This is a genomic window from Victivallis vadensis, from assembly GCF_003096415.1.
In the GTDB taxonomy this organism is placed as follows: Bacteria; Verrucomicrobiota; Lentisphaeria; order Victivallales; family Victivallaceae; genus Victivallis; species Victivallis vadensis.
This window is the reverse complement of the sequence record NZ_QEKH01000019.1, coordinates 1-57,671: the sequence shown is the minus strand read 5'-3', so window position 1 is coordinate 57,671 and position 57,671 is coordinate 1. Positions and strand designations below refer to the sequence as shown.

Annotated in this window: 48 protein-coding genes; 17 read left to right on the top strand and 31 right to left on the bottom strand. The window is 55.0% G+C overall.

Translation table 11 applies throughout. The annotated features are described in order from the left end of the window. The first annotated feature begins 389 nt into the window (after positions 1–389). Entirely contained in the window at positions 390–1,877 is a 1,488-nt protein-coding gene (locus tag C8D82_RS12215; protein WP_116884613.1) for a carboxypeptidase M32, read from the top strand. A 29-nt stretch (positions 1,878–1,906) separates the two neighbouring features. Continuing rightward, positions 1,907–5,302 (top strand): PAS domain-containing protein, encoded by a 3,396-nt coding sequence (locus C8D82_RS12210; RefSeq protein WP_116884571.1) that lies wholly within the window; start codon positions 1,907–1,909, stop codon positions 5,300–5,302. A gap of 118 nt (positions 5,303–5,420) precedes the next feature. On the opposite strand, the gene C8D82_RS12205 is transcribed toward C8D82_RS12210, so the two are convergent. Continuing rightward, complete coding sequence (locus C8D82_RS12205; RefSeq protein WP_116884570.1) at positions 5,421–6,212, bottom strand: helix-turn-helix transcriptional regulator; 792 nt, start codon at positions 6,210–6,212, stop codon at positions 5,421–5,423. Between the two features lie 337 nt (positions 6,213–6,549). On the opposite strand from C8D82_RS12205, the gene C8D82_RS12200 reads away from it, so the two are divergent. Genes C8D82_RS12200 through C8D82_RS12185 form a run of 4 tightly spaced genes read left to right on the top strand, consistent with a single transcriptional unit; the run spans position 6,550 to position 13,637 of the window. Next, on the top strand, positions 6,550–7,314 hold the full coding sequence (locus tag C8D82_RS12200; RefSeq protein WP_116884569.1) for a prepilin-type N-terminal cleavage/methylation domain-containing protein: 765 nt from the start codon (positions 6,550–6,552) through the stop codon (positions 7,312–7,314). A 10-nt stretch (positions 7,315–7,324) separates the two neighbouring features. Beyond that, complete coding sequence (locus tag C8D82_RS12195; RefSeq protein WP_116884568.1) at positions 7,325–10,318, top strand: hypothetical protein; 2,994 nt, start codon at positions 7,325–7,327, stop codon at positions 10,316–10,318. Continuing rightward, positions 10,315–12,654: a heparinase II/III domain-containing protein gene (locus C8D82_RS12190; protein WP_116884567.1), complete on the top strand. Its 2,340-nt coding sequence runs from the start codon at positions 10,315–10,317 to the stop codon at positions 12,652–12,654. Before C8D82_RS12195 ends, C8D82_RS12190 begins: the two co-directional genes overlap by 4 nt. A 47-nt stretch (positions 12,655–12,701) precedes the next feature. Next, positions 12,702–13,637: a nucleoside hydrolase gene (locus C8D82_RS12185; RefSeq protein WP_116884566.1), complete on the top strand. Its 936-nt coding sequence runs from the start codon at positions 12,702–12,704 to the stop codon at positions 13,635–13,637. Here the strand turns inward: C8D82_RS12185 and C8D82_RS12180 are convergent. Genes C8D82_RS12180 through C8D82_RS12170 form a run of 3 tightly spaced genes read right to left on the bottom strand, consistent with a single transcriptional unit; the run spans position 13,618 to position 18,255 of the window. Beyond that, the gene (locus C8D82_RS12180) at positions 13,618–16,152 is read right to left on the bottom strand and encodes a polysaccharide lyase family 8 super-sandwich domain-containing protein (RefSeq protein WP_165833044.1); all 2,535 of its coding nucleotides are present in this window, start codon (positions 16,150–16,152) and stop codon (positions 13,618–13,620) included. The two genes, C8D82_RS12185 and C8D82_RS12180, sit on opposite strands and share 20 nt — an antisense overlap. 16 nt (positions 16,153–16,168) lie before the next feature. Then, complete coding sequence (locus tag C8D82_RS21225; protein ID WP_147835308.1) at positions 16,169–16,930, bottom strand: prepilin-type N-terminal cleavage/methylation domain-containing protein; 762 nt, start codon at positions 16,928–16,930, stop codon at positions 16,169–16,171. A gap of 20 nt (positions 16,931–16,950) precedes the next feature. Beyond that, entirely contained in the window at positions 16,951–18,255 is a 1,305-nt protein-coding gene (locus C8D82_RS12170; protein ID WP_116884564.1) for a GntR family transcriptional regulator, read from the bottom strand. Positions 18,256–18,730: 475 nt separating this feature from the next. Here C8D82_RS12170 and C8D82_RS12165 point away from each other — a divergent pair, with 475 nt between their 5' ends. Continuing rightward, a complete protein-coding gene (locus C8D82_RS12165) occupies positions 18,731–19,456 on the top strand; it encodes a lysozyme family protein (protein ID WP_116884563.1) in 726 nt (241 codons plus the stop codon). Here C8D82_RS12165 and C8D82_RS12160 read toward each other — a convergent pair. The 4 genes from C8D82_RS12160 to C8D82_RS21595 form a co-directional block, all read right to left on the bottom strand. Continuing rightward, positions 19,453–20,340, bottom strand: coding sequence for a hypothetical protein (locus tag C8D82_RS12160; protein WP_116884562.1), 888 nt, complete (start codon positions 20,338–20,340; stop codon positions 19,453–19,455). The genes C8D82_RS12165 and C8D82_RS12160 overlap by 4 nt on opposite strands. A 476-nt stretch (positions 20,341–20,816) precedes the next feature. Then, positions 20,817–21,821, bottom strand: coding sequence for an aspartate-semialdehyde dehydrogenase (locus C8D82_RS12155; protein ID WP_116884561.1), 1,005 nt, complete (start codon positions 21,819–21,821; stop codon positions 20,817–20,819). A 150-nt stretch (positions 21,822–21,971) separates the two neighbouring features. After that, positions 21,972–26,162 carry a hypothetical protein gene (locus C8D82_RS12150; RefSeq protein WP_116884560.1) on the bottom strand — a complete coding sequence of 1,397 codons (4,191 nt, stop codon included), beginning with the start codon at positions 26,160–26,162 and terminating at the stop codon, positions 21,972–21,974. 11 nt (positions 26,163–26,173) lie between these two features. Then, entirely contained in the window at positions 26,174–26,863 is a 690-nt protein-coding gene (locus tag C8D82_RS21595) for a hypothetical protein (RefSeq protein ID WP_207776127.1), read from the bottom strand. Positions 26,864–26,931: 68 nt separating this feature from the next. Between C8D82_RS21595 and C8D82_RS12140 the strand changes: the two genes are divergently transcribed. Beyond that, complete coding sequence (locus C8D82_RS12140; RefSeq protein WP_116884559.1) at positions 26,932–27,831, top strand: recombinase family protein; 900 nt, start codon at positions 26,932–26,934, stop codon at positions 27,829–27,831. Positions 27,832–27,846: 15 nt separating this feature from the next. Here C8D82_RS12140 and C8D82_RS12135 read toward each other — a convergent pair whose 3' ends face one another. Genes C8D82_RS12135 through C8D82_RS20715 form a run of 4 tightly spaced genes read right to left on the bottom strand, consistent with a single transcriptional unit; the run spans position 27,847 to position 33,114 of the window. Beyond that, positions 27,847–29,808: a type IV secretory system conjugative DNA transfer family protein gene (locus C8D82_RS12135; RefSeq protein ID WP_116884558.1), complete on the bottom strand. Its 1,962-nt coding sequence runs from the start codon at positions 29,806–29,808 to the stop codon at positions 27,847–27,849. A gap of 14 nt (positions 29,809–29,822) precedes the next feature. Next, the gene (locus C8D82_RS20720) at positions 29,823–30,077 is read right to left on the bottom strand and encodes a hypothetical protein (protein ID WP_133245182.1); all 255 of its coding nucleotides are present in this window, start codon (positions 30,075–30,077) and stop codon (positions 29,823–29,825) included. Positions 30,078–30,092: 15 nt separating this feature from the next. Then, a complete protein-coding gene (locus C8D82_RS12130; RefSeq protein ID WP_116884557.1) occupies positions 30,093–32,609 on the bottom strand; it encodes a hypothetical protein in 2,517 nt (838 codons plus the stop codon). Positions 32,610–32,625: 16 nt separating this feature from the next. Continuing rightward, a complete protein-coding gene (locus C8D82_RS20715) occupies positions 32,626–33,114 on the bottom strand; it encodes a hypothetical protein (protein ID WP_133245181.1) in 489 nt (162 codons plus the stop codon). 6 nt (positions 33,115–33,120) lie between these two features. On the opposite strand from C8D82_RS20715, the gene C8D82_RS20710 reads away from it, so the two are divergent. Continuing rightward, positions 33,121–33,528 (top strand): hypothetical protein, encoded by a 408-nt coding sequence (locus tag C8D82_RS20710; protein ID WP_133245180.1) that lies wholly within the window; start codon positions 33,121–33,123, stop codon positions 33,526–33,528. On the opposite strand, the gene C8D82_RS12120 is transcribed toward C8D82_RS20710, so the two are convergent. The 16 genes from C8D82_RS12120 to C8D82_RS12045 are packed head-to-tail and all read right to left on the bottom strand — an operon-like array spanning position 33,502 to position 50,195. Continuing rightward, positions 33,502–34,020: a hypothetical protein gene (locus tag C8D82_RS12120; RefSeq protein ID WP_116884555.1), complete on the bottom strand. Its 519-nt coding sequence runs from the start codon at positions 34,018–34,020 to the stop codon at positions 33,502–33,504. The genes C8D82_RS20710 and C8D82_RS12120 overlap by 27 nt on opposite strands. Before the next feature lie 2 nt (positions 34,021–34,022). Continuing rightward, on the bottom strand, positions 34,023–34,871 hold the full coding sequence (locus tag C8D82_RS12115; RefSeq protein WP_116884554.1) for a nucleotide-binding protein: 849 nt from the start codon (positions 34,869–34,871) through the stop codon (positions 34,023–34,025). Beyond that, positions 34,868–35,158 carry a hypothetical protein gene (locus C8D82_RS12110; RefSeq protein WP_116884553.1) on the bottom strand — a complete coding sequence of 97 codons (291 nt, stop codon included), beginning with the start codon at positions 35,156–35,158 and terminating at the stop codon, positions 34,868–34,870. Before C8D82_RS12110 ends, C8D82_RS12115 begins: the two co-directional genes overlap by 4 nt. After that, positions 35,155–35,760 (bottom strand): hypothetical protein, encoded by a 606-nt coding sequence (locus tag C8D82_RS12105; protein ID WP_116884552.1) that lies wholly within the window; start codon positions 35,758–35,760, stop codon positions 35,155–35,157. The genes C8D82_RS12110 and C8D82_RS12105 overlap by 4 nt, the downstream gene beginning before the upstream one ends. Position 35,761: 1 nt before the next feature. Then, positions 35,762–37,069 (bottom strand): TrbI/VirB10 family protein, encoded by a 1,308-nt coding sequence (locus C8D82_RS12100; RefSeq protein WP_116884551.1) that lies wholly within the window; start codon positions 37,067–37,069, stop codon positions 35,762–35,764. A 2-nt stretch (positions 37,070–37,071) separates the two neighbouring features. Next, positions 37,072–38,508 (bottom strand): hypothetical protein, encoded by a 1,437-nt coding sequence (locus C8D82_RS12095; RefSeq protein ID WP_116884550.1) that lies wholly within the window; start codon positions 38,506–38,508, stop codon positions 37,072–37,074. Beyond that, positions 38,505–39,095 carry a hypothetical protein gene (locus tag C8D82_RS12090; RefSeq protein ID WP_116884549.1) on the bottom strand — a complete coding sequence of 197 codons (591 nt, stop codon included), beginning with the start codon at positions 39,093–39,095 and terminating at the stop codon, positions 38,505–38,507. The genes C8D82_RS12095 and C8D82_RS12090 overlap by 4 nt, the downstream gene beginning before the upstream one ends. Then, positions 39,092–39,808, bottom strand: coding sequence for a hypothetical protein (locus tag C8D82_RS12085; protein WP_116884548.1), 717 nt, complete (start codon positions 39,806–39,808; stop codon positions 39,092–39,094). The genes C8D82_RS12090 and C8D82_RS12085 overlap by 4 nt, the downstream gene beginning before the upstream one ends. 7 nt (positions 39,809–39,815) lie before the next feature. After that, the gene (locus C8D82_RS12080; protein WP_116884547.1) at positions 39,816–40,952 is read right to left on the bottom strand and encodes a hypothetical protein; all 1,137 of its coding nucleotides are present in this window, start codon (positions 40,950–40,952) and stop codon (positions 39,816–39,818) included. After that, complete coding sequence (locus C8D82_RS12075) at positions 40,952–41,845, bottom strand: hypothetical protein (RefSeq protein WP_116884546.1); 894 nt, start codon at positions 41,843–41,845, stop codon at positions 40,952–40,954. Before C8D82_RS12075 ends, C8D82_RS12080 begins: the two co-directional genes overlap by 1 nt. Beyond that, positions 41,842–42,246, bottom strand: a complete 405-nt coding sequence (locus tag C8D82_RS12070; RefSeq protein ID WP_116884545.1) for a hypothetical protein — start codon at positions 42,244–42,246, stop codon at positions 41,842–41,844. Before C8D82_RS12070 ends, C8D82_RS12075 begins: the two co-directional genes overlap by 4 nt. A 2-nt stretch (positions 42,247–42,248) precedes the next feature. Beyond that, positions 42,249–42,707 carry a hypothetical protein gene (locus C8D82_RS12065; protein ID WP_116884544.1) on the bottom strand — a complete coding sequence of 153 codons (459 nt, stop codon included), beginning with the start codon at positions 42,705–42,707 and terminating at the stop codon, positions 42,249–42,251. A 25-nt stretch (positions 42,708–42,732) separates the two neighbouring features. Then, positions 42,733–46,464, bottom strand: a complete 3,732-nt coding sequence (locus C8D82_RS12060) for a coiled-coil domain-containing protein (protein WP_116884543.1) — start codon at positions 46,462–46,464, stop codon at positions 42,733–42,735. Positions 46,465–46,469: 5 nt separating this feature from the next. Further along, entirely contained in the window at positions 46,470–49,433 is a 2,964-nt protein-coding gene (locus C8D82_RS12055) for a VirB4 family type IV secretion system protein (RefSeq protein WP_116884542.1), read from the bottom strand. Beyond that, positions 49,430–49,771, bottom strand: coding sequence for a hypothetical protein (locus C8D82_RS12050; protein ID WP_116884541.1), 342 nt, complete (start codon positions 49,769–49,771; stop codon positions 49,430–49,432). The genes C8D82_RS12055 and C8D82_RS12050 overlap by 4 nt, the downstream gene beginning before the upstream one ends. 7 nt (positions 49,772–49,778) lie before the next feature. Beyond that, on the bottom strand, positions 49,779–50,195 hold the full coding sequence (locus C8D82_RS12045; RefSeq protein ID WP_116884540.1) for a hypothetical protein: 417 nt from the start codon (positions 50,193–50,195) through the stop codon (positions 49,779–49,781). A 559-nt stretch (positions 50,196–50,754) separates the two neighbouring features. On the opposite strand from C8D82_RS12045, the gene C8D82_RS12040 reads away from it, so the two are divergent. The 7 genes from C8D82_RS12040 (at position 50,755) to C8D82_RS12005 (ending at position 54,582) form a co-directional block, all read left to right on the top strand. Then, positions 50,755–51,165, top strand: coding sequence for a helix-turn-helix domain-containing protein (locus C8D82_RS12040; protein ID WP_165833043.1), 411 nt, complete (start codon positions 50,755–50,757; stop codon positions 51,163–51,165). A 202-nt stretch (positions 51,166–51,367) separates the two neighbouring features. Continuing rightward, positions 51,368–51,775 carry a hypothetical protein gene (locus tag C8D82_RS12030; protein WP_133245179.1) on the top strand — a complete coding sequence of 136 codons (408 nt, stop codon included), beginning with the start codon at positions 51,368–51,370 and terminating at the stop codon, positions 51,773–51,775. A gap of 14 nt (positions 51,776–51,789) precedes the next feature. Further along, positions 51,790–52,107 carry a hypothetical protein gene (locus C8D82_RS12025; protein ID WP_116884536.1) on the top strand — a complete coding sequence of 106 codons (318 nt, stop codon included), beginning with the start codon at positions 51,790–51,792 and terminating at the stop codon, positions 52,105–52,107. A 32-nt stretch (positions 52,108–52,139) separates the two neighbouring features. Then, positions 52,140–52,895, top strand: coding sequence for a hypothetical protein (locus C8D82_RS12020; RefSeq protein WP_133245178.1), 756 nt, complete (start codon positions 52,140–52,142; stop codon positions 52,893–52,895). Between the two features lie 96 nt (positions 52,896–52,991). Further along, positions 52,992–53,354 (top strand): hypothetical protein, encoded by a 363-nt coding sequence (locus C8D82_RS12015; protein ID WP_116884534.1) that lies wholly within the window; start codon positions 52,992–52,994, stop codon positions 53,352–53,354. A 3-nt stretch (positions 53,355–53,357) separates the two neighbouring features. After that, the gene (locus tag C8D82_RS12010; RefSeq protein ID WP_116884533.1) at positions 53,358–53,630 is read left to right on the top strand and encodes a hypothetical protein; all 273 of its coding nucleotides are present in this window, start codon (positions 53,358–53,360) and stop codon (positions 53,628–53,630) included. A 517-nt stretch (positions 53,631–54,147) separates the two neighbouring features. Beyond that, positions 54,148–54,582, top strand: coding sequence for a hypothetical protein (locus C8D82_RS12005; protein ID WP_116884532.1), 435 nt, complete (start codon positions 54,148–54,150; stop codon positions 54,580–54,582). A 1-nt stretch (position 54,583) separates the two neighbouring features. Here the strand turns inward: C8D82_RS12005 and C8D82_RS12000 are convergent, their stop codons facing one another. Both C8D82_RS12000 and C8D82_RS11995 read right to left on the bottom strand, forming a co-directional pair. Then, entirely contained in the window at positions 54,584–55,564 is a 981-nt protein-coding gene (locus tag C8D82_RS12000) for a nucleotidyl transferase AbiEii/AbiGii toxin family protein (RefSeq protein WP_116884531.1), read from the bottom strand. 2 nt (positions 55,565–55,566) lie between these two features. After that, positions 55,567–56,175: a DUF6088 family protein gene (locus tag C8D82_RS11995; protein ID WP_116884530.1), complete on the bottom strand. Its 609-nt coding sequence runs from the start codon at positions 56,173–56,175 to the stop codon at positions 55,567–55,569. A 308-nt stretch (positions 56,176–56,483) separates the two neighbouring features. Here C8D82_RS11995 and C8D82_RS11990 point away from each other — a divergent pair, with 308 nt between their 5' ends. Then, complete coding sequence (locus tag C8D82_RS11990) at positions 56,484–56,696, top strand: hypothetical protein (protein ID WP_116884529.1); 213 nt, start codon at positions 56,484–56,486, stop codon at positions 56,694–56,696. Between the two features lie 151 nt (positions 56,697–56,847). On the opposite strand, the gene C8D82_RS11980 is transcribed toward C8D82_RS11990, so the two are convergent. Continuing rightward, positions 56,848–57,078 carry a type II toxin-antitoxin system Y4mF family antitoxin gene (locus C8D82_RS11980; RefSeq protein WP_116884527.1) on the bottom strand — a complete coding sequence of 77 codons (231 nt, stop codon included), beginning with the start codon at positions 57,076–57,078 and terminating at the stop codon, positions 56,848–56,850. Between the last annotated feature and the right edge of the window lie 593 nt (positions 57,079–57,671).

Here is a 57,671-nt window from a genome sequence, read left to right as displayed (position 1 = left end):
CTTTGCCTCCGGCGGCCGGGGGCGCTTCGCCCCCCCGGTCCCCCCGACTGGCAAGGTGCCGGCGCCGGGTGCGGTTTCGAGCTTTTTGCTGCGCAAAAATCTCAAAACCGGGGGTATTGATAATGGGCTGTGGGGAGTCTAGCGGCAATACTCCGCGCCGGCACGTTGCCGGTCGTGATCCAACGGCGAAACCGTTGGCCGTCGGAGACACTTGTGCGCTACAGCGCCCAGCTACCGGAGCCTGATTGAAAATCAGGCCGCGTAGCGCACAAGGTCTGGAGGCCGTCAGGCCGTAAGACCCGCCTGCCGCGAAGGCGGCATGGCTATCGGGGGAACGCTGTGAAATTGGAGTAAAGATTGACCGGAAATGCAAACGGATGGAGGAAGCTATGGAGAAGAAGTTTGCGGAACTGAAAGCGCTGGTCGCTGAAATTCATGACCTGAAAGCCGCTCTGGCGCTGCTGGAATGGGACCAGCAGGTCTATCTGCCCGCCGGCGCCGAAAACGGCAGGGCGGCGCAGATCGAGACGTTGTCCGGAGTGATCCACGCGAAATCCACCGCCGCGAAGCTGGGAAGGCTGATCGAGACGCTGGAACCGGCGGACTATCCGGAGGATTCGACGGAACGGGCGCTGCTGGCCCGGCTGCGGCGCGACTTCGCGAAGAAGAACAAGGTTCCGGCGAAGCTGGTGTCGCAACTGGCCCGGACCACGGCGGAGGCCCATGCGGCGTGGGTCAGGGCGCGGCAGGCGGCGGACTATACACTGTTCGCTCCTCATCTGGCGCGGATCGTGGAGCTGAAACGCCGCTATGCGGAGCTTTTCGCGCCGTCGGCGAGCATCTACGATCCGTTGCTGGATGATTACGAACCCGGCATGACCGCCGCCGAGCTGGACCGGATTTTCGAGCCGCTGCGTCGCGAGCAGGCCGGACTGGGGCGGCAGTTGGCGGACCGTCCGGCGGACGACGCTTTTCTGCACCAGAAGTTCAACGGCGCGAGCCAGCTGGCGTTCTCCCGCGAGGTGGTCAAAAAGCTCGGCTATGATTTCAAACGGGGGCGGCTTGACCTGACGGTGCATCCCTTTACCACCAGTTTCGGCCTGTCCGACGTGCGGATCACCACGGCAGTTCATGCGGAGCTGCCGGTCTCCTGTCTGTTGAGCACGGTGCACGAGTGCGGCCACGCGCTGTACGAGCAGGGAATCGATCCGGCGCTCGACCGGACGCCGCTGGCGGAGGGGGCCTCTTACGCATTCCACGAATCGCAGTCGCGGCTGTGGGAGAATCAGGTGGCGCGTTCGCTGCCGTTCTGGCGTTTCTTCTACCCCGCGTTTCAGAAGCGATTCCCGAAGCAGCTGGGGGATGTGTCGCTGGAGCGGTTCTACCGGGCGGTCAACCGGGTGGTCCCGTCGGAAATCCGCACCGAGGCGGATGAAGCGACCTACAATCTGCACATCATGCTGCGTTATGAACTGGAACTGGGGTTGCTGGAAGGGCGGATTCCGGCTTCCGAGCTGGCCGGACACTGGAATGCGAAAATGCAGGAGTATCTCGGCGTGACCCCGCGGAGCGACACCGTCGGCGTGCTGCAGGATATCCACTGGTCGCTGGGCGACTTCGGCTACTTCCCGACCTATGCGCTCGGCAACCTGATCGGCGCGGAGATCTGGAACGCCGCCTGCCGCACGGTTCCGGGGCTGGAGGAGGAGTTGGCGCGGGGGAACTTCCGGGTGCTGCTGGAGTTTCTGCGCCGCCGGGTCCATTGCCACGGGGCGAAATACGAGCCGCCGGTGTTGTTGGAGAAGATTACCGGCAGGCGTTCGATCGATTCGGAACAGTTCCTGACCTATCTGAAGGGCAAATATTCGGCGCTCTGACGCCGATAGGAAGGCAGGGGAGGCGCAAGATGAAGAAAATCGTATTCGCGGGAATGTTGCTGTTCGGCCTGCTGATTTTGCTGGCCGGAGCGGAGGCGGAAATGCGGCCGAAGCGGGTTCTGCTGCTGCGGGATTTCGATGCGAACTACCGCTGGCCGACCCTGCTCTCCGACCGCATACTCGATTATTACCGCGAGGAGCCGGAGGCGCGGGCGCCGATCGTCACATCGGTTTCGCTCGGAGGCAGGAATAAGGAGTCGGGAGAGCAGTTCCGGTTCCTGGTGCTCGATGACCTGAAGAAAAAACGTTACGATCTGGTGATCTGCCTGACGCAGTCGGCGGCCGATCTGCTGTACCGCTATCGGGAGGAGCTGCCGGAAGAGCTGGACATCGTGCTTGGCGATTGCAGCGATTTACAGACCATCCGCCGGTTCGGCAATGCGACCGGCGTGCTGCGCCGATACAATCTGGAGGCGAATATCCAGTTCGGCTTGAAGCTGTTTCCGGAAACGGAGCGGATTCTGGTTGCCGTTTCCGGGGACGATGAAACCGGGCGGCTTGTGGAGGAAACCCGGCGTTCGCTGGCAGGGAAGGGGCTTCCCCCCGTGGAGTTCGTTGCCGGAACGCAGATCACCGGCGCCGAGCTGATCGGGAAGATGAAAGCCCTTCCGGAACGCTCCTTTGCCGTGATCAGCAATTGGATCGAAAAGGAGAGCGGCGAGTACAGTTCCGCGCCGTTTCTGCTGAGCCGGGTCCGCCAGGTCTATCCGGGGCCAGTCCTGTCTCCGGTGGACACCACGCTCGGTTCCGGCCTGCTCGGCGGCGTGATGTTTCTCCACCAGGATTACGCCCGGGAGATCTGCATGGCGGTGGACCGCTGCCTTGCCGGAGAATCTCCGGGACACATTCCGGTCAGCAGTTGCGAGCCGGTTCCGGTGGTGGATGCGCGCGAGGCGGCGCGGCTCGGGGTTCCGCTGGACAGTCTGACCGCCGCGACCCGGATCATCCATGCTCCGCCGCCGTTTCTGGACCGGGCCGGGATACGGCTGCTCTTTTTGCTGCTGACGGCGCTGGTTGTCGTCGCACTGGTCGCGGAAGTGCTCCGCCGCCAGCGCAACCGGTATGCCGCTCTGAACCGCCGCAAGCTGGCATTGCTCAACGCGATCACCGACGGCATCATCGAAACCGATGCAGACGGAGTGGTGCTTGATATGAATCCGGCCGCTGAGGCGGTCACCGGCATTTCCCTGAAGGAAGCGGCCGGGATGTCGGTCGAGATGCTGCTGCCGCTTTTTTCATCGAAGGACCATGCTCCGCTGCCCAGCCTGGTGGCGGAGGCGCTGCATTCGGACCGGCTCGTCAGCGCCGGGGAACATGCGGAGCTGCGCCGCCGCGACGGCGGACGCTTTCACGTGTCGCTTTCGGCAGTGCGGCTCTGCCGGAAAAAGACGGATTCGACATGCAGCGTGCTTCTGGTGTTGCGCGACACGACGGCCGAGTACCGGCAGAAGCGGGAACTGGCGATGCGCAACGGCATGCTGGAACTGGCCGCTCGCATCTCGGGGCTGAGCTGCTTCATCTGCCGCAGTGACGGCACCGGAATTGAGCTGGCCCGCTACCAGCCGATCTGGCCCAAGGAGGACGGCAGGCCGGTTCCGCCTGAAAAGTTCATGTTCGCCGAGGACGCCGAGGAGCTGCGCCGGGCATGGCAGGAGCTGCGGTCCAACCGCCGGAAGGAGGTCAGCCTCAGCTTCCGGTCGAACTACTACGGGGAGACGCGCTACTATTCGATGCGGGTGGTTCCGTCGAAGGATTTCTACTCCACCGGACACCGGCGCTATTTCGGTATTCTGCAGGATTTCACCCATGTGCGCATGAATGAGCAGAAATATCAGAATACCTGGAGTCTGCTCCAGCTGATTCTCGACAATCTGCCCTGCGGCATTTTCGTGAAAAATCCGGATGACGGCGGGCGTTATGTGCTGTGCAACCGCATGTTCGGCAGCATCGTGGGGGTCGACAGCCGCGCTATCGCCGGGAAGACGGATTGGGAGCTTTTCAAAGCCGCCGGTGAAGCCGCCCGTTTTTCGGCGGATGACCGCGAGGTGATCGAGACCGGCGCAAGCATCGACAAAACCGAATTGTACACCGGGGCTGACGGCGTGGTCCGGACTTCCCGCACCATCAAAAGCCGCCTGATTCAGCAGGACGGTTCCCGGCTGCTGGTCGGGCTGAGCATCGACATCTTCCGGCAGGTCGAGGTGGAACGGAAGCTGAGCCGGGCGCTGGAACAGGCCCGGCTGGCGGCGCAGGCCAAAAGCACCTTTCTGGCCACGATGAGTCATGAGATCCGCACGCCGCTGAATGCGGTGATCGGCCTGAGCGACCTGCTGCGTTCGCCGCGGATTTCCGATGCGCAGCGGGTGGCGTTTTCGGAGGCGATCAACACCTCGGGCAAGGCGCTGCTGCAACTGATCAACGATGTGCTCGACCTCTCCAAGATCGAGGCGATGAAAATGGAACTGCGCCCCGGCCCGGTGTCGCTGACGCAGCTGCTGTCGGAGGTGCACCAGATTTTCGCCCAGAGCGCCGCGGACAAGGGGCTGGAGTTCGAATTCGTGCCGCCGGAGCCGGAGCCGCCGAAGCTGCTGCTGGATGAGGTCCGGGTCCGTCAGGTGCTGTTGAATCTGATCGGCAATGCGGTCAAATTCACGACCCGCGGTTTTGTGAAGCTGGAGTGTGCGCTCGGTTTCAACCGGACGCCGGACTGCGAGGTGCTGATCACGGTTGCCGACAGCGGAGTGGGAATCGATCCGGAATTCATGGCGCATCTGTTCGAGCCGTTCCGCCAGGCGGTCAATGCCGACAGCCGCTCGTTCGAAGGCGGTTCCGGCCTCGGACTGGCCATTTCAAAGCGGCTGATCGAGCAGATGAACGGCACGCTCGATGTGGAGAGTTCATTGGGCGTCGGCACCACCTTCACGGTCCGCCTGCACCGTGTGCCGATTGTGGAAGAGCAACCGGAAGAGCCGCCTCCGCCGCCGGTCCCCGTCGGAGAGTTTCCCGGCGTGGAGGTGCTGGTGGTCGACGACGCCGAGGTCAACTGCATGGTGCTGGAGAGCGTCCTCAAGCGGCTCGGCTGCTCGGTGCGCACCGCGTTCTCGGTGGACGAGGCGCTGGAGAAAGTCGCCCGGAAGCATCCCGATCTGGTGATGACCGACCTCTGGATGCCGGATCGCAACGGAGCCGATCTCGCCCGCGCTCTGAAGCAGGATCCTGCGACTGCGGATATTCCGGTGCTGCTGGTGACCGCCGACACCGAAATGACCGGCGACGCCGACGATACGCAGTTCAGCACCGTGATCTACAAGCCGATCAACATCGCCAGGATTTCGGCGGCGCTGAAAAACACTTTAAACCGTTGAACCGGCTTATGCCGTTCCGGTTTCGGATAGGAAAAAATTGCCATGTTTCGACACCTTCGTGCGTTTTTTATGGCTTTTCATGCGATCTTCAGGCTGAGGGCTTATTCAGGGATAAGTTCTAAAGCCTCAAATCGAATTCGGGGCGGGTCTGCAACTTGAACCGGAATTCGGTCGGGGAACAGAGATGTATCTTTTTGAATTGCCGGGCGAAATATCCGGCATCGGGATAGCCGCACTGAAACGCGACTTCCTTGATGTCGCAATACGGCTGCTGCAGAAGCCGCCGGGCGTGGGCCATGCGGTAATTCTGCAGGAACAGGAAGATGCTGATCTTTTTTTCCCGCAGGAAAACCGCGCGCAGATAGCTTTCGCTGACGCCGACGGAACGGGCGATCAGTTTGGTATTGAGCGGGCGGTTGAAATTGGCTTCGATCAGTTTGATCGCCCGGGTCACGATCCGGTTGCGGGTGCCGAACTCCTGATCGCGTTCGAATTGCGCGATATGGCGCACCAGTGAATAAAGTACTCCGCCGCAAAGTTCATACCGCACTTCGCGCGACATCTCCTGAATCATATTCATAAGCCTGGGCGTCCACGGATCGTTGCCGAAATGGATCAGCCTTGTGCGGCTGCTGAGCAGCCGGGCGTCGATGACGGCGGTCACGAAAACGGTTTTGACCGGGCCCTCGGATATCTGGTTGTGCGCGGTTTCGGGGGAGATGACCAGCAGGTCGCCGGGGGTACAGAGGAATTTTTCCTTTCCGATGGTGACGGTGCATTGCCCGCCGGCCTGATAGATCAGCTCCGTGGCGGGATGCGTGTGGACCGGAACATTGGTGGAGTTGTCGAAATAATGGGAAAAGGAAAAAATCGGCAGGCACATCTCCTGGTTTTCCCGCAATACATCCATAGCGCCCTCCTTCGGCTTGAATTGTTCGCCGTATCAATAAATCCCATTCCCGGAATGACCGGAGTATTTCCGCTCCATTTCCCGGTGTGTCTGCTGAAACAATCTACATCTTTCCGGCCCCGATGTCAACAGGCCTTTGCCGGAAAAGAAGCGGATAATCCCATCATTCAGACATTTTATCCCATATGCGCCTATTGACTGCGGCGCAGGATTTATATATAATTAATAGCGAAGACGGATCTGGTGCCCGAATCACACAAAAGGAACGGAAAGATGATCATAACGCAGGAGGATGCAAATGAGAAGATTCGATAATAAATTCACGGAGTCGTCCGCAATGGAAATTGGTCAGAAGACTTTGCGCATGGGAACGGAGAATGCAAAATTTACGCTGATTGAGCTGCTCGTGGTAATTGCAATTATTGCAGTTCTCGCCGGAATCCTGCTGCCGGCTCTCAACAAGGCGCGGGAGAGGGGCAAGGCGGTCAAGTGCATCAGCAACCTGAAGCAGGTGACGCTCGGCACGCAGATGTATGCCGGCGACTACAAGCAGAGGATTCCGCAGGTTCTGGACATCAAAAAACGCTGGGGATGGGCGAATTACGAGTATTGGTGCACATATATGGCCGGAGTAAGCGGGCCTGCCGGATATACCGGTTCCGAAGCGGCGAAATGGAACGCTTATTTCTCCGCGAAAACCGTGATTTGTCCCGCCAATCCGGATCAGAAGGTCGGTTCGACGCTTTACTGGAAATCCTACGGAATGCGTTATTACGGCGACAACTTTTCCGATGAGGAAGGCAAATATGCCTATGAAAGCGTCAACGGGTGGCCGATGGGCGGTTTCATCACGACGCGGGTGAAGAATCCTTCGATGGTATTTTATCTCGGCGATACCGGTTCGATCGGCGCTGCTGTTTCCCACGGCGGCTTCGGCTGGAGGCGCAGCACCGATTATGAAAGCCGTAAAATCCGCATCATGACCAGACACGGCGGCAGGGCCAATATGGGATTTTTCGACGGCCATGTGGCGGCGCGTTCTTTCAATGAGATGAAAAACTCGCCGGTGAAACTCAATATCTGTTACGGGTTGCTGAACTAAGGAGGCGCAGATGCGTTTGTTGCTGCTTTTCATGCTGGCGGTTCTCGCCCCGGTTTTGCGTGGCGGGGAGATTTTTGATTTCGCGCGGCTGAGCGACCGCATTGAACTGGTCCATTATCAGAAGGGAAGCGCGGCGAAGGTCGGGAAAATCGACGGCCGCGACGCACTGGAACTTTTTTTTGATCCCGCCCTGAACAGCTGGAACACAATCGCGATCAAAAACTACCAGCGCCCGCGCCTGCCGCTGTTCCGCAAATGCCGGATCGCGCTGGAGGTCTGGCTGCCCCGGAATCATGCCGTCAGGAGCGTGAATCTGGAACTGTGCGACAGTACCGGTGAGATGCTGCAATACCCCGGTGTCGTTTCTGCGCAGGATCACGGCTGGCGGAAAGTCGCCTGGGAGATCGATACCGCGTTGCGCGCTCCGCACAGCTGGGGCGGCAAGAAGAACGCTGTGCCCGACGGCAAGACGATGATCCGGAATTTCTCCTGCAGCTTCAGGCCGGGAGGCGCTGCGGGGAGTCTTGCATTCGGAAAAGTTTTCCTTGAAGTGGAGGAGGCTCCCCTTGAGTTCGGCGTCGCCACCGGCAATGGTTTCCCGGTTATAACCAGGGGGCGGGAGGCAGAATTCGGTATCTCGCTGAAAAACGGCAATCCCGTCGTCCGGCGGGGAAAGGCGAAATGGGAAATCTCCACCGCGAACGGAGACAGACTGAGTGCGGGCGAGGACGATTGGGAAGTCGCTCCCCGGTCGGAAAAGGTCATTCCGCTTCCCGCTCCCGCCGCATACGGGCTGTACGATCTCAGGGTGAACATCGACGGCGAACAGGAGCGGAAATTCCGTTTCGGCTATATGGCTCCGGCAGGGCCGGTCGACGGTCCGATCCGGGGATTCGTCCTCGGCGTCTGCGAACACCCGGAGAGTCTTTCGGATGAGGAGGCTGAAGTCTGGACGCGCTCCGCCGCTCTCTGCGGGGCCCGCGTGATACGCGGCGCCGGAAGCTGGACCGGAATCGAATGGCGCAAAGGGCATCCCGATTATCACGTGGAAGATACCATGGTCGAACGCTTGGAGAGGTATCACATGAAAATGTCGCTGCTGTTGCTCGGCACTCCGGGCTGGGCGGTCGCGAAGGAGTGGAAGCCGTTGATGCCGGAAAAGAAGTATTGGCCCATGCCGGACCTCGATGCGTGGCAAAAGTATGTGCGCACTCTCGCCTCGCGCTGGGGTGACAGGCTCTATTCGCTGGAGGTCTGGAACGAGCCGGATCTCAGGACCAACGGCAATTTCACTTCCCGGGAGTATTTCAAGATGCTCAAGGCCGCCAACGATGCGGCCAAGTCCGTCAATCCCGGCTTGCAGATTCAGAGCGGAGGATTGGCCGGCATCGACCTGCCCGCCTCGATTTCCGCCGATCCCAGGTATGCCTGGAAGCTGTTGAAAGACGAAGCCGCGAATTACGATGTTTTCGCTCTCCACAATCATCAGGTGTATCTGGGATACGAAGATATGGTCGGGCGGTTCCTGAAATACCGCCGGGAGGCCCGGACCGGGAAACCGTGGTACGCCAACGAAACGGCGATCACCTCCAGCACCGTCGGCGACGAAAAGCAGGCCCATACTCTTTTTCAGAAGATCATCTACACGATGTCGCTGATGAACCGGGGCGCAATCGGCTACAACTGGTACAATCTGGTGGAAAAGACGAAATATCCGGCAGGGCATCCGGAGCGTCACTTCGGGCTGCTGACGCCGGAACTGGAGCCGAAAGCCGCATATCTCGCTTACAATACGGTGGCCGGGCATTTCCGGGAAGCGGTGCCGGAACGGGAATTTTCCGGTCCCGGCGACAGTTTCCGGCTCTACTGCTTCAAGGCGGCGAACGGCGACTACCTGGTGCCGGGCTGGAGCGTATCCGACAAGGGAAACAAGGCGATCCTGCTTTCCGGGATCACCGGCAGGGCGGTCAGGGTGGACCTGAACGGCAACCTGGAACCGTTGGCCGCGACGAACGGCGGAGTGCTGTTCACCTTGAGCGAAACGCCCGCTTTCGTCCGCATCAGCGGCCAGGGAAAAGCGCCTCTCTGCATGGGAGCGCCGCTGGAGCTGCCGGATACGCTGATCCTTCGCGGCAGGGAAGTGACGACTCTGAAGGCGGTCCTCCGCAATTCCGGGCCGAAGGCCGTGTCGCTGAATGTGGTGGCTGACGCTCCGCGGGGTGTTCAGGTGCGGCCGCGAAGTATCAGAGAACCGCTTGCGGCGGGCGCGTCCCGGCAGGTCGAGTTTTCGGTCAGGGCACAGGACTCCTTTGAAAGGGGAAATCTCCGTTTTCTGGTCAATCCCGGCATGGGAGTCGTCAGCGTGCGGCTGGAGCGTGCGGTTCGGCTGGGCGATGCTCCGGGGCTGAAGCATGACCTGTTTCTGGGGGAACGGTCCCAGCTGGTTTCGATGTATCCTTCCGCAGTGGAGACGACCCATCTCCAATGGCAGGGGCCGGACGACCTGAGTGGAAAATTCTTCCTTTCCGCCCGGAATCAGGTGTTGGCGATCCGTTGCGACGTGACCGACGACCGGCACCGGCAGCGTTTTTCCGGCAGTGAAATCTGGCAGAACGATTCGCTGCAGATCGCGTTGACGCTGCCGGGACAGAATACTTTCTGGGAGCTTGGAGCGGCGCTTGCCGATTCGGGGAAAGCCGTCGGGTATTGCTGGCGTGCCCCGGCCGGATTCCATGCGGAGCAGGCCATCGGAAAAATCGGAGTGGAGGTTACCCGCGACGAGGCGCGGAAGCTGACCCGGTACATCCTGAAAATCCCGTTTGATGCGATCGGCCTGACCGGAGAGAAACTCGGCGCCGGCATCCGCTTCAACGCACTGATCAACGATTGCGATGAAACTGCGACACGCGAAAGCTATCTGCGGCTGGCTCCCGGGCTCGGAGATGGTGCGGCTTCCCCGGAACTCTCCGTGTTGATATATCGGCAGGAAGCAGAGCAAAAATGATATCACGGAGTTTTTTACCGGCGGCGGTGTGTGCCATTCTGTTGAACGGCACGGTTCTGGCGAAAGGGGTCATTCCGTATTCTCCTGCGGAGAAGTGGCAGCTTGTCTATGAAGACGGCAGGCGGGAGGCGGTTTCCATCGCGGACGGCAGCGTGTTTCACGTCCCCGGCGGAGCGCGACTTGACGGAATGGCGACCTTTTCGCAGGAAATTGTCGCACCGGAAGATCAGACGCTTCAGATCGGCATCGGCGCGGATTGGTTCTGGCGCTGTCTCCTGAACGGCCGGATTGTCGCGGATCATTTCACGGACGGCAACCGGTATGCCGCGATCAATAAAGGGAATCATCTCGTGCTTCTTCCGGTGAAACGGGGGCGGAACCTGCTGGAGATTCAGGTGAAAAGCGGTTCGCAGGGTTGGAGTCTGGCGGTGGGGAAACTTCCGCTCGGCTACGATGTCCGGAAAGAACAGTTCAAAATGGTGCTTCGGCCGTCGAAGCGCCCGCAGGACAACTATCTTCAGTCTTTTCTGCCGCGGGATTTCTTTGAACGGCTGGAGAACGGCGCCTTTGACGGAAATCTCTATCCGCCCGCTTCCGACCGCACGGCGTGGGAGGCCGTGAAAAAGCTGCCGGACAGACAACAGCTGATCCGGGAGATCGTCGACCGGGCGGATGCGGTGCTGAAAGAGGAGATTCCCGCGCTTGTATTCTCCGAATACCGCCGTTTCATCCTTGACGGCGACCGCGCCGGTTATGAAGAAAAATATTTCAGGCGGCGCAACAATATGGGAGTACTGGTGCTGGCGCTTGCCCTGACGAACGACAAGGAACGCTATCTGGCAAAGACGATCGACTACCTCAACGCGATCCTTGAGGAGTGGACCTGGTGTGTGCCGGCGCATATGAGCTGGAATGCCCGCAGCCGTTCTCCGGAAGAGCATTACCAGAGCGACCTTTTCGCTTCGGAGACGGGGGCGGAGCTTGCGCTGGCCGTCAATGTGGCCGGCTGCCTGCTGGATGAAGACTGGCCGGGATTGACCGGGCGCATCCGGGAGACCGTGCTGGCCCGGACGGTCCGCAATCCGCTGTCGATCGAAACAGTCTGGAAAAACAGCTGGATGCACGGTGAGGTTCCGGGCAACTGGACGCCGTGGTGCAGCACGAATCTGATCATCGCCGCGCTGGTTCTGGAGCAGGACCGGCAAAGGCTGTCGGAAACCGTTCAGGCCTACCTGAAAGGCGTTTCGCGCTTCGCCTGGTACTACCCGGATGACGGATACTGCATGGAGGGGCCGACCTACTACGGAGTCGCCGCCGGAAACCTCTACCGTTTGTGCAATGTTTTTGAACGGGTCGTGCCGGGTTCCATGGAAAAGTTCTGCCGACATCCCAAAAATCGGGCGATCTTTGAATTTATCGCCCATACCGCGGTTCATTCGTGGCTGGTCTCTTTCGGAGACGCCGCTCCGGACGTGGGAGCATACCGGAACTCCGCGCTGCTGAAAAGCTGCGGCAGCGCCTTGAAAAGCGCCGGACTGCTGCGGATCGCTTCCGGACCGCTTTCCCTGCGCGGGTGCACGAGGAACGGCAGCAGGCTTTCCGGCTGCCTGATGGCGCTGTTCGATGTCCCGGCGGAAGCGGCGGAGCCGCGGACGGAGGCGGAGGACGGATGTTCATTTTTCCGGGACCGTCTGGTCGTATTCCGCTCCGATGTGCTGAGTGCCTCCCTGAAAGCCGGAAACAACGGGGAATATCACAACCACAACGACCTGGGACATTTTTCCGTCTGGTACAAAGACATGCCGCTGATCGTCGATGTCGGCGCCGATGTCTATACGAAGAAATATTTTTCCGATGAGCGTTATACCCTCTGGAATACGCGCGGGAAAGGGCACAACGCGCCGGTATTCGACGGGCTGGAGCAGCAGGAGGGCAAGCAGTATTCCGCCGCTTTGTCATTGGAGCCGGGGAGTGAAAAAGTCGCGGTGTGCGACCTCTCGCAAAGCTATCCGAAGCAGGCCGGGATTATCGGCTTCACCCGGACAATGCGGTTCGCTTCCGGCCGGGTGAGCGTCGAGGACCGCTTTCAGCTGCGGCAGGCGCGTAAAACCCGGATTCATCTGCTGTGCGCAATTCCGCCGCGGATCGACGGGCGCCGGATTCTGTTCGGCGAGGTGGCGCTGGAATTGGAAAACCTTGAATGTGTCTCGCAAAGAAAAGTCAACACGCCGAAAACCTGGTCGGCAATCCTGCCGGACTGCTCGATCACGGAACTTGTGCTTGAAGCGACGGCGGAACAATATCGGATGGGCTTTTCTGCTCCGGAGAAAAAATGACGACGCTGCCGCCGGCTGTCCGTTTCCCTGAAGATGGAATATGATTTATGAATTCTCTGATTATCGATACCGATTTTGAAACCGATTGCGATGACGCCGGAGCATTGGCGGTCGCCTGCGCTCTGGCCGATGCCGGACGCATCCGGCTGCTTGGAGTCAACGCCAGTATCTGTTCGCCGTGGCCGGCCGCGGCGGTCCGGGGATTTTTGCAGGTGTTCGGCCGGCCGGAGCTTCCGGTCGGCTGCAACCGGAGCCGGCAGGATACGGAGGAGTACCGCCGCCATGCGTCCCGTTCTTCCGGGCTTCTTTATCCCCGTGAAGTGGTGCGGTCTGTTTCTCCCTGCGTTGCGGAGCGGAACAGGCTGCCGGATTCCTGCGCCTTTTACCGGCGGCTTCTGGAAGCGGCTCCCGACCGGAGCGTGACGGTCTGCGCAATCGGGCTTCTGACTTCGATTGCGGAACTTTTTCTTTCCGGCGGCGGAGAGCTGTTCCGGCGCAAGGTGAAACGGCTGGTCACGATGGCGGAAGCGCCTTTCCCGGAAGGGGCGGACTGCTTCAACTGGCGCATGGGGCCGCTGGCCGCCGAAACCGTTCTCAACCGTTTCCGGGGAGAACTGGTCGTATCTCCGTGGGGGAAAAGCGTGATGACTTCGGCGGCGCACTGTCCGGCCGGGGAGCGCGGCGACCTGCTGCGCCTCATCTACCGGATTTCCGGCAGCGGAGACCCGGAATACCGGCGTTCGAGCTGGGATCAGCTGGCCGTGCTGTACGCTGCCGGAGAGTTGTCGGATCTGATGGTCCCCGGCCCGGAGGGAAAACTTCACTTCGAGGCCGCCACCGGCCGTCACCGCTGGACGCCCGGCGATGGAAAAGCGGTTTTCCTGCACCCGGCCGCATCGGACGAGAAGTTGGCCCGGCTGGTTCAGGAGTGGATGGACCGGGCGTGTACTTCATATTCCGGTATTACTTCAAAACGATTTTGACGCTTTGCCCGGCGAACTCTCCGGCGGGAAGCGGGACCTTGCGGGAGACTCCGTTCAACTTCAGCGTGAATGAAGAATGCCGGCCGGTGGGGTCGGCGGCGTGAACCGTCCCTTTGCCGATCAGGAAAACGCCGGGAGTATCGGTTTCAAAATCGTCCAGTCTGCCGGGTTCGTAAAAGATCGCGGCACGGACGCCGTCCGCAAATTCCACCGCCTGACACTCCGGAGTATTGCGCAGAACCCGGCCGGGAGGCGTTCCGGCGGTCTCTTCCGGCGTGGCTCCGGGCAGGATCGTATAGATGTAGGAGGCGTTGCGCGGTTTTACGCCATGTTCGACGGTCAGGGTGAAAAGCTCCTTCGTTTCCGGGACGGGGCGGGTCAGGCCTCCCTCCACGTAACGCCAGTCGCCGGTGCGGGGACCGGCGGTGAGCTTCAGGTTTTCGCCCCGGTAGCCGATGCCGTCGTGCCGGAACCAGCCGTCCCCCTGTTGGATTTCGCCGTTGCGGAGGCAGGAGTTCACGGTGGTGGCGACTTCGTAAGGGCTGGTCGAGGTGATGCCGCTGCCGAGACAGTAGATCGCGTCGCGGTCGAAGAACCAGGCTTTGCGGGCCCGGACCCCATCAAGATCCTGAGTGTAAACCGCCGCGCCGCGTTCGCCGTCGGTGACGCCGCCGACGAATCCGGTTTCGCCGAGCTGCCGCCAGTTGCGGCTGTGAGTCCAGCGCGGCAGGTCGCCGCCGCCGATTTTGAGTCCGAATCTTCTGGCATCTTCACCGGTGTAGACCGGAGTTTTCGGCAGGGTGGTTCCGGGCAGGCGGGTCCAGTCCCAGCAGGCGGTGATGTTTTCATATTCTCTGCCGGAACGCATGACCAGACAGGCGCCGTCGGAGAAATAACGGCCGAGCGCGTTGTCCCAGTTGGTATCGTCCTCAATCGGACGCACCCGGACGGAATTCATCCGGACCGATGCGTACCACGTCGGACGGCGGTGTACCATGTAATCTGAATTCCAGAAGTGCCGGTTGCCGGTCAGTGTGTTTTCGCCGTCCCGGTTGCGCCGGAGCGCCGCATCATACGGCGCGCGGTCGCCGGGATCGGCGTTGCGCAACTGTGCGAATGCGTTGAGCGTTCGTTCGCCTTTGGTTTCGGCGGCGTTCCGGCCGAGTTGGCGGCCGCAGGCGAGCAGGTCCATCCGACCGCGCCAGAGCACCCACTGAAAGCCGTTGAAGGTAAGATGGCGCATGATCCGCCACTGTTCGGGCGACAATTCCCAGTGTGTTTCCTTGAGGATATTGGACCAGTAAGCGATGTTGGCGAGAAATTCGCCGCCGTAGTTGCCGAACTGAATCTGCGGGCCATGCTGGTGATAGCAGCCGTCCGCCCGGATGCCGCCGAAACTCCAGGCTGTTTTATGTTCGGCGGGTGCGAACCGGATCTCTTCGGAAAGGACGGCGGCGGCGCGGTCCATCACCGGCAGATTGCGTTCAAGCAGGGCGCGGCAGAAGATGTTGGCGGCGATGAAAACGCGGTTGTTGCCGGTGTAACGGCTCAGGAAGCACGCCTGCCGGCAGACGTTCAGCGCAGCCCGGCGCCGGGGGCCATCCGGAAAGAGTTCCGGCGAAAGCAGCAGAATGTTCCCGAGGATTTTCGGGACGTACATGTCGTTCCACCACCAGTTGCCGTTCTGCGGCTGTCGTTCCGCCCACCAGGCGACGGCTTTGCGGACGGCTTCCCCGGCGGCCGGATCGCGGTAAAGCGCGTGGCCGGGCGTCGCCCGGGCCAGAGCCAGTTCGAACGTACGCTTCAGATGCCTCGCGGCAGGCCAGATGGAACGGTTGCGGGCGGAATAATCGAGGTCCCGGAATGTGCCGTCGCCGTTTTGACGTTCGAGCAGCTTTTTCACCTCCGGGCCGGGGGGCGGCTGTTGCGCCGGCAGACCGGCACGCAGCCGGGATTCGATCAGCTCACATTCCCGGATCTGCTCCGGAGTCGGCGGCACGGGAGAAAGTTCCGGGTCCAGAGGACGTATCTGCAGGGAATCGAGGTCGAATTCCACGTTGCCGGAACTCCCCTGAAGTCCGAGGCGAAGCGTCCCGGAAGTCGCATCGGCGGGAATCCGCTCCGAGAAGCGGAACCGCCGCCACGGAAACGGTTCGTGCGGAATCTCCGCCTGAGTCCAGCGCTCCGTTCCATTGCCGTCCCGGAAGTAGAGTTGAAACTTGATGCCGTTGTGAAGGTTGTCCGGCCGGGAGATGCCGGAGTTCCGGAGCCGGATCGAAAATTCGATCGGCTGCCCTTCAAAACAGGTAAGCCCGACGGGAGTATCGGCGGTGTTCCGGCGGGAGATTTCCGGGGCGTCTGCCGGAATCGCGACCGTCAGGAGTTTTTTCCCGGCGTGTTCCGTAATCCGGCAGTACTTCGACTGCCGCCACTTCCATTGCGGTTGGGAGGCCGCGAAAGCGGCGAAAGCGGTGAAAAGAAGAACGAACAGGGGAAAAACGATTTTTCTGTGCATGATCCGTAACATCCTGTTATTGCGGAAAACCCTGATTGTCCAGTACATAGGTGAACCGGTTGGCCGTTGTGGCAAGCTCTCCTTTGGAGAGCGCCGAAACATGGCCGTCCGCCAGCAGGCAGTTGGCTTTCCGGCTGTGCCGCGCCATCACTCCGCCGGCGACCCCTTCCTGAGTTTCCGGTTCGGTGTGTTTGAACGATTTCGGCGAATACGCGGCCTTGCCGCTGAGTCCGGTAAAGCCGGTATCCGCCAGGAATACGGTTGTCGCCGGAGTTTTGAAATTGCGGCTGATGATATATTTATCCGTCGGAGTGAGGCGGCGGTCGATGTTGCCGACGCTGTCTTTGATGTTCGGCCAGTTCCCGCAGTAGGTGACTTCCATCATGCCGTAGGAAAAATTGCTCCGGGCCGGAGTTTCCGGTAGGGAGGCAGGGCAGCGGGTGACGCTCTCCGGGCCGGAGAGATAGGGGAGGCAGCCGTATTGCTGCAGGTTGATTTTCTGCCCGCTGCCGGAAGCGTAATGTTTCCAGCCGAGGAGGGCGTTGTTCCACGCCGCCTGTGTGCCGCTTGCGGTCACTTTCCGCACTTTGAGGTTGTAGCCGTCGTAATCGCCGGCATAGAGCTGGAGCGCAAGGCCGCACTGCTTCAGGTTGGAAGTACAGCTGATCGCCCGCGCCCGTTCCCGCGCCTTATTCAGGGCCGGAAGCAGCATCGAGGCGAGAATGGCTATTATCGCTATGACTACAAGCAGCTCAATCAAGGTGAATTTTTTCCACATATCGTTTCCCCCTTTTCTGGTTAACTGTATCGGATAATGGTACGGAAAGCGGCGGCAAGTTCCGTCGCGACCGGTTCTGGTTCGGCTTGCCCGTGCCGGATGCGGTCGATCCCGGTCAGCAGCAGACGCTGCAATTCGGACCAGCCCAGACTGTGATCCGGCACGATCTTGGGAAGTTCCGAGAAGAATACCGCGTCGCGGCGGTCTTCCTCATTGAAGCTGCGGATCGCCGATGAACGGCGGATCGGGATGCCGTAACGGATCGCGCCGAGCCGGTCCTGCACCTGCTGCGACAGCAGCAGCCGGACGACTTCGGCGACCTGCCGGAAATCGGTGACCTGCCGCCGGACGCAGAGCAGGTCATTGGCCTGACGGGTGCGGTCGGCGCCGCCCGGCAGCATCGGAAGCGGCACGCTGATCCACTCGAAAGCGGCGTTGAAATCGACGTCTTCGCGGGCGGCGGCGGCCAGCGCCATGGTTCCGGCCCGGAAAGAACTGCGGCTGTCATACCAGTGCAGGCGTGAATCGCCGAGAACGCGGGAAAGTTCCTGCAGGCGTTTCAGCCCGGCGATGGATTCCGGTTCGTCGAGCCGGACGCGGCAGGAGCCGTCCGCCGCCCGTTCCAGTACGGCGCCGCCGGAACGGAACAGGAAGGTAAGCCGGAAAGTCGGGGAATACCAGAGGTCGAACACCTGCTCCGGCGGATATTTCCGGCGGAGAAGCCCGATCAGGGCGAGGAAATCCTGCCAGTTCCAATCTGGGCGGGGAAGTTCTCCCCCGGCGGCTTCGATCATGTGGACGTTGCAGCAGATCACCCACGGTGAAAAGATCAGCGGAATGGCGTACAATTTGCCGTCCCGGGCGTGGAAAGACTGGAATTGCGTCATGAAGAAGTCGCCGCGGTCCGGATAAGCCTCTTCCAGAAATTCGTTCAGATCCAGATAGTCGTCCTGCCGCCAGTTGGCGTCGAAGGTGGAACGGATTTCAAAGGCGCTTTCCCGGAATGCGTCGCAGATGCGCAAACCGGGAACCTCCGGCACTACCTGATTGCGGATGATCTCCGTCCAGACCGGCCGGAAAGTGCGGAAGCTGCCGGGCAGAATCCGGCAGTTCCAATCCCGGCGCACATAGGTTCCCTGCCGTGGAACGCTGGCCAGAATGCCGTCCCGGGTCAGGGAGTTGAACGCCATCTGGGTGATGGGCAGCGATACGCCGATTTCCTCGGAATACTCCCGTGCCGCCGGAAGTTTCGCGCCGCCGGCGAGTTCTCCGCGTTCTATCTTCTGCAGAATATATTCCCGCGCCGCCTGAAGTTTGTCTGACATGGTCTCGAATTCCAATCTGATTTTGTCTGTTGCATATATTATGTACTGAAATCGTGACAATGTCAATAGCAAAATCGATAAAAATAGCAGATTTTATCTGATTTTAACAGAATTTTTCCATTGTTGTGAATTTGTGACATGGTTACAGTTGCGCGAGTGCCGGAAATTGACAAAATCCGTTATTGCGGTGAAACACTGTCAAAAATACAACGGATTTCAACCGGGATCGGGAAAAACTGGAAAAAGAGCTTGGCAAGGATATCGACGAAGGAAAATTCAGTGCGCCGGGCCGTGAACTGGCTCCGGATATCGCCGGGCGCGGTCTGACGGCGGCATTGAATAAGAGCTTATCCCTAAATAAGCCAAATCGTCCTGATTTGCGGCGAAACGCCATTCGTTTGCCCGCTAAAATCGCCGATACCTCCAGTATCGTCAATTTTATCAGGCTTCGCGACTGACATTTCGGCGCGGCATCATGCCGATTCTTTATTCAGGGATAAGCTCTAAGCATCTTTCCTACCGGGAGGGCAGGAAGGAGAAAGTTTACCGGGATGGCAAGTCGTGGCCGACGCTCGGAGTTGGCGCCAATCTGGCTGAAGAGCACATTCTCGCCACATTCAAGACCCTGAAAAAATTTCCGAAAGAAGTGATTGAGGATTTACAGGGATTGAAGAAGCTTTCCGACAGTGAACGCGAGAAGAAAGCCAAAGATATTGAGAAGCAGTTTGCAAATATCACATTCAGCAATCAGGAGATCGATAAGTTGTTTGAGGCTTCGTTTCAGGTTGCGGAAAAAGATGTGAAAGAGGCGTTCAACAAGGGGATGTGGGAAGAGAGGCGTTTGAAGAACGGTGAAACGGTAAAGGTCTGGAACGGTCAGAAAGTCGATTCCAAAGCCTGGGAGAAGCAGCCGGAACTGGTGAGGGCGGTCTGTCTGGACCTTTCCTTCAACACCGGCGGGCCTGGGTTGAGGAAATACAAGAGCTTTTTAAGAGCCGTGAAAGCGGAAGATTATCGTCGGGCAGCTTTGGAATTGCTGAATTCAAAGGATTATACGGAAAATATTAAGCCCAAAGCGGCAAATCGCGGTTTGGCGTTACGCAGGCGGGATGCTGCAATTGAGCTGAGCAAATTGGCGGAAAAACAAGAGGAGAAACGAAAAAGGCATTCAGCAAACCCGGTTGAGATGGGAAAGAATTAATTATTAAGCGCTCGGATTACTATATTCGGTCCTCTGCCGGGAAGTAATCTGAGTTTGGTTTCATCAATGTAAACTCCCATCCCGCAAAATGAAAAATTCTGATCGTCGAGTTGCAACATGTCCCGCTTGAATTCCGGATGGAAAATGCGTGAATAATTACGTCTGAAATCCTTCTTGTTTTTGACAATATACAGGATTTTTCTACCGTTGAATTCCAGAGTTGTTTCAAGCGGGAAATGGATCATTGCAGCAATGGCATCAATGTCATCATTGCGAATCAGCGCTTTGAAATTCGGAATGAAATTTTCTATGGTTGTCTCCTGAGCAGGTTTGAAGCCGCCTGCTCCGTATTTGCCACCGTAAATAAGTTCATCGTCATATTCGGGTTCGTCAGGGGCGAATACTCCATCGTCGCCGGGGTATTCGTCGACGACGTCGGCGAAGGGGACGCCGCTTTTCCGGTGAGTTCCGTCTGCGGCGGTATAATCGAGTATGAAGTAACCGTTCTGAGTGCGGAAACGCTGGATTCTGATGTCGCTGCCGAGATAGTTGATCCACAAAAGCAGATCATCTCCCAACGGATAGGAAAACAGATAAGCATCCTTGCCGCGAGTGAAGAATCCGGCAAAATAGCGCCGGGCTTTATACTCTACCCGGAACCATCTCAAAGGATATTTCCCGTTCGGATCACGCATGTGCCTGTTGGGCGGCGGATTACTGGTCAGCGTATAGCGCGGACCGGTGAATCCGCCGTTTTCAAGCAGGTCCGCCAAGGCCTGACCGGCCGGCAGTTCCGGGCGCGGGGCAGGTGCGGACGCGGCCGGTTGTTCGGAACAACCGGCCGGCAGCAAAAACAGGAGCAGGAGAAAAATATTCTGTTTCATAAGAACCGCAACCTGAATTACTGTGCCGAAAGAAAAAATATCCGGGAAACCATACTGCCCTGTTATTATCTTCCGGTTTTGAGCTTCGGGCGTAAAAAACTCGAAATCGTATGTCCCTCAGTCACTGGAGGCGAGTCATGCGGGGAAAGCCTGCCGTTTTAAAGGCAGGCAGGTCTTACGGCCTTACGGCCTCCAGACCTTGTGCGCTACGCGGCCTGATTTTCAATCAGGCACCGGTAGCTGGGCGCTGCGCGCACAAGTTACCTCCGGTGGGCAAGGCGCTTCGCCCTTGCAACCCGACCGGCAACGTGCCGGTGCGGTAAAACGCCCATAGACTATTCCGACCCATTATTAATACCCCCGGTTTTGCAATTTTTACACAGTAAAAATTCAAAACCGAACCCGGCGCCGGCACCTTGCCGGTCTGGGGGACCGGGGGGCGAAGCGCCCCCGGCTGCCGGAGGCAAAGTCCCGGATTAGAGCAGTTCGGCGATCTGGACGGCGTTCAGGGCCGCGCCCTTGAGCACCTGGTCGCCGGAAACGAAGATGTCAAGCCCGCGCTTGTCGTTGCGCGAGATATCCTGACGGATGCGGCCGCAGAGCACGTCGTATTTTTCGGTCGCGTCCGCGGGCATCGGGTAGGATTTCGCGGCGGGATCGTCGACGAGCTGGACGCCGGGCGCCTTGCGGATGATTTCGCGGGCCTCTTCCACCGAGATGTCGTTCTCGAATTCGAGGTTCAGCGCCTCGGAGTGGGCGCGGAGCACCGGAATGCGCACGCAGGTGCAGGAGACCAGCAGGTTCGGCAGATGCAGCATCTTGCGCGATTCGTTGAGCATCTTGAGCTCTTCCTTGGTGTACCCGTTCTCATTGAAGACGTCGATATGCGGGATCAGGTTGAACGCGAGCCGGTGCGCGAACGCCTTGGGGGCGATCGGCTGGCCGTCGAGAAGCTGGCGGGTCTGCACGAGCAGTTCATCCATGCCCTTGGCGCCGGCGCCGCTGGCGGCCTGATAGGTCGCGGCGACGATGCGCCTGAGTCCCTTGGCGCGGTGCAGCGGGGCGACCGCGACCAGCATGATGGCGGTGGTGCAGTTCGGGTTGGCAATCACGCCCTTGTGCTGCTTGATGTCTTCGGGATTGACTTCGGGAACCACCAGCGGCACGTCGTCGTCCATGCGGAACGCGCTGGAGTTGTCGATCATCACCGCGCCCGCCCGGACGACCGCCGGGCGGAACTGCTTGGAGATATCGCCGCCCGCGCTGAACAGCGCGATGTCGACGCCCTTGAACGATTCTTCAGTCATCTCTTCGATCTTGATCGTTTCACCCTTGAAAGTGGCGGTCTTGCCGGCCGAACGGGCCGAAGCAAGCAGCTTCAGATTCTTGACCGGAAAGTTGCGCTTTTCGAGCGTCTTGATCATTTCGACGCCGACCGCACCGGTGGCACCCGCCACCGCGACATTAAAACCGTTTGCCATTTTCCTTGTTTTTCCTTATGTTATCTCCGTAATAGAGAGAGGCGCACATATTTATTTAACATACACCCGGATTGCGGAAAATCCAAATGGAAATTTCGGAATGACACCGCTTTTTTGCCGAAAATATCAGACTGCGACAGGAAAGGCCGTTTATTTTTCCGCCGTACTGTCCGGAAGCGCAAATCCCCGGAGGACCCCGGCGTCGGTGCCGACCGTGAGGGTCCGGCCATCGGAGGCCAGCAGGGTCGGGCGGCCTTCGATGCGGGCGCGGGCGGTGAGGCGGCCGGAGCCGTCGATCAGGTAGACGCCGCCGTCGAAGCCGGCGACGGCGAGCCGGTCGCCTTTCGCGCCGGGAACCAGCGCCAGCAGCAGCGGCTCCTCCGGCAGCGGGCAGAAGAAACGGCTGCGCAGCTGCGGATCGAATGCGGTCACGAAGCGGCGCTGGAAGGCGACCGCGATGGATTTCACCCCGTCCCCGTCGAAGTCGGGCAGTTCCAGCCCGCGCACATTGGTGTTGCGCAGCATGGTTTGCGCATACGGAATGCCGCCGAAAGCGCGGATGCCGAAGCCGAGGTCCGCTTCGTGCAGCACCCTGCCGTCGAGGTCCCAGACCATCACGCGGTTCACGCTGCCGTTGAAGTCGCCGACCAGCCGCTCCGGCTGGCCGGGTTCGAGGCGGGCGACGCGCAGGTTGTTGCGGCCGATGAAGCCGAAGCCGAAGGAGCCCATGAAAGTGCCGTCTTTGGCGAAACACAAATCCAGCGTGCCGCGCTGCAATCCGGCGGTGTAGCAATAGACGGTCGGATGGCCGACCATGAAGCCCCAGCTCAGCAGTGAAGCCGGTTCTTTGCCGTGGGCGGGCAGCGGTGTGAAGCCCTCGAAGGTGCCCCACTCCTGGAACCGGCGCTTCAGCAGCTTGCCGTTTTCGTCGAGGATTTCGAGCGTGCCTGCGCCGCCGACGAAGATCAGCGGCTTGCCGGGAATCAGTTCCGCGACGGTGACCGCGCAGACGCCGGGCATTTCGCCCTTGGCCCACCACATGCGCTCGTGCTTGACACCGTCCGGCATCCGGGAGGTGAACTCCCACACCTGCCTGCCGTCGAGGGTGAAGGCGCGCAGTTTTTCGTCGATGGAACCGGCCAGCAGCAGCTGTTTTTCCGGCCAGTAGCAGAGGGCGCCGACGGTGGCGGAACAACGGAATTCCTGCCGGATTCCGCCGTCATAACCGATCAGCAGCACCCGGTCGCCGGTCGCAACCGCAAGGTGCGGGACGCCGTCGAGTTCGAGCTTGCAGTGGACGCTGATGAAAACGCCGGGGTTCAATTCCCACACCGGTTTGAGCGCCGGAAGTTCGACGGTTCCGGCTGCATCGGCTTCGCGGCGGGCCGCGAAAATGGCGGCGGTTTGTTCGGTCAGCGCGGGCAGGGGGGCGGCTTTTACTTCGACCGCCGTTTCCTCCCCGGCGGCAAGCCGTACGGTGCGGCCGTCGGAGAAGGTGACGGTTGCGGCGGCGGGGGCGGCGAGGGCGAGAGTGCCGGTCATGAGGTCGCATTCGGCGGTGACCGGCGCGGTGGAGGTGAAAACGCCGGGCAGCTCCGTCACGCGGAAGCCGAAGCGGCTCTGCGGTTCCTCCAGCCGGAAGCCGCTGCCGGGCAGGAGTTCGAGCAGCGCCTCGTGCGGCAGGCGCAGGGCGATCCGGCCGCCCTGCTGGGCGGCGGCGGGACGGCCGGGTTCCGGCGCGCCGGGGCGGAGCAGCGATGCGAAACGGATCGCCTCTGCCTGTTTGCCGGGCCGGATCAGTGTGAAACGCGACGCGACTCCCGCCGTGTCGAGATTGGCTCCTCCGGCGATCGGCGTCCGGCTGAGTTCGGCGGGGAGCGAACACGCGACAGTCCACGCTTCGCCGGCGGGAGGCTGGAGTTGGAACTCCGCGGCGCCGGGCGCCGGTTTCATCACGGTGCCGCGCGGCGTTTCAAAGTGGGCGATCAGTTGGGAGGCGGCAGTGTCGGCCAGCGGCGTGACCGCGTCGAGTTCGATCAGGAAGCCGTTCTCGCGGATCAGCAGCGTGCGTTCCCAGTCGTGGCCGTTGAATTTCGCGAGCCTGCCGCGCACAAAGGCGGTTTTTCCGGTACGCCCGGAGTCGAGCACCTCGGTGAATTTCGCAATCGCGGGGTCGCCGAGGCCGTCGCGGTAGACATGGAGCTGGTTGTGGTAGCCGCGCAGCAGCGGCAGGCCGCGCAGGTAGAGGCTGACCAGCGCGAAGTTGTGGAACGCGTTGCGGCCGGATTCGTACTTCGCGTCGATCAGCGCGAAATCTTCGCCCCGCGCGCCGTGGCGGCGGAAGCTCATCCACTCGACCACCTTGCTTTTGTCGAAAGGCGGATCCCACTCCGGCATCCCCGCCGGGTCGAAACCGGCGGCACGCCATTTGCCGTCGGTGTCGGAGAAGTAGTTGCGTTCAAACTTTTTCGCGGGCCAGTAGGACTGTCCGAGCCGGAACACCTCCGTATCGAAACCGGTGCGCAACTCCGCCAGCTCCACTGGAGCCTGGTTCTGTGTCAGGTAGCCGCAGAGCAGCAGGAGACGCAGGCCGGAAAATTTCTGCGACCAGTCGTGCGGAGTGCGGTCGGCCAGCAGCGTCAACGCTTCGACATAGCGGCCGATCACCGGGCTGCCGACGTATTTCAGGCCGCCGTCGAGTACTGCGTAATCGAATGCGGGCCGCAGGAAGCTGTTGTACCAGAAGAGGGAGCCGACGGTCATCGCCGCGTAACGGTCGAGGGTTTTGAACATCCGCCGCGCCGCTTCAAGGCCGTCGCGCCCGTCGCGCGAAGGATAATATTTGTCGAAGTAGCGGGCCGCGACATAGACGGTCAGCGCTTCGGAAATCCAGTGGCGGTCGGGCAGCTGCACCGGCGTGTCGGTCCGTTCGTAGAGCTTGTAGATGCCCTTGTCGCCGTTCTGGCGGCGGCGGTTGAGCTGTTCGTAGAATTTCCGCGTGACCCGCAGCCGGTCGGCGTCGGAAAAGACCGGGGACTCCTCGACGAGGTCCCAGTGCGGGATCAGCATGGTCGCGTTGTAGTGGTAAGGCTCGCCCAGCGGATTTTTCAGGTTGGCGTAGGTGAATTCGCCGTCGAGCCGGTTCAGTTCATCGGCGGCTTTTTCATCGGGAAACGCGAGGCGCAGGAACTCCTTTGCGTACTTCGGGTCATCGGTCATGTAGAAGAGCGACAGATTCTTGCTGACCAGCGACCAGCCGTAGTCGTCCCACACCTGCGCGTCCTTTGCGTCGGCGGGCGGGGTAAGGCCGTCGCCGAGCTTCAGGTCGGCCAGCCAGCCGAATTTGCCGGACGGGGTCTGCGCGGTCAGCTCGGCGAAGCGTTCGACCGCCGCGCGGTCGCCGTCGAAATCGCTGCCGCCGACGGTGATCACGTTGTGGCCGTCGCCGAAGGGGTTGTGGAGGCTGCGGACCACCCGGCCCCCCTTGCCCGGATACTTGCCGTCGAGGAAGGTGTAGAAACGGTTGTAGAGGTTGGAAACGGTCCGATTCACATCGCGGCTGCCGATGGTGACGAGGTGGCGGGAAAGCCGGTCGCCGCAGGCGAAGTCGTCCGGGCGGATCTCCGGCCTGGTCCCGGTTTTCGCTTCGACGGCCCGGGCGGCCCGTTCGGCGAGTTCGCGGTATTCCGGAGCCGCCGGGGCGACGATCACGGCGGAGGCGAGATCGGTTTCGAGGCACAGGTCGCGCGGCTGGATTTCGAGGATGCCCGGCACTTTCATCGGGTCGAGCTTGCGCGGCGCGAACGGAGTGTCGCTCTGTTGCAATTCAAAGGAGTTCAGCAGCAGTTGCGGCGCGCCGCCGGCGGTGATAATGAAACAGGCGGCATGGGTGGTTCCCTCCGGCGCTTTCAGGGTAACGTCGGTCGGGATGCTGTCCGGATCGTAATCGGCCAGCGGCAGTTGCCGCAGATAGGCCGAATTGCCGAAGCCCTTGACTGAATAGGGATAGAAGCGGATCTGCAAATAGGCGCCTTTGCGGCTGCCGCCGGGCGGAACGGAGCAGTCCAGCGTGGCGCGGTAGTATTTGCCGCCCTGAGCCGGAAACTGCCGGGTCAGCCCGAGGCTTTGAGCCGGATCGGTGACGGCGAAGCGGACTGCCGTTTTGCCGCCGGGCAGTTTTTCCGGAGTGATCGTGCCGGCCTTGCCGGTTTCATATTTCCTCCAGCCGGCCGGAAGGCCGTCGGCGAATTTGGAAAAGTCGTCCTGAAATACCGTTTCGGGAGCGGCGATGCAGCCGAGTCCGAGAAACAGCGCCGGAAGAATGGTTCGGAGTGCGTTCATGGCTGAGTCCTCTATTCCGTCAGGTAGATATGCGGTTGGTAGAGGTCCTCCTGCGTGCGGGGCACGAAACCGAAGGTCCCGGCGTGTCCGTCGGCGTAGCTGACGTTGACGGCCATGCCGTTTTTCTGGTGACGGCTCCACGAAACCAGGCCGTTCGCGCGGTTCTCCCAGTTGGTGCCGCCGTTCAGGTAGACGCTGAAATAATAGGCTTCGAGCGTCAGGATTTTCATGGAGGGATTCCGGACGCGGCCGAGCTTGGTGTAGTAATCCGTATACCAGTCGGGGCTGCCGGTGAAGGCGCTCCGCCCGTAGCCGCCGCATTGCAGGGTGTACTGCCAGTTCACATCGGTCGGCGTCCACGGCGAAATCGAATCCCAGCCGGCGATCTTCAGGCCGTTTTCCGCCGCCGCCGCCGGACACATCGGCACTGCCGCCTCTTTGGCCGTGTTCGGTTCCGTGCTCTCGTATCCTTTGCGTTTGAACAGGTTCGGCGTGTAGGCGTACATCAGCTTATACCACTGGGAACGGTCGCCGATTGTGGTTTCCGGGGTGACGAATCCCTCGTTGTCCCCGGAGTAGAACAGGTCGCAGCTGCCGATCTGCTTGAGCATGTTCAGGCAGCTGGAGCGGTAGGCCGCCTGCCGGGCCTGATTCAGCGCCGGAAGCAGGATGGCGGCCAGAATCGCAATAATCGCAATCACCACTGTGATCACTTGTTAAATGTACAATATGGTATATATTAAAACAAGTCGCATGAGGAGAAAAAACAATGAAAGCACTGATTTATGCACGGCAGAGCAGTGGAAAGGATGATTTTTCGGAATCAGTAGAGGCGCAGATTGCCAACTGCAAGAAGCTGGCGGCAAAAGAAAAACTTGAAATTATTGGCATCTACAAGGATCTTAACACTAGCGGAGAGACTTATCCAGTGGGAGCGGAGGAAATTGCCCGGCTTGACAAAGCATATATGAAATGGGCTCTCAACCAAAGTTCCAAGAAAGATTTCCGATTGGGGCTCTGTCAGGTTTTGCAAAAACTTTCTGAAGTTGATTTTGTGTTGGTCAATGAGTTGACCCGCCTGTACCGTCCGATCAACGGGAGCTTCCTGGAGGGGCATATCAATCAGCTTTTGAAAGAAAATGAAGTGAAGGTTCTGCAGGTTCAAGGCGGAGCGATTGATCTGAGCAAATTTGACCAGCAGTTAATTACTTTAATCAAAAATCAGATTCTCTATGAGGATTTGCAGAAAAAGCGGCAGAACAGTATTAATGCTTTCCGGATCAAGAAAGATAGTGGCAGGCTTTGCAGTGATGCCAAGATGCACGGAATTCGCTATCTTGGCAACGGAAAAATCGAGGTAATTCCCGAATGGGTTGAGATCATCCGTTTCGTTTATGACAATATTTGCGCCTATCGTCCTTACCGGGCAATCATCCGTGATTGCAATGAACGCTGGGGAAAAAATATCTTTTTCTATGAAAGCTCCATTTATGCCATTGCAAAACAGCCGATTTATTGCGGCTATCAATATAACAGTCAGGGAGAACTGATCAAAAATGTCCAGATTACCGGTCAGGAGTTCATCTCATTTGAGCAGTGGCAGGAGGTTCAGAAAATCATCTCGCAAAAACGGAAAGATTACCATGTTAAGGTTCTTTTGTGGATTTGAACATATTTTACCTCACTATGGTTTGATTGGTTGTTTGCCGGAAGAGCGCAGGAAGCGGAAGAACATGCAGAGTCCCGTCCACCATGCCAGTACAATTCCAAGCTGCTTGAAATCGAAAAGATGATATTGAAACCAGAGCGTCATGCCGACGCAGATCGCGTAGTAGCCGAGAACCGCATCCTGCCAGATGACGGCTTTCAGATACTTCTGCTCCCTGCGAGGTCTGCCGGAAAACAGAGCCTTGAGAATTGCCGGAATCCGGTTCAGGCAGGCGCAGAAAATATCCAGAACCACGCTCCACATGTAAAAACAGAGCGTGCTGACGCAACAATAGAAAACGTCATTGAAATAGCCGATGAGAATATCCCGGTTCGTAAGCACGAGAAAAAATCCAGTCAGAGGAAACGCCAGCGACAGCAGAAATGCGATGAAGCAGAAATAATCATTCGGCAGCAAAATCCGATATTCTCCGATGTATTCGCCTTTGCCGATGGTCGGAACTTTCGGACAATGCCGCACGATTTTGGCTCCGCAGACACGGCGGCATTCCTGCTCGATGGTGGAACGGACAAATACATTGCCGTTGTTCAGAATCCGTCCCGACTGCCAGAAAATGAATCCGACTTTGCATTGACCGCGCGGTCCGCCGGTCTGGAGCGTGGAAAAATCAGCAGGATCGACACGGTAGTCCTTCTGTTCGTTATACCCTTCGGAATAGGACAACGACTTGTTGTCATCGCCTTTCATCGATGATGATTTGGAATCGCCGTAGGTCTTGGACTGACGGATGATGATCTCCTGCCCGATGGACTTGGAAGCCCATTCGTTCGTCTCGAATTCGCCGTTCTGGCAAAAAATTTTTGTGCCAAGATTGCCGAGAAGCGAGGAGGCTTTTTCCTTGCCGTAACCATCATAAAGGTTGCCGAGATTTTGAGTGGCATACATGGTCAGTGTCCGGCTGGAACGGGCGGTAGTCTGAAACTTCTGATCGTATTCAAGACTGAAGAACTGGCATTCATCCGCCCATAAAAAGACAGGCGGGGCATTGTCATCGGCAATGTCTTCCCGACGCTCGATCATGGACTCAAAGCAGTATTTGATGATGCCGGCGGCATATTGCCCGATCCGGCCCCAGGATTTGACATCATAATCGACAATCAGGATTTTCCCCTTGCGATAGAGGTCTTCCAGTTGAAGCGTCGATTGCTCGGCGGAAAAACAGCGTGCCAGTTCACCTCGTTGCATGGAGTCTGCGGCGACGGAAAAGGAGGAAATCGTGTTGGAGCGGGTCCGTTCGTCAAGATAAGCGAATTCCTCATAGAAAAAGGTGTGGGCAATCTGATATTCCGGCGTATCGCAAAATTCTCTTGGAATAACCACATCCAATAAATTGGAACAGTAACCTCTTTCTTCTACTGTTTCAGAAGAGGCAGAGGGCGCAGAAACAATGATTTCATGAATGTTTTCAATGTTGATCGGCTGTTGTGCCATTTGCAGAATCGTGATGGAGTTGCGCAACAACTGCTTGACGGCATTATTCCAATACTCCTCGTTGCCGCCGCCGGAATTGCGCTTGTCCTTGCCCATATTGACGATTTCCAAATAGAGATTGACGAGGTTTTCGACCTGCCCGCCGCCGCGTCCGGCACGTTTCGCCTCACTGTCGAGATAGTTGAAGGTCAGCTGACTCAAAAAGAGCAGATCCCCGGTCCGGTTCGGCTTGCGCGGATCATCGTCCAGATGGGCTTTCGCGGCATATTTCTTCCAGGTATCGGCTTCATCCGGTTTGGCGCAGAACACCACGCCGCCGTAACCGAGCGTCAGAAATTTATGTGCGATCTTGTAAAGCGGCCCGGAACTTTTACCGGAACCGGTCATGCCGAACACGATGCAGCCGGTACAGGCGTCGCGAACCGTCCACGGATTGCCTTCGATATTTAAGATGATTTCATCAAGAATGCTTTTTTTCATAGCCATGCCGGAGATCCTTTTCAGCGTTCAAGTTCAGATTTTTTCGGAGAAAACGGAATGGATTTCGAGACGGGAAGCCGCGATTCCCCTGCGGATGAGCTCCGTTGCGGCAAAACAGTATTCCTGAGAATGGTCTGAACTCCGCCGAACCGTCGCAACTGTTCCGCCGCCGTTTCCGAGGTCAACTGTGTCCAGGCATTGCGATCTGGAAGCCGCACCTGTCCGCTCGCGATCAAAAGGCGCATCGCATACTTCTGCATCGGACTCATCTTCATACTGTTTTCTCCAATTCACCGTTCCATTGAGGTTCTCTGGCGAGGCGAAATATTTCGCTGTGGAGCATTTTGCCTTTCTATCGCCTGCTGTAAAAGCCGGGGCGGAACGGAGGAGATTCGCTTCGATGCCTGATCGACCGTCATATCCCGCCACTCCGAGTACGGAATGTTTTTGATCAGCTTTTCTCTGACCAGCAGCGTTAAAAGACCTCTCTGTTTTGTGGTCGCCGGAGCATCGGGATTGTGCGTATTCCGCGCGGGATTGTTGATGTTCTGCTTGATCCACTGGTCGGCGGTCCGGAAGCGCAACCTGGTCAGGTCGATTTTATGCAGGTCAATCTGACCGCGCTGTTCCATTTTCTGCAACAGAGCAATCTGTCCCTGCGTCGCCATCGGATGCTTGGAACATTCGAGTTCCGCATTGGCGGCAATAATCTGCATTCCTTTGGAAATGCTCATCTGCTGAAAATCCTCATCCGCAATCTGCCCGATTTTTGCTTCGTCGATCAAGTCGTTGATCCGGGCGCGCAGATTCCTGCCGATTCTGGCGTCGCTGTATTTGGCGATCAGGGCGTCATCCTGTAACTCGGTGGTGAATTTGATTTTTGCCAGAGCATCGTTAGACTGGATGTAACCGCCTTCGATCAGATCTTTCAGCGCCGCCTTCTTGTCAAAATCCATTCCGCGATTCACCTGATAAAGCCGCTGCACATCGGCGATGGTTTTGATCTCTTTTTCATTGAAAATCTTCCCGCTTTCCATGTAGGCGCGACATTGGTTCAGGAGACCGGTTCCCGCGGATTTGCCAAGATGCGGTTTGATCAACTCCTTTGCCTGCGCATCGGTTATGAATTCCAGCTTCCCCAGAAACTCCCCCACGGTTTCAGGAGAAGCAATATGCCCTTCCGCCGCGAGATCGCGGAGAATGGAACGCTGCAGGTAATCGGCTTGAGGCTGGGAGAACAGATTGGATTTCTTGAACTGCGGAAACGCTTCATTCTTCGGAACCGCCCGTTTGGGATATACGGTCGGCGTAAAGGTGTTCTCTGGATTCTGCTCATGCTCTTGGATGTATGTTTCCGCGTCTTTGCGCGTAAAGGCAAGATAGTTCTCCCGGTCGATTTTCGGTCCTTTGCCGGATTCCTGCAGCGCCTTGATCTGTGCCCGCAGTTCCGGTGTGACCTTATTCAACGCCCGTTCGTCCTGTTCCTTACGGTATTGAGCGTAGATTTCAAGACGCTTCTGCGGACAGTCATCGAAGGCCAATTCCAGAGCGGAAAATTTCTTTTCATAGACCGCAGTTCCGGGGATCTGCGGCGTCCGGCAGACCAGTTTCTGCGCAAGCAGGATGTCCTGATTGCGGATCGTTTTGCCCGCAGCAAGATCGGTCAGTTCTTTTTCGGACAGCGGAACCAGCGGACGATGAAACTCTTTCTTATACGTTTCCCGTTCCGGAACATGCCCGACAGAAATATCCGGACTGGAAAATTTGCCGCTTTCCGCAAATAATTCGAGCTCCTTCTGCAGTTCTTCCGGACTCATTCGCCGGAATACCGGTATCTCCTGCGCCTTGGAAAAGCCGAGCAGCTTCTGCCCGCGCAGTTTGTTCCAATCCGCAAACGTTCCGGCTTCCAACTGATCCAGCTCCTCATCGGAAAGTTCCGTGACGAGCGGCTCAACGGATTTTTCCGCCTTCGTCTTGCCGCCTGAAGCATAACCGATTTCAATCCCGTTTCGGAACTCGCCGTTTGCCTGAAAATATTCGATTTCCGTCTGCAACTCCTCCGGCGACAGGAGTGCATAATAGGGCTTGCATTCCACATCCGACAAAACGGTATCGACCTGCACCTGTCCGACCAGTTCTTCCACCGGGAGACTGCCGGCAAGCCGTTCCCACTCCTTGGCGGACGGAGCACTCAGGGGCGAAAGAAACGTATGGAACGTGGTGTCTTCCTCGAAGGTTCCGACATCACCGGGGGCGAATCCGAATTGAATCCCTTCGGAAGCGCTTCTGCCGCTGCGCAATTTCTGTAACTCCTGGCCGAGTTCTTCGGCATCCAGACGGGCATAAATCTCCTGCGCAGGAACCGGCGCCTTATGCCGGAGCACCTCCTGCTGATCCTTCGGAACCGGAATCCTGGGAATCGGAATTTCCCAGCGTTCAAAATGATCGTTCAAGGCCTTCAGATTGACGGACTTGAGCGGCTGGGAAAAATATTCCAGCCATGCTTCCCCCGCGCCGAACTGCGGATTCGGCTGCTGAAGCAAAGTCAGATTCTCTTTTTCCAGCCAATCCTTCATCTGCTCGCGGCAGTTGTTTTCGGAAACGCCGATAAAACGCTTTTCGACGAGTTCATGTTTTTCATTTTGCGCTGCCGCATTGATCCACTCCAGAGGCGGCAGATTCATGCGGAACAGATCGCGCGCCTCGTCCTCCTGAAGAGTCAGCGGATTGATGTTTTTGAATGCGGGGATTTCCGCCATCTGTAATTTGTGCAGGAGTTTCACCTGATCTTCGGTCATGATGGACATTCTTCAGCTCCTTTCCTCATGAGGTTTTCCCTTCTGCCGATTCGCTCTGTTCCGAGGATTCCGGGACAGGTGCTTCTTCCGCTTCTTTCTCGTTCCATGCCGCATCATCGGCAACGGGAGGTTGCTTCGGAGCGGAAGCCGGAAGCGTGAGGTCGGGAAGCGGCGTATTCGGCGGAATTGGAGGCGTCGGGCCGTTCAGGAATGCCATGAGTTCCTCCGTTTTCTTCTGCTGCGTGAGGTTGCGATGCAGCCGTCCGGTCGCTTCATCCAACCGTTTCTCGCTGTTGCGCAGACCGCGAACGGTCAGAACAAGCCAGATGATTTGAAGCGCCATCAGCCCCAGGAAAGAAATGAGAATCAGCAAAACAGCCCCCATGAGTTCCGTTTCTGGAATCAGATCAAGCCGGTTCATACAAAAATTTCCTTTCTGTGCATATTGCAGTTTTGCATCCCAATAACGGTTGATCTTCTGAATCTCGCTGGAATGCGAAATGGCGGGATTCATGATTGGTTGACTTGGAAAATCCCGGAATGTCAGGCAGAAAATGCTGAAAACGGTCAACATCAGTTGAACTGCCATCAGAACCGCAATTACAATTTTCCAGCAGAATTTCCGTTCCGGCGCAACGGCAGCGTGATCCGTCGAAGGAAGCGTTTTCTGCGCTTTCACTTCTTCCGTCAACTCCTCCATCCGGTCGGCGAGATTATCCTGAAAAAACAGAAGAAACAGCATGACGGGAAACATCGGATCGGCGGGATCGCTGAAATTGCAGCGCCGGAGCATCAGCTCGTAATCGTGCCGTTTCGCTTCCGGCATATATTTCAGAAAATCCGTAAGGGTCAATTCAAAATTGAACGGTTCCGCCATACTGCATCTCTCCTTTCATCGGCCTCACATATCCAGATCATTGCCGCGTGAACGGGGACGCGGCGCTCTGTTCCGGGGAGCCTTCGCCTGCTTTTCCGGTTCTTTCCCCTGATCCTGCTGATCCCGTGCCGGAGCAAGCTCGCCGTTTTTCTCGCGCTGCTGCCCGATGTAAATGAGTTTGCCCATTTCTTTGGAGGAAATCGTCGCCCATTTGTCGCGGGAAATCGGATTCAGCCGCCCGTCTTTGACCAGCCGGACAAACTCGTTGAGCTGGTGGCGGGTGCGCAATCCGTCTCCGGCAGGAGCTTCCGGAGCTTTCGCCGGAGCCGCCCGTTCCGGCGCCGGAGCGTTGCGGCGATTCGACAGGGGCTGATTGAAATCGACAGCTTTGGATTTCTCCCACGCCTTGATCTGTTTTGCAGCCTGTTCCGGCGTGATCGCGCAATACTTTTCATACGGAATCGAGTCGATCACTTTCTGCGCGACCGCCTGACGATAGGCGGTCTGCTGTTCCGGCGTCATTTGCGGTTTCATTCTTGCCATCTTCAATTCCCTTTCGATTTTGCTGTTTCTTCTTTTTCGAGCTCATCGGGTTGTACTCCCGAGCGGAGCGCAATCCGTTTTTGTACGGATGTCAGAATTTTCTGACGGGATTCATTCCGTTCATTTGCCTCCATCCCGGAAACGAAAAACTCAATGAACTGATCGGTGATTGCGTAATAATGGTTCCGCAGGCGCGATTTCTGCATGATGGTCGGCAGAAGTGTTTTCGGTCCTTTGCCATGCAGATAATCCCGCAGAAGAATGTCATTGTTATTGAGCTTGCCGATGTATTCCTGCTCAATCGGCGATATGAAAAAGACGCTGTAATCCAATTCCATTTCCCGCATTCCCGGTTCCAGCAGGGAGTCGCAGACAAAAAAGTTGTCTCCGTCCTTCGCGTTTTTGATGAGCAGATAATGCACCGGAAAATCAATGTTATGGAAATACTCCAGCCACGGCCCAAACGTCCTGACGGAATCCGGATCGGAAGTTACGCAGCCTGCCACGTAAACATCCACATCAATTTTCCGCAGGGCATCCCACGGAACCGACGAGAACCATTCCTGCGTCGAACGGCTGGTTCCGGCTTTCATGTCCACAATGGTGACGGTCACGGGCGATGATTCATAAAGGCTGTTGATGACCTCATCCAGAGGATAAGTTTCTTTCTGTTCATCCAGAAATCTGCAATGCTCTTTCATCAGCGTGGTGAGCGTCCGGTTCTCATTGTCCGTATCATAAACGGTCAGAGAGAGTCCGAGATCCTCAGCCGCCCCCGCCAGCATCGCGGAGGCAAAGGATTTTCCCACGCCTCCCTTGGTCCCGGCAATAAAGATCAGCATCCGTCTCATGGTTGCGCCTCCTGAAGTTCGATTTCATCCGGGAGAGCATCAAGCAGCCTGGAAAGCTCCTGACTTTCCGCTTCGATTCTGCCATGTTTCATCGCGTCGAGTTCTTTTACCACGCTTTGCAGCACCTCCTGATAAACGACCATCAGGGAAGTGCGCTTGAACTCGATTTCCGCCTGAATACGAAGTATGTCGGAAATTTCCTGAGACTTCCGGTATTCCCTGTAATGCAATGCTCCGCTCATGGCAAAGGCGATTACGATCAGGGCAAAAGCAATCCGCTGTTTCATTTCTGTCCTCCGAAGTTCATGGTATTGCGGTCGTTGAGACGCTGTTCCAGCAATTCGATGTATTTCTGCATTTTCTTGATTCCGTTCAGCAGACTGACCGTGTTTTCATTCTGCTTTTTGAGTTCTTTTTTCAGCAGAAGGTTTTCCTCTGCCAATGCCTGATGCCTGCGGTCGATTTCCGACATATTCCTCTGAACCGTATCAAGCCCATGTTTGACCTCCCGCGTTTCGGAAAGCGAACGGTTCATCTGACCGAGCATTGAATCCGCATACTGTTCCTGCAATTTCCGTCTGGCGAAACTCTCCGGATTGGCGTCATGCTGCGGAATCAGATTCCACTTCGGCGCAGTTTCAATCCGGTAGACCGTTCCGGCTTCGCGCATGGTGCCGGAACCGGGATCGACCAGACGGCCGACCGAATACATTTTGACTGAGGCGTTGGTCAAATACTTTTCCTGCGAATCTCCGGGAATTTCCTGTCCCGCCATATAGAGCGGCACGGAGGTGTATTCCTTCGGTTCGGGCGTTTCCGGTTTCGACTGGCAGCCGACCAGAGCGGCAGCGGAGAGTCCGGCGAGAAGTGCGATCATGTTCTGTTTCATTTCAACGTATCCCTTTCAATTCTTTTTGGAGTGATTTCGGAAAAACTCCGCCGAGCGCGTCGTGAATCTGCGAAGCGCGTTCGACCGAAGCGTCGGCGGAGCTGTTTTTCTGTTCCCGGGCAAGTTTGACCTGTTCGAGATTGTTCAGCACGGTGTCCGCAATCGCGGCCTTTTCCACATCCGTCACCTGCTCAATATAGAGGTAAAACTCCGTTCCGGCGGGCACGCGGATGTAATACGACTCTTTCGAGATTTTGTCCGTGATGTTTTCCAATGCGACGTTGGAAAGACTCTCGAACGCTTTGGCAAGCGCATTCTTCGTGGAACCGTTGTTTTCGGTAACAATGGTTGAACCGTTGTCAAAGGTCTTGGTCGTCTCAAAACCTTCTGAAAGCCCGCGGGCGAACGCCATCGTGTATTGGAGCATCTCGTTCAGATTGGAGTTTCCCATGACCCGGCCGGGAATCCCCGCCGCCATATCGGTAATGGTGGCTTTGCTCTTGTCGCCCGCCTGATTCGATTTTTCCAGCACCCGCCCCTGAAGCTGGAGTTCCATGCCGACCTGACCGGAGGTGATCTGCCAGACCAATATGAAATTGCCGTCGCTCATCATCCGGTTGCGGACGCATGAGCCCATCTTGCCGTGAACTTCCGTTCCGGCGGGAATGATCAGCTTGCGCTCTCCCTGCGCATTGGTCCACCAGAGATCCTTGATGACAATGGCGATCAGCGGAGTGCCATCGACGTTGGACTCCAGAGTATTCACGAGCTTGCAGTCCAGCAGCCGCCCGAATGGAGCATAGCGGGAAGAGAGGAACGTATCGTCTTTTGCCTCGGCGGTTCCCTGCGCGGCGCTGAGAACGAAAATCCGCGATTGAAAGCTGTTGCCTCGCGCATTCGCCTGCGAATCCTTTTTGATGCCGAGCATTGAGGCCAGATCTCGCTCACGCGGAATTCGTTCGCTGCGTTCCGCAAGTTTTTGACGGGCGTTTTCTCTTGCAGTGTTTCCGCTGCCTTTCGGCAAGGCTGGTTTGGGCGAACGGCTGTCGCCGATGATCGGAGGCGGCGTTTCAGCCGCAGCTCCGGAATCCGAATCCCGATCCAGTTTGAAGCGGGGAATATCACTGCCGATGTCCAGCGGCGCCTTTTCTTCCTGCCGGAGCTCCGTTTCCTGAACGATGGAATTCGGATCTTCGTTCCGGTTCAGCATCGGAACCAGAATCAGAGCGCCGGTTATCAGCAGTGTGCCGAACATCACGATTTTCGATGTCGGTGATTTGATGATGTTGACGAGTTCAGTGCCGGTCATGGTTATTTTCCTCCGTTGCCGTCAGACGGCTTCCATCTGCGGACAGTATCTTCCGTTCGCTGCTGAACTGCCCGGACGTTCTCCTGCGTCTGCTTCCGCATGGCTTCAAGGACAGAAATCGTGGCATCCCGCGCTTCCTGAACCGATTTTTCCTGTATTTCCCGTTCAAGACCGGCTTTCTGAGCTTTCCGTTCCTCAATCTCTTTATCAAGTTCCCGACGAATCAGGTCAGCGGCCTTGATCTCCGCTTTCAGACGCTGATCGGCAGTCTCAAGCATCTGCTTTGCCTTTTCTCTGGCATCTTCTTCAAGCTGAACGGCATTCTGGAGTTTTTGTGTCGTCTCCTCTTTTTCCGCCTCCAGCTTTCGCCGATTTTCTGTAAAGGAGCGTTCCATTTCAGCTTTCAGGCGGGCGAACTCCTCCTGATGCCGTTTCAGCTCCTTCATCAGCTGTTCCGCAGTCTGAATCTTTTTCTCGGCCTCTTCCGCCTGTTCTTTCCGCAATGCCTCCTTTTCCGCTTCAACGCGCTCTTTTTCCTTGAGTTCATTTTTGACGGATTGAATATTTTCAAGGTGCATTTCCTGCGTGGTCAGGGCAATCAGCCAGTCGTTGTCGGCCTTGAGATTGTTGCGACCGCCGCGCGGAGTGGAGGTAATGCCGAACCAGGCGTATGTTTCCGACTTCGGCGGCATGATCCCGGACGCGTCGGAAACGCTCATATAATAGATGCCGTCTCCCGCATGAGCGGAAAAGGAGTGTTTGTCATATTTGATCTCATTCTCCGTCAGATTGGTCAGGCGCAACTTGAAAATGACCGTATCCTCTTCCTCGAACCGGATCGCTTCATCAAGATGAATGTCATATTTCCCGCAGCGGTAACGGTTTCTGAAAAGCACCCGCTCCACGCCTGCGAGTGAATCCGGATAAGTCTCTTTCAATACGTCATACTTTTTTGCCATGTCGATCAGGGAAACCAGCCTTGCGGGAGTCGCTTTCGGCGTGCTGGAAACGACATTTTCCGTAAAATTCCGCCTGCCGGAACTTTTGCCGAACACCACCGAAGCATACGCTTCCTTGTCCGACTGGATCAGATAAAGAATGTAAAGCTGACGGTTGTAAGTGACTGTCAGCGTCGTGGAAACGCCCGGTTTCAACGCAGAAACGTTGAAATAATAGGAACCGGGCTGCGCCGCGATCTGAAAATCGGTTCCCTTGCCGTCAACGCTGATATTCTTTCCGGCGATTTCCGAAATTCCGGACGGAAACTGAATTGTGGTCACGCCATCGTTCATCTTGACGCAGATACGGTAAATTTCTCCCTGCATCAACCGGTATTCGATATATTGATTCTGCAGCCGGACTTCTTCCGGCGTCGGTTCATTCGCCATCACGGCAATGACGGCGAAAAATGTGAGAGCGAGTGATGATAACAGCTTCATTTCTGAGCCTCCTGAGGTTCCAATTGTGAATATTTCATGTTGGTAATGACGAATGGATAGCGGCTGCCGTTGGCGGTATCGTAGTTGACCTGCAGTTCCAGATTCAGCTCAAACTCCAATGTAAAGGTCCGCTGCTCGTTGTGCGGCGTGACATAGTAGCGAATCAACTGTCCGCTCACCCGCGCAAACGATCTGCGGCGGTCCGCCCGCAAAATCCGGATGTTCAGCACTTCCGGCTTCTGGTGCATTTTATATTGTTTGAACTGCGCCGCTTCCGATGCAAACTGCTTCTGCGTTTCCTGTCCGGCTGTTCCGACGAACATCGCATCCAGCAGTTCCCGGTTGTCGAAGCCGTTCGGATTGCGCATCAGAAAAGCGAAGACCGCCTGTTTGATCTGATACTCATAGAGTTGCCGGAGCTGCTGATCGGAGGTATACTCCGTGATATGATAACTGTTTGCCCGATCCATCAGAATCAGACGGTTGTTGTCCCGCCACTGATACATCAGAAGCGGCGTCAGCAGCGAGAGCGGCACATAGATCACAAACGCTTTTTTCAAGATTTCATGGATGCCTTTGTAAGTCATTTCGCACCATCCTCTCCGGTTGTTTTATTGTCGAAAATGGATTTCTCCTCGTAGGTCATGCGCAGCACCCGCAATGGAAACGCCTTCTCATCCGGCGAACGGACCAGCCGCAGTCCGAGCGTGAATTTCAACTTCTGCGAATACGGGATTTTCATATAGACGCCCGTCCGGTGAAGCGTCCCGTAAACGAATGCGAGGCATTGTCCCGGCGCATCGCTCAACGGCAGCAGTTCCACTTTCCGGATTTCCGGAAGCTGCCGGATCTTCTGTTCCGTGAATTCGTCTTTGCTTTTCCGGATGATGTCGCTTAACGATTTCTGCGCGGAACGTCCGAACAGGGCTTCGCAAAGCTGCCGGTGATCGTGTTCAAAACTCCGGTCGAGAAACGCAAACGCACAGCGCCGGGCGATATTCTCCGCCGTCTCTTTGCAGAGCACGTTTTTACTGCTTCCGCGATAGATGCTTCCCGCCTCATCCACTACGATGACGCGATCCGGCATCCGCATATATTCACGACCATAGTAAATGCCGACGATCAGGCAGACCGCCGTGGCGATGTGCAGCAGGCTCCAGCGAATCACGCTGCGTTGTTCCCGGATGACCTGTTTCTGCGGAGGTGAAAAAGAACTCCGGACATGGGAATTCGGGTTGTTGGGGGTGTGTTGATGAACCCCATGCCCGGAGTTGAATTCAGATTGTTCATGATGACTCATAGCTCTCTCACTTTCCCGGCGATGCGTTGGCGGCATCGTCGATTTCCTGCGCGGCTTTGTTCATCCCTTTGACCGCACTGTCGCTTCCGGTCTGCGTTGCTTTTGCTGCGCTTTGGGCGGCATTGGCGGCACCTGTGGCGGCAGCACTTCCTCCCGTCACAGCTCCGGCGGCAGGCGCGGCAGTCCCTGCCGTGGCAAGCATGCTTCCGCCGACAACAGCGGCATTGACCGCCTTTCCGATTGCCGTTGCCATCAGGCCGACCGGTGAACCGGGGCTTCCGGTGCGGAACAACTTCATGTAGAGAAACGGCAGAACCACATACACGACTCCGGCAATCAGCGCATAGGCGATGCCGAATCCGACGTAGCCGAGGACCGTACCGACCGGAGCGGACAACGCCTGACCGCTTCTGGCAAGCGTCCAGAACGTTCCGTTGCTGCCGAGCCCAAGCACATTCCACATGTGTTCCGCCAGCCAGATATTGCACAAATCCCCGAACAGGAAACAGAGCGGCATCAGGGCGATGCCGACCGTCGTCACAATGAAGTTGACGCCGATGTGTTTCGTTTCCGGAATCAGCATCGCCGCAAAGAATATCGGCGTCAGGCAGAGCGCTCCATTATAGAGACATTTGAAGATGAAATACACGATGTCCCGGATGGTCTTGCCGAGAAAGATGCCGTTGACGTAGAAAATATTGCACATCGCCGCCTGAACCGCGTGCAGCATGCTTTCCGGGAAATGGGCGATTTTCTGCGCCAGACTTTGTTTTTCGGATGGATCTTTGCCGGCATTCGGCTTCTGTTCCGTCAGCCAGCAGAACATATTTTCCATCGTCGTGGACGTTCCCTGCGAGTAGGAATACGTGGCATTCTGCACCGCGTCGCAAATCTTCGGAAAGGAAAAGATCATGACCAGCACCACCAGCAGCGAACCGATGAACCGGACTCCGATATGCTCCCCGAACTGCGTGTAATTCCGCACAATCGCCAGCAGGAAAATGCACAGCGATACGGTCAGCGCAAAGTAATGAATGCTCGACATCGCCGTTGCGATCAATTGCTGGACATTCGCGGACGAGGTCAGATTGACCGCCGTATTCCCGATCCGGATACTGGTATTGACTGTTGTTGCAAGTATCATCAGAACACCCGGCAGTTGTCGAATACACTGTTGATACGGTCCCACGAATTTTTCTGATTCGTGTAACTGCTTCCGCGCTCAATCGCCTCTTTTTCCAGCAGATCGTATGCGGCGGCTTCCTGCGCCTGATTCATCTCATCCTGGCCGTGGATTTCCAACTGCTTGGCAACGGTCCGGTTGATGGAGGAGATGTTCGTATTCATGCGCGCCAACTCCTCCGCGATGAATACGGACACCTGTTCATTCGCATGGGCGATCTGCATCAGGTCGGCAGTCCCGGAACTGACTTTGGATTCCAGCACCTGATCTTTCGTGCGAAGTTTCGTCAGCATGGTCTGCGAAATTTCGTCGCTTTTATCGGCAAGTTTTTCCGATGCCTGCGCATAGTTCTGCATCTCAATCCCCCGGTCGGCGGATTGTTTCAGGACATCATTGCCGATGATCCGTTCGGCCTGCTGAAGCAAAGTCGAATTGTAATTCCGGTTGGTCGAGGTCGCCGTCTGCCGCAGAATCGTATTCAGCAGCAGGAACATCTGCTGCAAATTTTTGACATCGGAAAAGCCGCAGGAGAGAAACGTTTTCAGATTCCGGGCATTGCCGACATTCGTGTCGATCCAGTCATACATCCGGACCGCCTGCTTGTAGATTTTGACGCACTCCTCATACTGCTTGACGCATTCCTCGTAAATTTTGACCTGTTCGGCAAAATCCTCTTTCCCCTGCTGAATCAGAGTGGACATATTCGCTTTCTGAACCGTCTGAAAGGCGCTGTCCATCGTCTTTTGCAGTGTCGCCAGCAGATTGTTTGTCGCGTCGAACACCGGATACGCGGCAAAACTGCTGAGCGGAAATGCCAACAATCCGACAAGAATGAATGTTGCTGCCTTTTTCATGAAATACCTCCGTCAATCGAATGCCCGATTTGTCTTATGACATCTTCAAGCCCGCGCCCGATGGCACGGGCAATGCCGTGGTCGGCCCTCCTGCGCTGCTCTTCATTCAGTTCCCGTTCGAGGATGCCGAGCCGTTCCCGCGGGAGTGAGGCAAGAAGTTGATCCGCCTCACCGGCTGTAAGATTTTTCCACTTCGCATGATCGCAGGCAAAGGGATTCGGATATAGCCATTCCCGCTGTACGGCAAGCCGGAGCAGTTCCCGCTGCCGGGTTGTCGCCGGCGCATTCGACGGGATTTGTACCTGGGCTTGAGTGTCTTCCTTTTCTTCTTTTTGCTCATGGGATTCCTGCTTTTGTCTGGTTTGTTCCTGTTGCACTTGAGGTCGCTTTTTCCTGCTCATATTCACCTCCGATCCGTAACGACCGGAAGCATGACGGAACCGGGCGTCCGGTTTGCTCCGTCCGCCGGATAGTCGGCAGGGATCTGATAGTAGATCACCTGCGAATCCGGCTGATTTTTCGCTTCATGCAGTCCCTGGATATTCCAGTAGAGCGATTTGGTCGCATTGGACTGCCCAAGCTCATAACCGGTGCGGAACTCGTCTTTCTTCTCCTGATCGACGCCCTTTGTGATGAAAAGCCCGGCCAGCCAGCCGATCAGTCCGCCTCCGGCAGTTGCGGCAAGGCGTGTGCCGTCGGACTCGTCTTTTGCCGCGAACGCGCCGAGACTGGCTCCGCCGATGGCAAGTCCCGGCGCCACCAGTTCCGAGGTCGCCATATTGCCCACCGTGCTGCATCCGGTCGCTCCAACGACGATTCCAGTGGCAAGAACGGCGGTAAGGATTCTTCCATGCAGTTTCATTGCAGTTCTCCTGATATTTATTGAGTTAAAAGTCCAGAGCCGTGGTGTCGCTGGTACGGAGATCACGGTCGTCTTTGATTTCATCCTTGTTCGTGCCGGAATAGTTGTACTGATACCCGTTCCCGGTGGACGAGGAGTGATAGCCGGAATAGGAACTGGTCGCCAGCGTAACGACATTGTCGCGCAGTGTTTCGACCTGGCCGAGGAGATCGGCAATCTCCGCATTCAATTCGCCGACATTGCCGTCCACATACTCTTTGAGTTCATCTTTCAGATTCGCAAGTTCATCGCGCAACGCCTTTTCCAGATTCACAATCGTCTCCTTGAGACCGTTGATCGCTTCCCCCTGCTGCGCGATGGTTTCGCCCTGTTTGACAACGGTGTTCTGCAATGCCGCCACCAGTTCCTGCAGCTCCTTGATCCATTTGCGGTGCAGAGCCAGTTCCGAAGTGGAGCGCAGTTCCATCACGTAGCGGATGTTTTCAAGATCGTTCTGCGCCGCATAGTATTCGGAGGCCAGCGCGGAAAGCTGTTCCTCCAATGCGGAGGTGTCTTTATCCTCTTTCCTCGCCTGTTCAACGGCAAGCTGAACTCCGGCAATCTGATTGGCAAGCGAATTGACCGCGGCCTGTTTTTCCTCCTCCAGCTTCGCCAGTTCCTCATCCGTCATCATGGAGTAGGTCAGACGGTTCTCCAAAGTCTGCATCCGCTCCTGAAGCGCAGTCTGCAAAGCGGAAATCGTCTCCTCCAGAATCGCGATCCGATCGCCGAGCGCATCCTTCAAGGAGTCGCAATAAAGTTTCAGGACCACTTTGAGATTTTCGATCTCTGCAGTATTGGCTGCGTCTCCCGCCTGAATTTTTGCGATGATGTCGTCAATCGACAGCTCACCGACCGCTTTCAGCGCCTCCAGCTGTTTTTCCAATTCCGCGAGTTTCGCCTCCAGTTCCGCATGGGCATCGTCGGCATTCTGCCGGGTTCCCGCATCCAATGCGGCGAGTTTGTCCGAATAATCGGAACTGTTGATCGCAGCCTCCACGATGTCGCGCTTGTTCTGCAGTTCCATCAGTTCCGCCAGAAGCTCGGTCGCGCTCTTGTCCGAAAGCTGGCGAAGCTGACGGTCGATTTCCAGAATCAATTTCTGATAGGAAAGATTCGTTTCGGAGATTTTGGAGGTCAGTTCCTTCTCCAATGCCGCAATTTGGGCATAATAGAGATCGGCATTTTCCGGATCGCCGGACAGCTTCTTCTGAAGTTCAGCGATTTTATCCGCATAACTCCTGTTGAGATTGGCAATCTTATTTCTGCATTCCTGTTCCAGCAACGCTTTCTGCGTGATCAGCTCCGTTTTCGTGTCGCTTTCCAGATCCTCAATCTGACCTTTGACCTTTTCAATCCGCTGTTCGTATTCCTGCAAAATCACTTCCAGCCGCTCATTGAATGCCCCGGAGAGATTATCCAGCTGCGCCTGCAGCCGGGCGCGCGTTTCCTCGTCTGCGACAGTCATCTGCTCGCGCAACGCTTCCACATACGCCTCCATAGCGGCTTTCAACTCCGCATCCGCATCATCGGATTTCTGCTCCAGGGCAGCAAGCCGGGCATCGTAATCGGCCTTCAACTCTGTAATCTGGCGGTCGTAATTTTCCGTCAGGGAGTCGATCTGCTTTTGCAGATCATCGGTTGTTTTCTGCGTCGTTTCCTTGAGATAGGCAATCTGCTGTTCCAGATTTTCCTTGAGGTAGGAGATTTCCGTCTGATAGGCATTGGAGAGATTCGCCATCTCGGTTCGCAGAGCCGCTGCTTCCGCAGTCAGCGTCTGATTCAGGGAATTGATCCGGTTCTCATAATCCTGCCGCTGCAGATCAAGCGCGTTGTTCATGGATGTTTCCAGCGAGGAAAGCTTGTTCAGCGTTTCCCGGTCCGCCGCAGTCAGATTCGCCTGCATGGTCGCCATCTGCTCCTCCAATGACGATTTCGCATTGGCTAAAGCTGTATCATACTGCGTCTGAAGCGTGGACATCTCCTTGCGGATCGCGGATGCTTCCGTAGAGAGTTCCTTTTCCAATGCGGAGATTTTGTTTTCATAATCGGCGCGCAGAGCTTCATCGGCATTGTTCATTTCCCGTTCCAGTGCGGAAATCTGACTCAGAGTCTGCTGATCCGCAGCCTCAAGGCGGGTCTGCATGGTCGCCATCTGTTCCTCCAATGACGATTTCGCATTCGCAAGCTCGGTCTCATATCTGATCTGGAGATTGTTCATCTCCGTCCGGATTGCAGACGCTTCCGTGGAGAGCTCTTTTTCCAGTAAGGCAATCTTATTTTCATAGTCGGTGCGCAAGGCGTTGTCCGCACTGTTCATCTCCTGCTGCAAAGCTGTGATGCGGTCCAGCGTTTTCTGATCTTCCGCGCTCATTTCGTTACGCAAGGCGGCAAGCTGCTGCTCCAGATTCTCCCGCAGGGTCGCATCCGCATTCTGATAGGCATTCTGCAATGCCGCGATATTGTCGGCCAATGCGGAATCCGCCTGCTGAAGCAAAGTCTGCAAGGAGGCGAGTTTCGAGGAATAATCCGCGATCAATGCGGAATCCGCCTCCTTGTAACCGCTGGTGACTTCGGCAATTTCCGCCAGCAGATCGGCTTTCAGGTTCGAATTCGCCGCAACCAGAGCTTCATACTTTTCCGCCAACTCTTTGGACAATGCCGCGATATTGCCGGAATTCTGCGCAATCGCCGTCTGCAGTTCTCCTTTCAACGTCTGGAACTCGGAAAGCAGATTGGACTGCTGTGTTTGCAATGATCCCATCTGATTCCGCAATGCGGCAATCTGATTTTCCAGCGAAGTCCGCAGATCCGACACACTGGTTGACATTGCCGCCTGCAGCGCATTGATCTGATTCTGAATCGTTGTTGCCAGTTGGGCATCGGCCGCCTGATATGCCGTCTGGAGTTCGGTGATGTAAGACGCGAGCTCACTGCGGATCGCATCGTCGGAAGCCGAAAGAATCGACTGCATTTCCGAAATGTAGGAAAAGAGCGAGTTGATCAGGGTATAAACGCCGTCATCCGTACCGGTTGTGATGTTGATGTCGATATTGCTGCCGCGGGAAGAATCGCCGCCGGTCACGGGAGGCGTAACCTCTCCGCCGGAACCTCCGTCATCGACTCCGTAAACGACAATATAGGCGGAGGCGATCGTCACGCCTGTTGTCGTTGTACTTGCTTTATTATCTCCTCCGTCATACGTAGGAGCACGGGTAATACCTGAAGAAGGGGGCAAAGTACCGTTCTGTGCATAGTATTTCAGATCGGAAAAAGTCTGGGCTTCCGTGTCAGCCCAGTTACTGCGATACAATGCGTAGGTGACGCTGTGTGCGGTCACATCCTGGGATACTCTCACAATATAGCTTCCCTTTTCCAGCGAACTCAATGACTTGCTTCCCCCGACGTAGAATGTTCCGGAGGGGATTCCAAGCGTAAAATTGAATGCTCCATAGCTTTTCCAGCTTTTCTTCACATACGCATAATCCTGATTGATATAAGGTTCTTCAATCGTCACCGGGCTGGAATTGCTCGAAGTCGCCGTCGCTACAAACTGTCCCTCTTTTCCGGCATACTCCTCCGGAATGACGATGTAGGTGGGATTGGTTCCCGCCGTACCGGAAACCGTGACGCTGCCGGCGAATGCCAGCCCGCCGGAAGCGATGCAGAATCCCGCCAGCAGTGTTTTGAGTGTGGATTTCAAATTTTGTCGTTTCATGTGTTTTACTCCTTGTTTGAGTTGAAGTTTTCGAGTTCATGTCGGATTCGTTCGGGAATTTCCGGTGGACGGAATCCCGCATTTTGCAGACTCAGCCGGATCAGTTCTTCGTGCAGAACATTCAGGCGGGAAAAATCCCTGCTGTTCAGCATTTCCCGCAGCAGTTTCAGGGCAGGATTGCTGATCCGCTGCCGGTTCTCATATTCGATGAGAAGCTGTCCCTCATCCAGTCCCGGATAAAGAATCCGGAGCCGCCGTAATTCCTCTTCCCGCTTGGAAAACGCTTCTCCGCTGGTCGAGGCAACTGCAATCGTCAGCGGATCGGCATAGTGCCGGACCACACCCACCAACGGATATTCCCCGTTGTCGATGTAGTAGAGGTACGAAGAATACTTTCGACCGGGAATATGTTCCGGCGCGGGAAAGTTCATCACGGCATTGACCGCATCGTCGGACAATGCGATGAAGCGCCGGAAAAACTCCATATTCCCCTTGTCCTTGTTCTTCAGAAGATAATACTGCTTGCTCTGCCCCATGATGATGGTCGCCAGATCGGAACCTTCCTTGTCCTGCACCATGAGCTGACCGGCCTCCTGTGTGATCGTCCAGCTCCGGCAGTTGCTCTTGCGCAGCTGAGCGTAGGAACGTTTCACAAAGCCGCTCGCTCCTGGAACAGAGGCGATGATTCGCGGCATCTCCTCATACAGAAAGAGCTTCAGCAGCTTGCGCGGCATATTGATGATCTGCTGCTGTGCAAGGTTGCTGATCACCATCCCTACCATCGCCCGGATGTTCTGCGATACGTTTGCCATCTTGCCGATTTCAAAATGCAGCAGCCGCGCTCCGAGATTGATGTTGGTCACGCCGTCAAAAAGAGCGCCGCGTCCGGACTCCACCGCATACTGCGCCAACCGTGTGGCAATCCGGTTGGTATCCTCCCGGCGATGCGTCGGATCGGGCGTCGAGCGGATCATTTCCACCAGCTGAGAGTGATACGGCATATCCTCCGGTCTCATATAGGCGTAGGAAATGTCCCGGAGCAGAGAACCATTCTCCACGATACATTCCGTGATTTTTCCACTTGGAATACCATGATAATAGTTCAGAATCTGCTGTTCGGGAACAGTGAGACTCTCCGGTGATTTGGCGAGCGCTTCCTTCAATGCCGCATAACAGTCGAACTGCGTATTGCTTCCCGCAGGCTGCTGCGGAAGCATCCACTCCATCGTCAGGGCAATCCGGGCGATTTCGCTCCGCAGTTCCGTATGGTGGTTCCACCACTCCTGCCACGAAGCATCATAAAGACGGATCACATAATGTGACAAGATCGCCGCCCGGTCCTGAATGATTTCATCGTTCTGCGACTGGCCGCACATCACCGTTGCGAAATTCGTCGCAAAATCCGTCTGATTGGCAGTGAGCGGAGAACCGCAGGTGTCGAAATAATTCAGCGTCAGATTGCTGTTGAGGTCAATTTCGATATACTCTCCGCCGACGATCCGGGTGAACATCAGGTAGGATGCCCCTTCCTCAATGATCACCACCTTGCTGTAAAACGGATATGTTTGCAGCAGTTCTCCGAGCGTATTGACCGATTTCCCGGAACCTGTCTGTCCGAACGTGGCGGCGTGCTGTGGAGAACCGCCGTAAAATCCGTTGACACAAACAAGGTTATGGTGATCGCCCTGAAAAATCGCCTGAAAATCGTCCTCGCAGCCGACGAACGTCGAATTGAACGGAATCATCGCCGCAAAGGACCGGTGCAGCGTAAACAGCGGGTCCCATTTTTTGTAGTAGAGATTGCCGGGAAGCGTTTTCAGAAACTGCGCTTCCACCTGAACCGTCAGATCGTGCATCATCATGCCGCATTGCAGATTGGTCGCCACCAGCCGGAGCTGCTCCGTCTCCTGCTGAAGTTCTTCCAGATTCCGGTTCCAGACATGGATCAGATATTCCGCCTCAAACGGCACATCTTCTCCCGCTCCCATCCGGTAAATCATTTTTCCGAACGCATCGACTTCGGAACGGTAGGCAATCGCCGAGGGATCGGCTTCCAGATCACGCTGCGCCGAAGCCTGGCGCGATTCCAGTTTCTCGATGGTCTTGGCCTTGTTCAGCGGACGCAGATTGACCGTGACCGAAAAATTCGTCACGTTTGTCTCCAGCAGGACATTGCCGTAAAACGGCGTCAGGTCGAAGCCCGGAAGCTGCCGCATGACCAGAATGTTGTGATACATTCCGTCTCCGTACATCCCGTAATGCCGCTCGGAAGCAGTCTCCCGTTCCCGGTCCTGCTCCGCATGATCCTGACCGCTGAACTCATTCCGGTAAACATCGCTGAAATCCGGACTGAAAATCTCCCTGTAATCAACCTCTTCCGCCGCAAGCGACTTGTTTACCGCTCCGAAGAACTCGGCGAACAGTTCAACTGCCGTGAGTCTGTGGATCGGAAAACTGAATGCGCTTTTCAAAAGCAGATATTCTGACTCGAAACAGGAGGAAACCCGTTCCCGGAACAGTTGCATTGCCTGTTCCGACTCCACATTCAGTGCTCCGGAAATGAAATCCTTTGCCGGACGCGAAATGTAAACAGTCAAATGTTCCCGCCAGAGTTCATGAGCCTCCATCTGACGCCGAAGCTCGGCGGCGGTCTGCTTTCTGAACTCACGACAGAACGGCACACTCGCCAAACGTTCCGTATCGGATTCGTATTTTTCCAGAATCTTCCGGTAATTCGAGTCCTTGGTGTAGCGGAACTGAAGCCGTTTTGAAGCGTCGAACCGCGACAGATACGATTGCAGGTGCGTATACAGCTCATTCTTCTGCGGCCAGCCGGCATTGGAGAGATTCGGGACATCCAGCCGGAACCCTTTGACGACATATCCCGTCGCATTCAGTTCGCCATAGACGAAGAACGCATTTTCCGGCGGATCGGTTTCAATGATATAACCATTGGGATAACGGATCATTTTACCCTCGCTTTCAAGCGGATTGTCTTTCGGGTGTCAAGCCGCAGAGCCGTTCCGAAGAGGCTGTTGAGCCAGTAGTCGAAATAGTAGCGCGGCTTCTCCCGAACGAACCGGAAATAGAACCAGACGGACGCCGCCAGCGGAATCCATGATACGGCGACGGCCAGTATCACCGAGGCATCCATCAGGGCGAAAAACAGGAAAACCGCTCCGATGATGCCGCCGAAAATGATGTAGATCGCATCGCCGCGCACTTTCAGGTTCCGCGACAGACGGAACTGCGATGCCGGTATCTGAGCCGGATTCCGGGGAATGGCAAGAGGTACTTCTTCCGTCATATCAGCCTCACAGTCCGCTGGAAGCATTCAGCGAAATGCCGAGCGTTTTGTTGAAAATGTACAGCACAATCGCGAACAGCACCGGAATCAGGATCGTCCCGATCAGCTGCGCTTTCGCGTTTGCCGCATCATTCTTGAATGCGAATCCGGTCGAAATCCCCATGATCAGCGTAAAGATCAGGCCGATGGCCATGATGATCCACTGCACATAGCCGAGTCCCGAAGAAGCGTCGATGCCGGTGTTGACCGCCCATGCCCGGCACATGGTGGCATAGGTCGCCAGAAAACCGGCCATCGTCCTGGATTTCAACAATGGGTACAGCGGTTCAAACCCGTCCTGAGTAAACGGCATTTGCAGCAGCTTGACAAGTCCATGGAACTTGTCGGCAAGAGATGCTCCTGTTCTGATCATTTGCATTTTCATGATGATATCCTTTCCGATTTTCAGTAGTTCTGCGACCATCGCAGACACTATCTAAAATACGCGGAAAACAAGTGTTTTCAATGCAGATAAAAATATATAACATGTTGATTATAAGCGTATTAACCGCATATTGCAACAACGGTATTGAAAAATCTGTTGTCTGCTTTGTTGGTTCTTTCGGACAATTTTAAATGCCCCCGATTACCCAGTTTCGAGGAGAATCAGAATTCAGAGAAAGCCTGAGTGTGGTTTGCAATAATGAGAATGCCCGACTCGTGTTTTTTACTCTGGATTATCTGATATGGCATAACAAAAAAATCGTATTTTTTTCAATTTCTCTGTATTTTCAGCATTTTTTCAATACTGAAAACAATAAATGATCTTGAAAAAGAGCAATTATATAATAATATTAATTACCAAGACAATAAATGAACTATAGGAGAAATATCAAAGGGAAATTGAGAAAGAAAGCAGACCGTCATCATTTTTGAGATTTTCGTCGCCGGCAGTTCATGCTTTTCGGCCCCCCGGCATGATGGCTCCGAAAGGAGTGTTTATCATGCAGGATATAGCAATCGCTATCGGCGAAAAGCTCCATGAACTGATTATTCTCGAAATCCGGAAAATCTGCAAGGAGGTGACGGAACAGCAAAAATTAATGGAACATCGGCTGGCGGTTTTGGAGAGAGCTCCGCAGGAGCAAAAGATATCCTCCGCCTCTTCCATTCGATCTCATCAATACAGAATGAAAGGAGCCAATATCATAGCCATCCGCAAACGCCTGCAGTTGTCACAGGCTGCATTTGCCCGATTGCTCAAAGTGGACAGGGCGAATCTGCATAAATGGGAATATGATAAAGTTGTGCCTTCTCCTGCAACAGTTGCGAAAATTGCGGCGTTCCGCGGCATGGGTAAGAAAGCTTTACGGCAAAAACTTCAAGAGCTTGAAAACGAAATTTGGCATAGCTGAATCTGAATACCAGTAATCGTTAACTGGAGTTTTCATGTCGGGGAGTCATGAAATTCAGAAATGCCGCTGGCTCTCCCTTCTCTTCTTATTCTTTCGACATGCCTCCCCGAAAAACATGTTGAAAATGTCTCCTGATTCCTTCACTATATCGTGTGATTTGCAATTGAAATGCAAAATCACACGATAAAAATAAAAGATCTTCTTGGTCTTCAGACATTTAAAAGCATTATCCCTTTCGATAAATAAAAAATTATTCTTTCCTTGCGGCTGCGCTGCCGTATTCACTTTCCTGCTTGCCTTTTTTTATGCGGAAAGAATAGCTTTCCAGAAAGGTAAGGTAAAAATGAGTCAAAACTTCCCGCAGATCGTACTGCTGATCACCACGGAAACACGGCGGAACGACACACAAACATTATTGGTGCATTCCGGAATCTTTGCAACAGATGACAGTGTTCTCAATGAAATCGAGAGAAATGTATTCCAAATGGTTCGCGAGTATCCCGACTGCTGGCGTTCGGGGGACGTGACCGGTTATCCCGAATCTCTTTTTACGGAGGTCGAGCGGGAGGCTCTCCGAAATCACGGGATCGGCAAACGGTTTTCAATGTAAGGAAAGAGGTAATCATGTCATTGAATTGGGACATCAGCAAGGTCAGGAATTGGCAGAAGAAACAGGGAAAAGACGGTCATACGTTGGAATGTCTGATCTGGGCGAGTCTTACCATCGGAATGGGCGATCTCAATGAAAAAACCGCAAAAGAGTTTCTTTATCGCCAGAATCGTTACTCCCGCGAAGTCGGAGCAATCGCGACTTATCCAAACGGCAGAGTTGTCGTCTGGACGCTTGCCAGAGTAAAACCGTGGTTCGGGCTGCATACCAATGTCCGGACGATTTCAAACAGCGCATTCGACAAACTTGTCCGGGAACGTTCCGGACGCTGAAAATGGAGGATCATATCATGCAGGTTATGCACATGAACTGGAAAACCGGGAAGATGGAGCCGTGCGTGGAACATCGTCTGGAAAGAGGTCAGATTGTTATGGGAATTGATGGACCTGCCCATGAATATGACGGCGTTGTTCTTGAGCGTGTGGCGAATGGGAAATGGGGGACTTCCTGCCGGATTCTCTGGATTGATGATCTGCGGGTATCCCGTCATCAATTCATCAAACCGATTGCGGAACGCTTCGGAATCGGCGTCTATTTTTATCCCGGCAGACTGATGCCGGAAGCCGAAATCGCCGAACTCGAAAAGCTGTTTCTGGAAAAAGAGAGAGCCGAAGCACTTGAAGCCGAAAAGCGCCGGATCGAAAATGAACGTCTGGCTGTAATCGGCAAGGAACATTTTGCCGATGCGATCAAAAAACATGGAAAGCCTGTGGCATTGATTTTAGCCGTAGAGCATGAAGACGTTTCGGATTTGCAAACCGATTACTTCGATTATCGAACAGTCCGGACTGTGGTGTTGGCATTTTCAAAACACAAGCGGAATTTGTTTCCGGAAATGCGCAAGGCAGCGTTGAACAGCGATATTCCGGAAATCCGGGAGCTGGCGACGGCTCCAGCCGACTGGGAGAATCGTGAGGACTATTCCGGAGGATACGGTTACTATCTGGCGGAAAGCAAATACAGCGGCTGGTCCATTGAAAAAATTCCGCTTTACAGGGAAAACCAACTTGAAGAATTCTACTGCAATGCGGGGAAGCCGGGAGGCTTCTGTGTAAAATAAGCGGTTCTTGTTTGTCTTGCCGGATTGTCCCGACGAAATGCCGTCTGGAACAATCCGGCTTTTTTGGGCCCAAACAAGAACAGAAAGGAGCTGAAAATGGGAATGATTGAAATAGAAATTGAGTTCAATGAATTACGGAAACGCAACATTGTGCGATTCGACAGAAATGACGATTGGTATCCGTATCTGCTTGTCAATACGGCACGTGCGTATTTCGATCTGAACGGGAACAAAATCTCTGTTCTCAGCCGGGATTTCAGCCTGTGCCGGGATATGGCGCATGTCAAGCGGGAACAGAACTACTGGAGCCGAATACACCGGGAAAAAGAATATGCCGATCAGCGGAAAATCTACCGGATTCTTCTTGAACGGTGCGGTCAGATTGATCGCGATTGGCACTCCATCGAAGTTTCCGAAGCGGAATTCATTGCGGAATATCAAAGAAGAAATCGGAGGTGAAAGATGAAGGTTTGCAAAGACTATCTGAAGGCTCGCGCTGTCTGGAAACGCCGGTATGCCGAACTGGAACAGAGTTATGAGGAAGCGGAACGCGCGGAACAATGGAATCGCGCGGAACGCATCGGGGAAGCATTGGCTGAGATGGAGCAGCATTCCGGCTTCAAAAAATGCTATTCCTGCGGCAGAAAAGGCTGTCCGGCGCACTTCGACGGCTTCGTGTCGTGGAACCCGATGAATTCCAGTTGCAAAACGATCAAACTTCCTGTTTTCAACTGACTGCCGATGCAGTCTCTTTGAAATTCAGATATTTGATGCCGTCTATTTCCGGAGTCAAATCTCCGGAATAGATGACATAACCGGAAACGAATTTATCTGAAAGTTTCCGAAGTTTCAACAGATTCCTGCAAAAATCCTTATGATATATCGCTTCCAACTTCTTCCTTTGAATTTGAATTGTCCACCGAATCATAAATTGCGCTACATTTTTTCTGGTATTTTCTCCTCCATATACAACATCTCCATTTATGCAAAATACAAGTTCAACTTTAGAAATGTTGAAAACTATATGTGTAAGCAAGAATTTCATGATCGGGCATGATCTATGCCTTTCAGAAAAATCAATGAAGATTTTCGTGTTTGCCTGTCATCCATCCGCCCCGGCATAAAGCCTTTTGGATCAGATGGATTTGGGGGTGAACAAACACGAAAAGGAGGCTGAAGAAGATGAAAAATGATCAGGAAAGAGAAAACAAATTGAAACGCGAAAAAGCGTTTCCCGCCCGGATTGAAAATTATGTATCTTCTTCTCTCCACACCCGCCGCTTTAATACTTCTGATCTACGGCATCTACAAATGGATCATGCGTCAATCCGACCGTGAAAAAGAGTTCTGGATCGACCAGAAAGTATATGGTCATCCCGTCTCGCTCAAACTTTACGCGCTGATGAAAGCAGTTCTATTCCTGATCGCCATCGGCGGAGTCATGCTGATTCTGGTTTCATTGGTATATGGTCAAGTTCCGACCTGGCGGGATTTCTCCAACAAAAAATTTCTCTGGGCGGTCTGCGGTGCCAGCTTTTTCATCATTGTGCAGCTCGGGGCTTTGGGACTGATCTGGCTGATCAGGCATGTCGGAAAGTTCAATACAGGGAAAGTGATCCTGTTCTTTCTGCTGATCGGGATCATCACCGCCATACTGCTCGCTGGAATCTGCATCGCCGCATTTTGAATTAAAGAGAATTGATTTCATTTTCAAGAGACCGTAGTTCATTCAATAACTCTTCAAATGAAATATAATCTCCGTAAATCATGGTTCTCATCGCCGTATAGTCTGCTTTCAAAGCTTTCATGGAATGTTCCGCTGGCAACAGCCTCATTGTTCCCGGTTTGGCATCCTTATAATTTGCCCATCCGCAATGATAGAACTTATCCTTAAAATCGACGACTTGCTTCAATAATTCCAAATCGGAGAATGCTGACTCTTTTACAGAACTCCGTGCGATCATAACCGTATCGTAATAGTGCCTGGAGTAACGTCCCCGTATTTTACTATTCTCTGGACGGTGCGCTTCTGCATGAAGAATGGTAATTTTTTCCCAAAAAGAACGTTCCGGAGTCGTTGCAATAATATCTATTTCCGGCGTAGCAAATAATTGTGGATATGCGTCTGAGGCATAAGGCGAAATTCTATAGGTAGCATGCGGCACCCAGGCCGCTTTCGCTCCGATTTCCAACAATATCTGGGGACGCAGATATTCATCGGAAAAAGATTTTGGATAGGTGATTATAATATTGTCCGGTTTTTCCTCTGAAAGTTCAGCAACACAGATGCCTGCACAAAGTTTCTGTACCTCAGGCAGCAATACGTCTGCAATATAATGCTGTCCCCAAGTATCCAGTTCTTCATTGAACTTGGCCTGTTGTGCATTGCTGCGTTTCTCTAACGGATTACCTATCGGATTCTCTTTCCAATTCAGAATCAAATCAATATCTTCTGAAAATCGTTTAATCAGATGAAAAATTTTGGAAAGGCTGGTTCCCCCTTTAAATATAACAGTATCCCTCAATGAAGAATCGAAAAGTTGCTTCAACATCCAGCAGACCCAAAAATCTTTTTCCACTGCGGCTTCAGACAAATAAGGAAATTTTGCCGCCGTTTGAACAAAAAGTTCCTGCCGTTTTCTGGAATCCATACGAGCAATTTTGTCCATGATCAGTTTCCTTCCGAGCAGATCAATTTTATTTTATCATGAATCCAATCGGTAGTGAATTGAGTATCTTTCAAGATTTTATTCCGTTCTGATGCCGGAATAAAGTTACGTATCTTATTTATGATCTCTGCAGTAATATGCTCGGCCCCCAACTCCCGGAGCGCTTGGACTATGATTTCACTTTTGATATTTGCAAATCGCGCCTCTTTAAGAGAAATATGTTTGAATTCTATTGTTCGACTGCCAATCCCATACTGCCGGGTTGGCCCATCCGAAAAATAGGTTAAACGCATTGGAACCTGAGTACTCAATCCTAAATAATTCAATGCCGCATTGCCGGAAATCAAAATATTCCACTGGAACTTTCGGGCAATGGCTCTGGCAACCATTTCCATATCAGGAGCCATCTCTTCTTGAAGAAGTTCACTGAAGCGGGGATAATCGTAAATGCCCCGCAAAAGAGGGCGAATAACTTTTTTATCTTTGAGACGATATAGGCTCCAATCTATGGTTGCAGTCTTGGCCAAGTCTCCAAAATCGCTATTGGTCATCGCCCATCCTCTGCCATGAGATTTTATTCTTGCAAGTATTTTATCTTCAATAGAGAGCATATTGATTTTTCCTTTGATTTTCAAAGGAAAAATAGCATCTTTTCCTTTGAAAATCAAATGGAATCTGATAAAAAAGAAATAATTTTTTCGTTTGTTTTCCCGGCTGCCAGACCGGATGACGCTACATCCTATTTCGGTCCGTCAGCCTTCGGGTAAAAAATCAACCGAAAGGATAGGATGATGGAAGCAATACGGAAATACCGACGACTCCGGCTGCGCGGATTGAGGCGAATTTCAAGGCGATCCGTCTGCTGAAAGAACTCGGCACCGGAGAACGGGTCTCGTCTCATGAGGAGCAGTTCACACTTTTGCAGTTCAGCGGATGGGGCGGGCTGATCGAAGTTTTCATGGAAGGCAATCGCCATTATCAGGCGCTCAAGGAACTGCTTTCCGACGAGGAATATCAGACGGCGCAGAACTCCATTCTCGACAGTTATTACACGCCCGAATATATCATTGATTTCATGTGGGACATCGTCCAGAAGAAGATTGGAAAAAATGGAGTAATCGCATCTTCCTGATACGGTTCAGAGTGGACTGGCAAAGAAAATGCAAAAGGCTACACTTCCGGATTTTTGATATATGCAGGAGAGTAACAGAACTCCATCCGTCCCTTATCGGATGTGAGGACTCCTGCTTTTGTATCATGCAGATAAACATCAAGCTGATCCATCATTCATTCTCCCAACGGTTGAATATATAAAGTCCCAACCCTAAAGCATTCAGGACATTCAGCAGTTTTCGGATCTGGATTGTTCCTTTGCCGTTCTCCAAATCAGAAATAAAGCGCACCCCAGTATTTGCAACTCCGGCAAGTTCAGCCTGAGAAAGCCCCTGAGTCTTTCTTGTTGTTCGGATCAAAGCTCCGATTGCTTCTGCCGATTGTAGTTTTTCTTTGCTCACTTCAAAATATTCCTAAATATCATTCCCGTTCGGGAATAAGATAGCATAGAAAAAGGATTTTTCAATCTACCATTCCCGTTCGGGAATAAAAATTTCTTTATTTGCCTTTCCGGTAGATGAATCGTATGACATTGCAGTTCGGAATTGATTTCATTTTCAAGAAATTATAGTTCATATAACAACTCTTCAAACGAAAGTTGCCACTCTCATTTCTAATACTACTGAATTCCGTAGTATTAAAATCCAGATTTTTGATCGTTTCCCAAATACCAAGAAAATCAACAGTAAAACATGTGCTTAACCAATAGGATATAACCAAGGCCGTTTCAGTAGGATTCTTATACCGGGCGATATCTGTTAATGAAATATAATCCCAGTTATGATTCTTCTGAATGGATATTCCGGTTTCTCTTACAAAAATTTTTTCCATCCGCCTTTCCCTCTAACAGCTCGTCCTCTTTGTTGCAAATAATTTAACCTATAATGAAAATTACACGAGTAACCGCCCGGTGAGCTACATCTGGATTTGAGATTGCATGCGTGTTATGTTCTTCCACAAACCAGAATAATGGGAGGACGACATGGGACGTGAA

Excerpts from the sequence above, each read along its gene's own strand:
- C8D82_RS12155 (WP_116884561.1), bottom strand. The coding sequence starts at position 21,821 with ATGGCAAACGGTTTTAATGTCGCGGTGGCGGGTGCCACCGGTGCGGTC.
- C8D82_RS12140 (WP_116884559.1), top strand. The coding sequence starts at position 26,932 with ATGAAAGCACTGATTTATGCACGGCAGAGCAGTGGAAAGGATGATTTT.
- C8D82_RS12185 (WP_116884566.1), top strand. The coding sequence starts at position 12,702 with ATGAATTCTCTGATTATCGATACCGATTTTGAAACCGATTGCGATGAC.
- C8D82_RS12070 (WP_116884545.1), bottom strand. The coding sequence starts at position 42,246 with ATGAGCAGGAAAAAGCGACCTCAAGTGCAACAGGAACAAACCAGACAA.
- C8D82_RS12105 (WP_116884552.1), bottom strand. The coding sequence starts at position 35,760 with ATGAAACAGAACATGATCGCACTTCTCGCCGGACTCTCCGCTGCCGCT.
- C8D82_RS12085 (WP_116884548.1), bottom strand. The coding sequence starts at position 39,808 with ATGAGTCATCATGAACAATCTGAATTCAACTCCGGGCATGGGGTTCAT.
- C8D82_RS12210 (WP_116884571.1), top strand. The coding sequence starts at position 1,907 with ATGAAGAAAATCGTATTCGCGGGAATGTTGCTGTTCGGCCTGCTGATT.
- C8D82_RS12010 (WP_116884533.1), top strand. The coding sequence starts at position 53,358 with ATGAAGGTTTGCAAAGACTATCTGAAGGCTCGCGCTGTCTGGAAACGC.
- C8D82_RS12200 (WP_116884569.1), top strand. The coding sequence starts at position 6,550 with ATGGAAATTGGTCAGAAGACTTTGCGCATGGGAACGGAGAATGCAAAA.
- C8D82_RS12090 (WP_116884549.1), bottom strand. The coding sequence starts at position 39,095 with ATGACTTACAAAGGCATCCATGAAATCTTGAAAAAAGCGTTTGTGATC.
- C8D82_RS12205 (WP_116884570.1), bottom strand. The coding sequence starts at position 6,212 with ATGGATGTATTGCGGGAAAACCAGGAGATGTGCCTGCCGATTTTTTCC.
- C8D82_RS12110 (WP_116884553.1), bottom strand. The coding sequence starts at position 35,158 with ATGAAACAGCGGATTGCTTTTGCCCTGATCGTAATCGCCTTTGCCATG.
- C8D82_RS12005 (WP_116884532.1), top strand. The coding sequence starts at position 54,148 with ATGTATCTTCTTCTCTCCACACCCGCCGCTTTAATACTTCTGATCTAC.
- C8D82_RS12060 (WP_116884543.1), bottom strand. The coding sequence starts at position 46,464 with ATGAAACGACAAAATTTGAAATCCACACTCAAAACACTGCTGGCGGGA.
- C8D82_RS12015 (WP_116884534.1), top strand. The coding sequence starts at position 52,992 with ATGGGAATGATTGAAATAGAAATTGAGTTCAATGAATTACGGAAACGC.
- C8D82_RS12180 (WP_165833044.1), bottom strand. The coding sequence starts at position 16,152 with ATGCACAGAAAAATCGTTTTTCCCCTGTTCGTTCTTCTTTTCACCGCT.
- C8D82_RS12040 (WP_165833043.1), top strand. The coding sequence starts at position 50,755 with ATGCAGGATATAGCAATCGCTATCGGCGAAAAGCTCCATGAACTGATT.
- C8D82_RS12025 (WP_116884536.1), top strand. The coding sequence starts at position 51,790 with ATGTCATTGAATTGGGACATCAGCAAGGTCAGGAATTGGCAGAAGAAA.
- C8D82_RS12000 (WP_116884531.1), bottom strand. The coding sequence starts at position 55,564 with ATGGACAAAATTGCTCGTATGGATTCCAGAAAACGGCAGGAACTTTTT.
- C8D82_RS12150 (WP_116884560.1), bottom strand. The coding sequence starts at position 26,162 with ATGAACGCACTCCGAACCATTCTTCCGGCGCTGTTTCTCGGACTCGGC.
- C8D82_RS12195 (WP_116884568.1), top strand. The coding sequence starts at position 7,325 with ATGCGTTTGTTGCTGCTTTTCATGCTGGCGGTTCTCGCCCCGGTTTTG.
- C8D82_RS12095 (WP_116884550.1), bottom strand. The coding sequence starts at position 38,508 with ATGAAGCTGTTATCATCACTCGCTCTCACATTTTTCGCCGTCATTGCC.
- C8D82_RS20715 (WP_133245181.1), bottom strand. The coding sequence starts at position 33,114 with ATGAATCCCGCCATTTCGCATTCCAGCGAGATTCAGAAGATCAACCGT.
- C8D82_RS12190 (WP_116884567.1), top strand. The coding sequence starts at position 10,315 with ATGATATCACGGAGTTTTTTACCGGCGGCGGTGTGTGCCATTCTGTTG.
- C8D82_RS12120 (WP_116884555.1), bottom strand. The coding sequence starts at position 34,020 with ATGGCAAGAATGAAACCGCAAATGACGCCGGAACAGCAGACCGCCTAT.
- C8D82_RS20720 (WP_133245182.1), bottom strand. The coding sequence starts at position 30,077 with ATGAAGATGAGTCCGATGCAGAAGTATGCGATGCGCCTTTTGATCGCG.
- C8D82_RS12135 (WP_116884558.1), bottom strand. The coding sequence starts at position 29,808 with ATGGCTATGAAAAAAAGCATTCTTGATGAAATCATCTTAAATATCGAA.
- C8D82_RS12165 (WP_116884563.1), top strand. The coding sequence starts at position 18,731 with ATGCCGATTCTTTATTCAGGGATAAGCTCTAAGCATCTTTCCTACCGG.
- C8D82_RS11995 (WP_116884530.1), bottom strand. The coding sequence starts at position 56,175 with ATGCTCTCTATTGAAGATAAAATACTTGCAAGAATAAAATCTCATGGC.
- C8D82_RS12080 (WP_116884547.1), bottom strand. The coding sequence starts at position 40,952 with ATGATACTTGCAACAACAGTCAATACCAGTATCCGGATCGGGAATACG.
- C8D82_RS12130 (WP_116884557.1), bottom strand. The coding sequence starts at position 32,609 with ATGTCCATCATGACCGAAGATCAGGTGAAACTCCTGCACAAATTACAG.
- C8D82_RS12050 (WP_116884541.1), bottom strand. The coding sequence starts at position 49,771 with ATGACGGAAGAAGTACCTCTTGCCATTCCCCGGAATCCGGCTCAGATA.
- C8D82_RS21225 (WP_147835308.1), bottom strand. The coding sequence starts at position 16,930 with ATGTGGAAAAAATTCACCTTGATTGAGCTGCTTGTAGTCATAGCGATA.
- C8D82_RS12115 (WP_116884554.1), bottom strand. The coding sequence starts at position 34,871 with ATGAGACGGATGCTGATCTTTATTGCCGGGACCAAGGGAGGCGTGGGA.
- C8D82_RS12045 (WP_116884540.1), bottom strand. The coding sequence starts at position 50,195 with ATGAAAATGCAAATGATCAGAACAGGAGCATCTCTTGCCGACAAGTTC.
- C8D82_RS12075 (WP_116884546.1), bottom strand. The coding sequence starts at position 41,845 with ATGAAAAAGGCAGCAACATTCATTCTTGTCGGATTGTTGGCATTTCCG.
- C8D82_RS12055 (WP_116884542.1), bottom strand. The coding sequence starts at position 49,433 with ATGATCCGTTATCCCAATGGTTATATCATTGAAACCGATCCGCCGGAA.
- C8D82_RS12160 (WP_116884562.1), bottom strand. The coding sequence starts at position 20,340 with ATGAAACAGAATATTTTTCTCCTGCTCCTGTTTTTGCTGCCGGCCGGT.
- C8D82_RS12215 (WP_116884613.1), top strand. The coding sequence starts at position 390 with ATGGAGAAGAAGTTTGCGGAACTGAAAGCGCTGGTCGCTGAAATTCAT.
- C8D82_RS12100 (WP_116884551.1), bottom strand. The coding sequence starts at position 37,069 with ATGACCGGCACTGAACTCGTCAACATCATCAAATCACCGACATCGAAA.
- C8D82_RS12020 (WP_133245178.1), top strand. The coding sequence starts at position 52,140 with ATGAACTGGAAAACCGGGAAGATGGAGCCGTGCGTGGAACATCGTCTG.
- C8D82_RS12170 (WP_116884564.1), bottom strand. The coding sequence starts at position 18,255 with ATGTCAGACAAACTTCAGGCGGCGCGGGAATATATTCTGCAGAAGATA.
- C8D82_RS12065 (WP_116884544.1), bottom strand. The coding sequence starts at position 42,707 with ATGAAACTGCATGGAAGAATCCTTACCGCCGTTCTTGCCACTGGAATC.